Here is a 55,349-nt window from a genome sequence, read left to right as displayed (position 1 = left end):
ATCGTCGATCGACTTGTACGCCGCCGGCGATTCATCCAGCACGCCGCTGTCCTTGCGGCACTCCACATGCGCGGTCGCCTCGCGGTGCTGGGCCAGGGTGATCCGCTCGCGTGCCATGCCGCGGCTCATCACCCGGCCTGCGCCGTGGCTGCAGCTGTGGAAACTGTCTGCATTGCCCTTGCCACGCACGATGTAGCTGCGCGTGCCCATGCTGCCGGGGATGATGCCCAGCTCGCCCTGGCGTGCACTGACCGCACCCTTGCGGGTGACCAGCAGCTCCTGCCCGGCGTGCGTTTCCTTCTGCACGTAGTTGTGGTGGCAGTTGACGGCCATCGCCGCCAGCCGGAACGGCGGCAGCCGATGCCGCATCTCGGCCAGCACGCGCGCCATCATCGCCTCGCGATTGTGCCGCGCATAGTCCTGCGCCCAGGACACCGCTTCCACGTAGTCGTCGAACAGCGGCTCGCCTTCCATGAAGAAGGCCAGGTCCTTGTCAGGCAGATGGAAGCCGAGCACGCGGCGCTCCAGCTCGCGACGCGCCTGCTCGATGAAGTACGTGCCGATCAGGTTGCCGGTGCCACGCGAGCCGCTGTGCAGCATCACCCACACGGCATCCGTTTCGTCCAGGCACAGCTCGATGAAGTGGTTGCCACCTCCCAGCGTGCCCAGCTGGCGATCGAGCTTGTCGGTGCGGATCCGGCGATGCCTGTCCTTGATCTTCTCCAGGCCAGCGGCCAGGCCGGACTGCACCAGCCGCGTGTGGATGCTGTCGGGCATGCGGTGATGCTCGCCACCGCGACCGTTGCCGACCGGGATGCTGCGCTCGATGCTGTTGCGCAGCTGCCGCAGGTCATCGGGCAGGTCGTTGGCCTGCAGCGTCGTGCGCACCGCGGCCATGCCGCAGCCGATGTCCACGCCCACCGCCGCCGGAATGATCGCCCCGCGGGTCGGGATCACCGAGCCGACGGTCGCGCCCTTTCCCAGGTGCACGTCCGGCATCACGGCCACCCAGGGCCCGACGAACGGAATGGCGGCGATGTTGCGCAGCTGCTCATGGGCCTGCGCTTCCAGCGGCACGCCGTTCACCCAGCCCTTGATCGGCGTGGTGCCCTCGGCATGCAGCCATTGATAGGTGTGTTGAGTATCCATGTTGCAATCCATCTCCATGATGGGCCGGCGGCGCGTCCCTGCGCCGCCCCAGCCCCCTACTTCATCGTCACCAGCTGCTTCAGCACGCCATCCAGGCCGCCGAACACGGTGAGCTTGTCGATCTTCTCGGTGACCTTCTCCAGCGCTTCCAGCTCCTTCAGCCGCATCAGCACCGGGTTGTCCTCGATCAGCCTGGCGGTATTGAGCTGCGAGCGGGTGGCGTTGGCCTCCTCGCGGCGGCGGATCACGCTGGCCTGCGCCTGCTTCTCGGCCAGCACCACGCCGTTGAGGATCTCCTTCATCTCGCCCGGCAGGATCACGTCCTTGATGCCGACACCCAGCAGCTGCACACCGTGGCCCTCGATCGCGGCCCGCACGTGCGCGGCGATCTCACCGTCCAGCGCCGCCTTCTCGCCCAGCAGCTCATCCAGGCTGCGCGTGGCGATTGCCTGGCGCAGGCCGAACTGCAGCTGCCGGTAGATGAACTCGTCGGCGTTGCTGAGCGTGCGGTGTGCACGCACCGGGTCGACCACCTGCACGGTCGCGGCCAGGTTCACCCGCAGGGTCACCTTGTCGCGGCTGAGCAGCTCCTGGCCGGACACGTCGAGCGAACGCGCACGCAGTTCGACGCGCTCCACCGACACGTTGCCGTTGAAATTCCAGAACGCGTGCAGTCCGGCATCCAGGGTCTGTCGCAGCGTACCGTCGACGAACAGCAGGCCGACCGATTCGCTCGGCACGGTGCTGATCACCGCCACGCGCGGCAGTACGCCCAGCTGGCCCAGGCGCTGCAGCACGTTGGCCGGCACGCGCGGTTCGTCACCCAGGGCCATCACGCGCACCTCGGTGTCGACCGAACCCCGCCAGTACAGATGGCGGCTGCCAGGCGGCAGTACATCGTCGATACGGCCATTGCGCAGCAGCAGACCCACCTGTTCGGCGCCGATATCGGCCAGCACGAAGTGTTCGTGCAGCTGTGCTCCCAGCGCGTCGATCAGGCTGTCCTGGTCGCTGCCGCTGTAGGCGCTGCCCTTCGATGCGTTGTGCACGGTCACCTGCGGCGAGCCGCCGAACCGCGACAGGCGGTGCACGCCGGGCAGCAGCACCTGCTGGAAACGACGGTTGCGATACACCAGGCCGCGCTCGCCGTCGCCGATCACGACCTTGATGGTCCAGAACATGGGAGTCTCTCCTTGTATGGCTCTGGTGGTTCGACCCGATGTAAATCCATCGCCACGACCCGGGCCGATCAGGTCGTGGCGAGGCGGCCTGCACACCCCGTGCAGGCCGCGGAAGAGGGCGGCCATCGGCGGACGGTCCGCGCGCGGAGCCTTCGGTGCGCCGGCAGTACTGCCAAGGGCGTCGCCGGCAGGCAGCACCGGGGTGGACCAAGGCGGGCAGTGGCGGCGGACCGGGGCCCGGCGTGCGGTCCGTTGCCTTCCACTTCTTCGCCCGAAGGCGATGTCCGTGGATGGCGACGATGGCCGCTGGGACGTGCGTCCCGGGTGTTGCTTCAAGTCATGACGTGACAGGTCATGTGGTTTGGAGTGGGAATTGAACCCACGACAGACGGACTCAGGATCCGTTGCTCTGACCAGGCTGAGCTATCCAGTTGGGAACCGCGCGGAATCGAACCGCGTGCCGGCGAACCGGCGCCTGCGACCAGCAGGCGATCCAGGCGAGGGCATGTCCGCGACCTCCGGCATACGCTACGGCAGCGCCGCGCGCACCAGCCCGCCATTGAAGCGGGACCGTTGGAAAATCGAGGGTGCAGGCCATCGACATTATCGGCGGGCGATAATGTTGTGAGGCGATGCAGATAATGTCCGGGCACGGCCGCCTGCGCGAAGATAAACTCCGGCGTGCAGGTAATGGCCGATCAGTGTGCGGCGGAATGCCGCGCGGGGTGCAGTTCTGGCATCGCGGGTCCTTGTGCCGACGCAAACGAAAACGCCCCCGGGACAAGCGTTCCGAGGGCGTCGTCAAGCCTCGGAGATCGGGGTGGCCGATCTCCGCAGGGCGGGTATCAGGCCGTTATGGGCAGTGCTTCCTTGCCGGACGCGCGCGCCAGCACATCCATGCGCAGGCATGGCAGCAGTGTGGCGATGGCGGAGAAATGCGCGTTCAAGGGAAACATCCAGGCGGGTGTTGAAACGAGGTGCGCACGATAAACCACGATTTAGTCGTGCGCAACCATTTTGTTGAATTATTTTCTTCTGCCCGATGCCGGAGCCGGCCGGCGACCGGCTCCGGCCAATCTCAGCCTTCCGCGCTTGCCGCGTCCAGCTGCGCGACATCCTGCACGCTCAGCGATACGTTCGCCGCGGCCAGCAGGTCGTGCAGCTGCTCGACGCTGGTGGCGCTGACGATCGGCGCGGTGATCGACGGCCGTGCGATCTGCCATGCCAGTGCGATCTGTGCCGGGCTGGCAGTGTGCTTGCTGGCCACGTCATCCAGCGCTTCCAGAATGCGCAGGCCGCGCGGGTTGAGATAGCGCTTCACCACGTTCTCGCCCCTCGCCGGGCTTTTGCCCGCATCGGCTGCCGTGCGGTACTTGCCGCTGAGGAAGCCGCTGGCCAGCGCGTAATAGCCGATCACGCCGATCTGTTCGCGCTGCACCAGCGGTTCCAGCGCGGTCTCGTAGCCGGCGCGGTCGTAGAGGTTGTACTCCGGCTGCAGGGTTTCGTAACGCGGCAGCTTGTAATCGGTGGATACCTTCAGCGCATCGGCCAGGCGGGTGGCGCTGTAGTTGGAGGCACCGATGGCGCGCACCTTGCCGGCTTCGATCAGGCGACCGAACGCGGCCAGCGTGGCTTCCAGCGGTGTCGACTCATCATCCTCGTGGGCCTGGTACAGATCGATCACATCGGTCTGCAGGCGACGCAGCGAGTCTTCCACCGCCGCATTGATGTTGTCCGGGGTCAGCCCTGGGCGTTCGGCCCATTTGCCGACCTTGGTCGCCAGCACCACCTTCTCGCGCTTGCCGCTGCGGGCGAACCACCTGCCGATCAGCGTTTCCGATTCGCCGCCCACATTGCCGGGCACCCAGGCCGAGTACACGTCGGCGGTGTCGACCAGGTTGAAGCCGGCGTCGACGAAGGCATCGAGCAGGGCAAAGCTGGCCTTCTCGTCGGCGCTCCAGCCGAACACGTTGCCTCCGAAGGCGAGCGGACGTACATGCAGGCCGGAACGGCCCAGTTCACGGGTTGCCGTCATGGGCACGGTCTCCTTGGGGGAAGTGCTCCAGAATAGAACGCGTTGTGTTACCGCGCTGCGGCGCTGACCACAAAACAGTGTTCCGCGACGGGCGCGCGGCTAACGATTTGTGAACACCTGGCGCGCGGTGACTGCTAGTCTCGCCGCATCATTCCGCTGGAGTCGCCCCGATGATGCCTGCTTCGTCCCTGCGTGGTTGCCGCCTGTTGCTTGCTTCCGCCCTGCTTGCTGCCGTGCCCGCGTACGCTGCGCCGACCGTGGTGGCGCCGGCGCAGATCCAGGTATCGCCCGCCATCGACGCTGCGGTGAAGGCGTCGACCCGTGATCCGGCCAACGTCAAGCGTGATGGCTACCGTCATCCGGCACAGTCGCTGGCCTTCTTCTCGGTGGCACCGGAGAAGACCGTCATCGAAATCACTCCGGGCAACGGTTGGTATTCGGAAATCCTCGCGCCGCTGCTGCATGACAAGGGCCGGTACGTGGCAGCCGTGGTCGACCCGATGGCGGTGGCAGAAGGTCGTGGCCGCGACTACCAGCAGCGCAGCCGCGATGGCCTGGAAAAGAAGTTCGCCGGTGCGCCGGCACAGTTCGGCAAAGCAGTCGTGGTCGCCTACGATCCGGCCAAGCCGGTGTTCGGACCGGCGAACTCGGCCGATGTGGTGCTGACCTTCCGCAACGTGCACAACTGGCGCAAGGCCGGCCAGGCGCAGGGCATGTTCCAGGGCTTCTTCAACGTGCTCAAGCCGGGCGGCGTGCTGGGCGTGGTGGAGCACCGCGCCAAGGCCGATGTGGCCGACGACGATGACACCGGTTATGTCGGCCAGCAGCAGGTGATCGCCCTGGCCGAGGCCGCCGGCTTCAGGTTGGATGCGCGCAGCGAGATCAATGCCAACCCGCGCGACACCAAGGATCATCCCAACGGCGTGTGGACCCTGCCGCCGACCAACCAGCATGACAAGGCCGACGCCGCGAAGTACCAGGCCATCGGCGAAAGCGATCGCATGACCCTGCGCTTCATCAAGCCCTGAGGCGAAGCCTCGCAGCCGCAAGCGGCAATGGACACACGTGTATCCGCCGGGCCTGGCCCGGCGCGACAGTCAAAGGAGTGAGAGGTTGAAGAAGATCCTGTACATCGTGATCGCAGTCCTGGTGCTGGTACGCCTGTTCGACTTCGCCTTCCATGGCGGCAATACCTATGACCTGCTGGGCGCGGTGGGGTTCGCGGTGCTGTTGATCGGCATCCTGCAGGATGAACGCGCGCGCCGTGCGAGCCCGCCATTGGCGTCCCAGCGGCGGCGGGCGGCGATCGCATCGGCCTGTGGCATTGCGCTGGTGCTTGTTTCGTTCCTGCTGAAATGGAAGGTCTTCGGCTGAGGCGCCCGTGATCGCGATGGCAGCGCCGGGATGGGACAATGCCGCATCCACCGTCTGCCGTGCCTGCGATGCTGATTGCCTTCAACAAGCCGTTCAATGTGCTGTGCCAGTTCACCGATCGCAGCGTCCCGCCGCGCCCCACCCTGGCGGGGTTCGGCCTGCCGCCGCGTGTGTATGCGGCCGGCCGGCTGGATCATGACAGTGAAGGCCTGCTGCTGCTGACCGACAACGGTCCCTTGGCGCACAGGTTGACCGACCCGAAGCACAAGGCCGACAAGACCTACTGGGTGCAGGTGGAAGGCACGCCTGGCGAGGACCAGCTGCAGCGCCTGCGCAGCGGCGTGATCCTCAATGACGGGCCGACCCTGTCGGCGAAGGTCGAACGGCTCGATCCCGCGCCGGAGCTGTGGACGCGCGATCCGCCCGTGCGTTTCCGCAAGACCGTGCCGGATACCTGGCTGGCGATCACGATCCGTGAAGGGCGCAACCGCCAGGTACGGCGGATGACCGCCGCCGTGAACCTGCCCACCCTGCGCCTGGTGCGGGTGGCAATGGGTCCTTACCGGCTGGATGATCTGCGCCCCGGACAGTGGCGGCAGATCGGCTGAAACGAAACGGGCCGGAGATCACCCACAGGCGATCTCCGGCCCGGATGCAGCCACCTGCCTCAGGCGTCGCTGCCGATATCGCTGTGCTCGTCGACCACGGTGTCGTTGCGGCGGTCGCGGGCACTGATGCGCTGCGCCTGGCCATCGACGACGTGACCATTGGCCGCCTTCTTCTTCTGCTGCTTGCGATACAGGGCGTAGCCCAGCAGACCCACACCCACTGCCGCGGCGGCGATGGTCACTGCCGGATTGCGGCGGGCGAACTTGGTGGCAACCTTGCCACCGGTCTTCACTGCGCCCAGTGCGGCTCCCGTCTTGATCCAGTCGCTGGCCTGCGGACCCAGATGGCGCAGGCTGCCGCCGGCACTCTTCAGGCCGTCGCCCGCGGTGTGGGCCAGGTCCAGGGCGCGCTCCAGGGCGCGGTCGGTAATCACGGTCAGTCTGCTCATGCGGGGGTCCTTTGCCTCGGGTCGAAGTCCAGTGTGGCGCGTTGCCCGTAAACGGTATGTCAGTCGGGCAGTCACACGGCGTGACTCTACGCGCTCCATTCAGGATCAGGCAGGAGTGCTATGTTCCGCGTGGTTTGGCCCGGTGGGTGGCGGTGGCTGTCCACGGGTCGTCCGGCCAGGGATGGCGGGGATAGCGGCCCTTCATCTCTTTCTTCACCTCGGCATAGGTGTTTTCCCAGAAGTTGCGCAGGTCCTGGGTGACCTGCAGCGGACGACCGCCGGGCGACAGCAGGTGCAGGGTCAGCGGCACGCGCCCATCGGCGATGCGGGGCGTGTCTGCCAGCCCGAACAACTCCTGCAGCTTCACGGCCAGCACCGGTGGCAGCGGTTCGCCGGACTCGCTGTCCAGTGCATAGGTGATGGGCCGCTCCAGCCCGGAGGGCACAGTGATGCGGGTTGGCGCATGCCGCTCCACGAGCTGCCGCTGTGACCATGCCAGGGGCGACTTCAGCGCTTCTGCGAAGCTGGCTTCGTCCAGCGCATCGAGGCGGCTCTTGCCGGCAAACGCAGGCTGCAGCCACTGCGCGCGGGTGGCGAGCAGCGTGGCATCGCTGCAGTCGGGCAGCTCCAGCTCGGGCATCCAGCGACGCAGCGACTCCACCCGTGCCCGCCACTGGCGCAGGGCCTCGGTCCACGGCAATGCCTGCAGGCCGAGCTCGGCAACAGCCTCGGTCAAGGCGCTGGCCGCGTGTTCCGGATCGACCCGGCCCGCCGAACGACTGTCCAGCACGACGCGATCGAAGCGGGTTTCGCGCAATGCGACCAGCGCACGCCGTTCGCCGTCCCAGCGTACGGTGTCGGCGGTGACGAAGCGCTGCGGGTAGATCCTGCGCAGATGGTCCTCATCGACCGGCGCGGCGCGCAGCAGCAGCGCATCGCGGGCCTCGAAACGCAGTTCGCTGGCGACCAGCCACGGTTCGCCACGCAGATCGCTCAGTTCATGCAGGCGCGCGCTGCGCCCGTTGGCGAGCAGGTAGCGCAGCGGATCGCCCGGATGCTGGAAGCCGATGCGATCGGGAAAGGCGTGCGCCAGCAGATCGCCCAGCGCGTGCGCTTCGATGCTGGCAGGGGGCGCGGCATCGCAGCGCAGCCGACGCCGCCACTGGCGCGCGGCGGCATCAATGGCAGCCAGTCCACCACGACTGGCATCGGCCGGCGCGCGGCCAGCGCGGAACGCGGCCAGCGCGCGCCAGCGTGCCGCCAGTGCATCGCCGCCCTGGCGCAGGGGGTCGCGTGCTTCCAGCAGCGCCGCCAGATCGGCCGCCAGCGCCTGTGCCTGCGGGTCAGGGGCGGCGAGCAGCATCACGGCCATGCGCGGATGGGTACCCAGCGCCAGCACGCGTCGGCCCAAGGCGGTGATCGCGCCCGACTCCGACAACGCGCCCAGGCGGTGCAGCAGCTCGCGCGCCGCACCCATCGGTCCGCTTGGAGGCGGATCGAGAAAGCGCAGGTCGCTGCTGCCCCACGCCGCCAGCTCCAGCGCCAGTCCTGCCAGTTCGACCTGGTCGATCTCGGCACGCCGCTGAGGCTCCAGCCGCTGCGACTGCGGCCACAGGCGCCAGGCCACGCCCTCGGCCACGCGGCCGGCACGACCGGCACGCTGGTCGGCCGAGGCCTGCGCAATGGCCACCACGTCCAGGCGGGTGAAGCCGCTGTTCGGGTCATAGCGGGGCTCGCGTGCCAGGCCGCTGTCGATCACCACGCGCACGCCGGGCAGGGTCACCGAGGATTCGGCCACGTTGGTGGCCAGCACCACGCGGCGGCGGCCCTCATCTGCAGGTTGCAGCACGCGCGCCTGCTGTTCCACCGGCAGTTCGCCATGCAGTGCCAGGACCTCGGTGCTGCCGCCGATCGATTCCTGCAGACCGGCCTGCACGCGGGCGATCTCCCGCTGGCCAGGCAGGAACACCAGCACGTCGCCCGGGTGCTCGACCAGCGCCTGCTGCACTGCGCGGCGGACCTGCAGTTCCAAAGATTCTTCGCGACGCGCCGGGAAGTGGCTGACCGTGACGGGGTAGCTGCGGCCCTCGCTGCTCAAGCGGGGTGCGTCGAGGAAGCGTGCCAGCCGCTCGCCATCCAGGGTCGCCGACATCACCACCAGCCGCAGGTCGTGGCGCAGCTGTGCCTGTACGTCCAGCGCCAGTGCCAATCCCAGGTCGCCGCTGAGGTGGCGCTCATGGAACTCGTCGAACAGGATCGCGCCCACCTGTTCCAGCAACGGGTCGTCCTGCAGCATGCGGGTCAGGATGCCTTCGGTCACCACTTCGATGCGGGTGCGCGCGGACACCCGGTTCTCGAAGCGGATGCGGTAGCCGACGGTATCGCCGACCTCCTCACCGAGCTGCCGTGCCATGAACATCGCTGCGCTGCGCGCGGCCACCCGGCGCGGCTCCAGCAGGATGATCCTGCGGCCCTGCAGCCACGGTGCATCGAGCAGCGCCAGCGGTACCTGGGTGGTCTTGCCGGCGCCCGGTGGTGCTTCCAGCACGAGCCGTGGCTGTGCGGCCAGATGCTGCTGGATCTGCGGCAGCAGCGGAGAAATGGGGAAGTGCGGGGCGTCCATGCGCAAAGGATAAGGGGCCACGCTGGGCACGGGTACAATGCGCAGGCACATTTCCTCCACGATGACCATGCACCTGATCGACATCGGCGCCAATCTGACCCACGACTCCTTCGACCGCGACCGCGACGCCGTGCTGCAGCGTGCCCGCCAGGCCGGGGTGGTGCAGATGGTCGTCACGGGGGCCAGCCGCGAGCACTCTCCGCTGGCGCTGCAGCTGGCCCAGCAGCATCCGGGATTCCTGTATGCGACGGCCGGCGTACACCCGCATCATGCGGTGGAGTACACCGAAGAATGCGACGCGGAGATGCGCGCCCTGCATGCCCACCCGGAAGTGGTGGCGGTCGGCGAGTGCGGACTGGACTACTTCCGTGACTTCTCGCCGCGACCTGCCCAGCACCGTGCGTTCGAGCGCCAGCTGCAGCTGGCGGCGGAGAACGGCAAGCCGCTGTTCCTGCACCAGCGCGACGCGCACGCCGACTTCATGGCGCAGATGAAGAACTTCGAGGGTCGCCTCGGGCCGGCGGTGGTGCACTGCTTCACCGGTGAACGGGAGGAGTTGTTTGATTACCTCGACCAGGACTGGTACATCGGCATCACCGGCTGGCTCTGCGACGAGCGTCGCGGGGCGCACCTGCGCGAGCTGGTGAAGAGCATTCCGGCCGATCGCCTGATGATCGAGACCGATGCGCCGTACCTGCTGCCGCGCACGCTCAAGCCGATGCCGAAGGATCGCCGCAACGAACCGATGTTCCTTTCGCACATCGTCGAGGAGCTGGCGCGTGATCGTGGCGAGGATGTCGTGCTGACCGCAGCCCATGCCACGGCGGCAGCCCGTGCCTTCTTCCGGCTGCCCGACGCCGGCACTGCACGTCAGCCGTGAGTGCCCGGATCCGGTAGCGCTGGGCCATGCCCGGCGAGCGAAGCGGCAAGCTCCGTCAGCCCTTCCCGATACGTCGGAAACTGCGGCGTCCATCCCAGCGCTTCGCGCGTGCGACGGCTGTCGATGCGCTTGCTGCCTTCGTAGAAGCGTCGCAGGGCCGGGCTCAGCGACGGGTCGTCCCACGCCACTGCCGGTGGCATCGCAAAGCCTCCCAGCTGCGCGGCGAAGGCCAGCACGTCCTGCGGCGGTGCCGGCTCATCGTCGCTGGGCAGGTACAGCGCCTGCAGGGTAGGTCGCCGCATCGCCGCGATGATCACCGCTACCAGGTCCTGTACATGCAGGCGGTTGAACAGCAGGCCCGGCTTCAGCACATGGCGGGCACGCCCCTGCGCGAGCTGCACCAGTGCATTGCGGCCGGGACCATACAGCCCGGGCAGCCGGAACACTGCCGAGGCGATGCCGCGCCGGCTGGCCAGTGCGCGCCATTGCGACTCCGCGCGCAGGCGCTGCAGGCCCGCAGGCCCGGTGGCGTCGGCCACGCTGTCCGCATCGATCCAGCCGCCCTGGCGGTCGCCGTACACCGACGTCGACGACAGATAGCCCACCCACTGCAATGCGGGACTGTCTTCCAGTGCCGTGCGCAGCATGCGCACTGCCGGGTCGCCGTCGGCATCGGGCGGTATGCTGCCCAGCACCGCATCGGCGCGCGCGATGTCATCCAGAAGCGCGGGTGCAGGTGCTGTGCCAGCGCAGAGTCGATGGCAGCGCAGGCCATCGACGGCTGCCGTGGACGGATCGCGTACGGTGCCGGCGACCTGCACGCCCAGCGCTTTCAGGCGAGCCGCCAGTACGCGCCCGCTCCAGCCCATGCCCAGGATCAGCACCCGTCCGGGCAACGGACCGGCGGGCAGCGTCAGGCTCACGCCCGGCGCTGCGCCTGGTAGGCCTGCAGGCTGCTGTAGGCGACCTGCAGCAGCACGCCCTGCTGGCCGGCGCTGCGTGCACGCACCAGCATGTCACCGACGATGTGGCCGGCCTCCACCTGCTGCCCGGCCTCCAGGTCACGCAACATCGAGGCCTTCAATGCCGAGCCGGCCTGGGTCAAGGTCCCGCGCGCAGTGTCCTGCGCTGCCGCCGGCACCGCCTCACCGGCCGCCTCCGCCACGGCCAGGCACTCGTCGTACAGGCCCTGCACGATGGCCGTGCCATCATCGGTCGCGACAATCGTGCCGATGTCCGCGCGCAACAGGCAGGTCGCCGCGGCAAGCGCGGTGAGGAAGGTGTACTTGATCCACTGCTCCTGGCCGATGCGTTCGCTGGCCAGGTGATCGAGGTTGGCCTGCGTGCAGGCGGCTGCGAAGGCACGCACGCGCGCCGAGAGCGCGCCACCGTCGCGTTCCCCGAAGGTGAGCTTGGCGGGCTTCCCCAGATGCACCACCGCACCGTCCGGTGCCTTGGTCGCACTGATGAAGCACAGCCCGCCCAGCACCGCCTCGCGGCCGAAGCGTGCATCCAGATCGTTGTAGTGATGCAGCCCGTTGAGGATCGGCAGCACGGTGGTGCCGGGCCCCACCGCCGGCGCGATGGCCTCGATCGAGCTGTCCAGGTCGTAGGCCTTGCAGCTGAGGATGACCAGGTCGAAGGGTTTCTCCCGGGCCAGCGCGGGCAGCGCATCGGCTGTCACGTGCTGCACCGGGAAGGCGGCATCGCCGACCGGACTGCGGATCACCAGTCCATCGCGCGCAAGCTGCCCGGCGCGGGCAGGGCGGACCAGGAAGGTCACGTCCACACCGGCCTGGGCCAGGCGACCGCCGAAGTAACCGCCGGTACCGCCGGCGCCGAGAATCAGGATGCGCATTGCACGTTCACCGTTGTCTGCGGAACCAATGTTGCGAGTGTGCCGGGGATCGCGACCCCGGCGATCGGCGCTCAGCTGCGCATGCCCACGCCGCGGCGCAGCAGCCACAGTGCCACCACTGTCAGCACCACCACGAAGCCGATCATCAGCGCGTACGCGACCCACAGCGGCACGTCACTGCTGCCCAGCAGGCCGTAGCGGAACGCGTTGACCATGTAGAAGATCGGGTTCGCATGGGTCGCCGCTTCAGCCCAGGCCGGCAGCAGCTTCACCGAATAGAACACGCCGCCCAGATAGGTCAGCGGGGTCAGGATGAAGGTCGGAACGATCGCCACGTCGTCGAACTTCTTCGCGTACACGGCATTGATGAAGCCGGCCAGCGAGAAGATGGTAGCGCCCAGCAGCACCGTGGTCAGTGTCACCAGCGGGTGCGGGATGCGCACGGGGGTGAAGAACATCGCGATGATCAGCACGATCACGCCGACCATCAGGCCGCGCAGCACCGCACCGGCCACGTAACCCCACAGGATCACCCAGTTCGGCATCGGGCTCACCAGCAGCTCTTCCACGTGGCGGCCGAACTTGGCGCCGAAGAAGGACGAGCTGATGTTGCCGTAGCTGTTCTGGATCACGCTCATCATGACCAGCCCGGGTACGATGAACTGCATGTAGCTGTACCCGCCCATCTCGCCCACGCGCGAGCCGATCAGGCCGCCGAAGATGAGGAAGTACAGGGTCATGGTGATCGCCGGCGGCACCAGCGTCTGGCCCCAGATGCGCATGATCCGGGTCACTTCGCGGCGCACGATGGTCAGCAGCGCGACGCGGTTGCGCTGGCCGTCGGTCAGCTCGGTGGTGCTCATGCGGATTTCTCCTGGTTGCCGGTGAGGCGCACGAACAGCTCCTCCAGGCGGTTGCTCTTGGTACGCATCGAGCGCACGCGGATGCCGGCTTCATTCAGCGCGGCGAACACGCGGTTCAGATCCATCGCCCGTGGCATGTCGATGTCCAGCGTGTGCGCGTCGGGCGCGCTGAGGGTTGCGCCCTCGATCGCCGGCAGCTGCACCGGCAGATCGCCATCGATGTCCAGCAGGAAGCCTTCCACGTCCAGCTTGGCCAGCAGCGCGCGCATCGGCCCCTGCTCGACGATCTGGCCGTGGTTGATGATCGCCAGGTGCCGGCACAGGTACTCGGCCTCCTCCAGGTAGTGGGTGGTGAGGATGATCGTCGTGCCAGCGGCATTGATCTCCTTCAGCACCCGCCACATGTCGCGCCGGATCTCGATGTCCACGCCCGCGGTCGGCTCATCCAGGATCAGCAGGCGGGGACGCGTCATCATCGCGCGGGCGATCATCAGCCGGCGCTTCATGCCGCCGGACAGGGTGCGGCTCATCACCTGCGCCTTCTCCCACAGATGGGCACGCTTGAGTTCCTCTTCCGCGCGCTGCTCCGCTTCCTCGCGCGGTACGCCATAGAAGCCGGCGTAGTTCACAAGAATGTCGAAGGGTTTTTCGAACAGGTTGAAGTTGATTTCCTGCGGCACCAGGCCGATCAGGCGCATGGTCGCGCTGCGGTTGCGCACCAGGTCGCTGCCGAACACCTCCACCTGGCCCTCGCTGAGGTTGACCAGGGAGCTGATGATGCCGATCAGGGTGGACTTGCCAGCCCCGTTGGGGCCCAGCAGGGCGAAGAAGTCGCCCGGGGCGACCTCCAGCGAGACCCCCTTCAGGGCCTGGGTTCCGTTGTCGTAGGTTTTGCGCAGGTCGCGCACGCGCAGGGCGGGCGCCGTATCGTTCAGGGATGCCAAGCTCGAAGCCTTCGCGCCTATGGGCTGGCGCTGGAGAGGGGCGGGGAAGGGCTATTATAGAAGACCCCGAGGGCTTGCCCCGGCTACACACTGTCCCGAAAAGTCGTGCCTGTTCAATTCCCCCTCAAGCTGGTCGGCCGCCGCATGCTGGCCCCGACCGTCGGCCACTACCAGTTCGTGCGCGACGATGGCCAGCCGCTGGATTTCCAGCCCGGCCAGTTCATCCAGGTCCATTTCAGCTACGCCGATGGCACCGAGACCAAGCGCAGCTATTCCCTGGCCACCGTGCATGATCACGCACTGGGGCCCGGCGAAGCCGTGGATATCGCGGTCAGTTTCGTGCCCGGCGGCGCCGCTACGGCGCTGTTCGAGGCGCTGGAAGCCGGCGGCCAGATCAGCGCGTCCGGCCCGTACGGGCGGTTCTGCCTGAACCCCGGCGATCACAACGCGCGCTATCTGCTGATCGCCACCGGCACCGGCGTGACCCCCTATCGCTCGATGCTGCCGCTGCTGGAAAGGGCCATGACCGAACGCGGCGTGCAGGTCGTCCTGCTGCAGGGGGCACGCAGCCCGGGCGAACTGCTGTACAGCGAAGATTTCTACAGTTTCGCCGAAACGCACGCGAACTTCCGCTATGTTCCGTGCCTGTCGCGGGAGTTGCCGGAACAGGCCCACGCCGACGTCCATCATGGCTACGTGCAGCAGGCCCTGGCCGGCTTCACGCCGGACCCGGCCACCGATATCGCCTACCTGTGCGGCAACCCGGACATGGTCGATGCCTGCGCCGAGCTGCTCAAGGCGGCCGGGCTGGGCAGCCCGCAGATCCGCCGCGAGAAGTACGTCAGCAGCAAGTGAGTGCGCTGCGGAGAGGCGGTGCCAGCCGCCTCCCGCAGACCTCGCCGGTCTCAGTACGGCACCCAGGCATCACGCCAGGCTGCGCCCACGCCCGGCCGGTACGCGTCGGCGTTGACGTTGCACCACGCGCCTTCAGGGAACGGGCGGCAGGCATACAGCCGGCCATCGCTGCCCTTCACCACGGTCTGCCCGGGCACATAGCTGCCGATGCCTGCCGGGTATACGTAGTCGAAGTCGCCGCCCGGCGAAGGCGTGCCCGGATCGGGTACCCGGGTGTCCAGCTGGAAGCGGTTGCCCTCCTTCAGATAGACCCGGTTGCCGGTCGCCGACGCCGTCGGCGTGATCGTGCCGTTGGACAGTACGCCCACCCGCGCGTGCTGGCTGGCGCCATTGACCTTGCGAGCCAGCACCAGCGGCCACTGCGCGGCCGCCGTCTGGCCGCTGGCCAGTGTGGCCTCCACCCGCTCCACATCGTTGCCGCTGGCGTTGAACACGCGCAGCGCCAGGACGGTGCCGACCGGCAGATCGCCACGCGCGGTGAGCGGGCCGGCATCCTGCCACTGCGATGCCGGGGGAGTGCTGCCGCCCTCGAAACGCACATCCATGCAGGTGTAGAACGCTTCGGTCGAATCCGCGCGCTGCCACGTGTTGTAGATCACGTGCTGGCCCGTGCGCTGTGGCAGCGGGCACTGCAGCCTGTACGTGCCATCGGCGGACAGCGGGGTGTTGCCCAGTGTGCAGAACTCCTGCAGGTCCGCCCAGCGCAGAGGACTGCCCGGTGTCCAGCCTTCGCGGGTAACGAAGAATCGCCAGTCACGCGTGGCATGCGGTGCGGTGGCCTTGAACACGAAGGTGAACCTGCCGTTCGCATCGGGTTGGATCGGCGTGGTCTGCCAATCACTGCGGTTCAGATCCAGGCCGCGGAAGGTCGGGTTGTTGCCGCTGCACAGCGTGCCGTCGGGTACGACGGCCTGATGGTTGCCATTGGCGTTGGCCTGGTTGATGCCGTTCCAGTCGTAGAACGCCTGCGAGCCGGCGAGTGCTTTCGCGGCGGCGCAGGCCGGGTTGGTCGGATTCTCCGGATTGCCCTGGAAACAGGCGTAGACGCGACTGGCCGGCGTGGTCATGGTGCCGTGCGCGAATGCGCTGCCGGCCAGGCAGATCAGGCCGGCGGCTGCGAATGAGCTGGCCAGCACAACACGTGTGGATCGGAATGACATGGCGCATCCTTGTGGTCGTCGATGGGAACGGTGACCGCAGGCGTTGCGCTGCGCAGCGGACGGTCGGCGGCACCTCGGCGAGTATCGAGGTGCGCTGCATCGCGCGGTACCTTGGAAGTGCCGTTCCGTGACTGCCTGCGTGAAGCCTTTCCCACAGGCTTCACGCAGGCCTGAACGGATGCGCAGAAGGTCACGCGTCGTGCGTGGTGCCGATCACGCGACGCCGTGTGTCCGCGCGTCCTGATCCACCCGGTCCGCCTGGCACGAAAAGCACCCGTAGCCTGCGTTGTGCAACTGCACGAAGGCCACCGCGGGATCGGCGAACAACACATCGAGCTGCACCCCGACCTCGTTGCCGGGGCAGACCTGCCCGCTGATCATCAGTGCATCCGCGTCGTAGGCGCGCAGTGAGATCAGCCGTCGCTCGACGTAGGGCGGAACGACCCCGGTGGGCAGGACGCAGCGCGTAGCGCCGCGCTGCACGAAGATCGGACCGGACGCGCGATAGGGCGAGTGCCTGGCCAGGTGGGTATGGGGCAGCAGAAGCAGTTCGGCGCCACTTGGGGGGTCGGACAGGCTGACCCGGCACGGATGGCCGCCGCGATCCCCGGCCCAGCGTCGCAGGATGCCCTGCGCAGCCAGCGTGCGGTCGCTCTGTTCGAACAGGTGCTGGAAGGGGCGGTGATCGAGGCCGCTGAGGTACCACGCGTTCATGGGAATCTCCTGGGTTCGCCATGAGTCTGCGTGGCCGACGGCTGCGCTGCTCGCCATGATGCGACGCCGCATTCGATCCGGCCGACAGGGGACTGGCTTTCCAGTGACGATTGCCCATCGCCGCCAGCCTCCTGCCCGTGTAAGTTGGGTCACATCTTCCGCGGCAGCCCGTCGTGGTCGACAGGAACGTCTTCCAGGGGAAACGAGCACGATGCAAAGACACCACCTCGCACTGGCCGGCGCGCTGGCCAGCCTGCTGCTTGCCGGTTGCGGCGCGGCGCCTTCCGGCAGCGCCGATGCGGCGGCGGAAACGCCCGGCCGCCGCTACGGACAGATCGACTTCCAACCCTGCACATTGACCACGATGGGCGCCAGCGCCAACGTCGAGGCACAGTGCGCCACCCTGCAGGTGGCCGAGGACAGGGCGCAGCCGCAAGGGCGGAAGATCAACCTCCGTATCGCCTGGCTGGAATCGGGCAACAGTGGCTCCGGCCAACCGGATCCGGTGTTCTTCCTCGCCGGCGGACCCGGGCAGGCAGCCAGCGAGGTGGCGGTCATCGTCGATACCGCCCTGCGCCAGGTCCGCAAGCAACGCGACATCTTCCTGATCGACCAGCGCGGCACCGGTGGCTCCAACCCGCTCACCTGCCTGGGCGCAGATGGCAAGGAACTGACGTTCGACGAGGAGGCGCCCCCCAGCGAGGCGCTGCTGCGCGACTACGCCCAGCGCTGCGCGAGCTCGTTGCAGGGACGCGCCGATGCGCGTTTCTACACCACCGGCGACGCCGTTGCCGATCTGGATGCCGTGCGCCAGGCGCTGGGCGTGGATGCGCTGAACCTGGTGGGTGGTTCCTACGGAACCCGCGTGGCCCAGCGTTATGCCGCCGCCTATCCGCAGCACACCCGCAGCATCGTCATCGACGGCGTCGTTCCGAACGAGCTGGTGGTCGGTGGCGACTTTGCCAATACCTTCGAAGACGCGATCAATCTGCAGTCGGCGCAGTGCCGCAAGGACCCGGCGTGCAGCAAGCGCTTTCCGACCGACACCAGCAAACAGCTGCGCGGCGTGCTCGATACGCTGCGCGCCGCGCCGGTGACCGTTGACTACCGCGACCCCGGCACGAACGCGCCGCGGCGCGACGTGCTGACGCCGGACAGCGTAATGGGGCTGGCGTTCGCCTTCTCCTATGTTCCGCAGTACGCCTCGCTGTTGCCGCTGGTGCTGGACGAGGCTGCGCAGGGCCGCTACGCACCGCTCGCCTCGCTGGCACGCGGTGCCAACCGCAGCATGGGCTTCCAGATCAACCGCGGCATGCAGTGGTCGGTGATCTGCAGCGAGGACGCTCCGCGCTACCACGCGCCAGCCGCCAATGCCGAGCGCCTGTTCGGCAACGAGGTGGCCAGCGCCTTCTTCGCGCCGTGTGCTGTCTGGCCGCACACCGCGGCCCCCGCCGCAGATGCCGCACCGCTGCGCAGCGAGGTGCCGGCGCTGCTGCTGTCCGGTGAACTGGACCCGGTCACGCCACCGCGCTACGCCGCACAGGTGCTCAAGGGGCTGCCGCAGGGGCGCGCACTGGTCGCGCGCGGCCAGGGCCACGGCACGCTCTCCGCCGGCTGCATGCCCCGCCTGCTGGGCCAGTTCATCGACAGCACCGATGCCAAGGCGCTGGATGCCAGCTGCCTGGATACGCTGAGCTACGTGCCGGCGTTCACCTCGTTCAACGGATGGGAACCATGATCGTCGCCGACAACCTGCACAAGGCCTTCGATACCCGCACCGGCCGCATCCAGGCAGTGGCCGATATCGGCTTCCGCGCCGAGGACGGTCGCATCACCGGTCTGCTTGGCCCGAACGGTGCCGGCAAGACCACCACCATGCGCATGCTGTACACCCTGATGACGCCTGACCAGGGCAGCATCAGCGTCGATGGCATCGATGCCGCGCGCAATCCCGTGGAGGTCCGTCGCCACCTGGGCGTGCTGCCCGATGCGCGGGGCGTCTACAAGCGGTTGACCGCGCGCGAGAACATCGCCTATTTCGGCCGCCTGCACGGCCTGTCCGAAGCACGCATCCGCGAGCGCATCGACGTGCTGTCGCAGGCGCTGGACATGGGCGACATCCTCGACCGCCAGACCGATGGCTTCTCGCAGGGCCAGCGCACCAAGACCGCGATCGCGCGCGCACTCGTGCACGATCCGCGCAATGTGATTCTCGACGAGCCGACCAACGGCCTGGATGTGATGACCACCCGTGCACTGCGCCGGTTCCTGCTGGGACTTCGTGAGGAAGGGCGGTGCGTGATTCTGTCCAGCCACATCATGCAGGAGGTGGCTGCACTGTGCGACCACATCGTGATCATCGCCAAGGGCACGGTCATGGCCGCCGGCAGTGCCGATGAGCTGCGCGCGCAGTCCGGCGAAGCCAATCTGGAAGATGCGTTCGTGAAACTGATCGGCAGCGAAGAGGGCCTGCACGCATGAGCATGATGTCGACCCTGATGACGGTGATGCGCAAGGAGCTGCGTGATCTCTCCCGCGACCGCCGCACGCTGATGCTGACCCTGCTGTTCGGTCCGCTGCTGTACCCGGTGCTGCTGCTGGGCATGGGCAAGCTGGCCGAGAGCCGCGTGCGCACGCAGATCGAGCAACCGCTGCAGATCCCGACCATCGGCGCGGACAACGCACCGAACCTGGTCCGCTTCCTGGCCGCGCAGGGGCTCAATGCCAGCGCAGCACCCAAGGACCTGGCTGCGGCCATCCACAACCAGGACATCGACGTCGCGCTGCGCATCAGCGATGACTTCGGCGAGGACTGGGCCGCGGGCAGGCCGGCGCTGGTGGAGGTGATCAAGGACAGCACCCGGCGTGCCGCCGAAGTGCCCAGCGCACGCCTGGAAGCGGCGCTGGCCACCTACAACGGCCAGGTGGGCGCACTGCGGCTGATGGCACGCGGCGTGGATGCCCAGGTCGCGCGTCCGCTGGACGTGGGCAGCCAGGATCTGGCCAGTGCCGAAGCGAAACGGGGCATGATCCTGTCGATGCTGCTGCCGGTGCTGTTGACCCTGACCTCGTTCATCGGCGGCGCCTATCTGGTGATGGACGCCACCGCTGGCGAACGTGAGCGGCAGTCACTCGAGCCACTGCTGGCAACGCCCGGCTCTCGCAGCGCGATCGTCAGTGGCAAGATCGCCGCCGCCTGCGTGGTCGGCTTCGCGTCCCTGCTGTTGACCCTGGTGGCTTTCAAGGTCAGCGCGCAGATCGCCCCGGGCAACATCGGCCGCCAGTTCAACATGAATGTCGGCTCGATGCTGCAGATGCTGCTGGTGATGCTGCCGATGCTGCTGATCGGTACCTCGCTGCTGACCTTCCTGTCGGCGGCGGCCAAGAGCATGAAGGAAGCACAGAGCCACATGACCTGGCTGATGCTGCTGCCGATGCTGCCCGGCTACGCGCTGGTCGCCTACCCGCTGAAGAGCGAGCTGTGGCAGTACGCGGTGCCGTTCCTGTCGCAGAACCAGATGCTGCTGAAGGTCATCCGCCACGAAGTGATCAGTCCCAGCGTCTGGGCGATCTATCTGGGCGCCAGTCTCGGTCTGGCCGCACTGCTGTGGTTTGCCGCCGTGCGCCGCTACCACAACGAACGCCTGGCGATTTCCGGCTGACCGCCACTGGAAGCGCCGGGCCCTGCCCGGCGGATACGGAACGAGGCCCGGTCATGCCGGGCCTCGCTGTTTTCAGGTTCGCGTTGCCTGCCAAGCGGCGAAGCGCCGGGCGATCACCGGGGCCAGCCGGTCGACGTTTTCCCAGGTATCGGCGACGTGGTACAGATGCGGGACATCGGCCCCAGCAGGCAGCCTGGGGCGCGAAGGCAGGCAAAGGAAGTGCTGAATACGTCAGCCCTCTGCATACCGCGCAGGCGTCACCCCCATCTCGCGCTTGAACACGGCGATGAAGGCGCTGGGGGTGTCGTAGCCGAGCGACAGCGCCACGCTGATCACCGGTTCCCCGGCCAGCAGGCGTGGCAGCGCCAGCAGGACGCGCAGGCGCTGGCGCCATTGGCTGAGTGTCATGCCGGTTTCGGCGCGCCAGTGGCGCGCAAGGGTGCGGCTGGACAGTCCCATGGCAAGGGACCAGGCCTCGACGCTGCGGGTGTCCTGTGGTGCACGCGCCAACGCCGCAGCAACGCGCCGCAGGCGCCGATCGCGTGGCTGCGGCAAGGCCAGCGGCAGCGGTGTGCTGGCGTCGATCTCATCGGCAATGACGCCGGCCAGACGCTCCTGCACCGCGTCGAGCGGTGCGGGCGCCCAGCGCAGCGCGCGATCCACGGCTGCCTGCAGCAGGGCGCCCGGTTGCACGATGCGGGGGCGTGCCGGCAGTCGTTTGCAGGTCGCTGCGTCGAGGTACAGGCTCCAGCCATCGAACGGGCCGATGCTGGCCAGCGCATGCGGCAGTCCGGGCGGAACCCACGCCATATGGCCGGCTGGCAGCAGCCAGTGCAGGTCGCCTGCCTCGATCCGCAGCAGGCCCTGTCGCGCCCCCAGCAGCTGCCCGCGGGCGTGCTGGTGCCGGGCGGTCCGGCGTGGACGGTCCAGGGCCAGTTGCGCGGTCAGCAGCACCGGCCCTCGGGCAGTGTCGACCAGGCCCGGGTCAATCAGGGCGGGAGATGTCTGATATGCCATATCAACTGGCAGTTATACGGCAGATCCGGCAGACAGGAGCGTCCACACTGCACTCCACCCGCCGAAAGGAGTTCCTCATGCAGCCTCAAGACATCCTTCCTGACCATCAGAACGATGTGGTGGCCAACGGCCTCACCGTGCGCAAGGGCAGCGTGGGCGCCTTCCTTGCCAGCGTCCGCGACTGGCAGGATCCCGCCGGCAGCCCCGCGTCCCGGGCAGCGGCGGAAGCCGACCTGCGCGCCCTGCTGCCGGGTCTGCATGCGTTGGGCCTGTTCCGGATCCTGAGGGCACGCGATCCGGTCCTGCAGCACCTGATCGACGGCGCGCGCTGATACGAACAAGGCCCGGACGGACCGGGCCTTGTCGTGATGGTTGGCGGGGATGTCCCGGCTCAGCCGCCCGGCGCGAACACCAGGGTGCGGCGGGTGGTGACCGGTGCGCTGACCGGCTCGAAACGCCAGCGCTTCACGGCGTTCATGGCTTCGCGGTCGAAGATGCGCGCGGGCGTCGCACGCAGCACGCGGGCGTTCACCACCGAGCCGTCGGTACCCACGGTGATCTCCACCAGCACCTCGCCGGAGGTGCCGGCGCGCAGGGCGTCGGCCGGATAGCGGGGGGCCGGCGTACTGACCGGACGCAGGCTGGGCGCGGCGGCAGGTGCCTGGCGTGCGGCACTGGCCTGCTGCGCAGCGGCCTGTTGCTGCTTCTGCTCCGCTTCACGCCGTGCGGCGGCCTGGCGCTCGGCCTCCTCGCGCTCGCTGTCACGACGGGCGGCATCCTGCTGTGCGGCGATCTGCCGGGCCGCATCGGCTTCCTTGGCACGCTGCTCGGCCAGGCGCTGCTGCTCGGCCTGCTGCCGGGTACGGTCCTCGGCGTCCTTCTTGGCCCGCTCCGCTTCCGACTCGGTGCGCTTGGCCGCGTTCTCCACACCCTTGGCCAGGCCTTCCTTCAGGCGTGGCAGGGCCGGTGCGGAGGCATCCACCTTCTCGATCAGGGCGACCAGGCGCTGCGCCTCGGTGAAGTCCTCGCGGCCCAGATGCTGCTCGGCCGCGATCAGGGTGTAGGGCAGCAGGTCGGTCAGCGCACTTTTCACCGCGGCATCGTCCGGCGTCTTGTCGCGCAGGGCCAGGTAGTACTCGATGGCGTTGTCGCCGGCCGGGGCGTACATGCGGTTCTCGCGCAGCGCCTGGCTGGCCGACTCGCGCAGCTGCTCGGTGCCCATCGACTGCACCTTGGCGGCCACCACCGGTGTCGCCGGCGCCGCGGCGGCAGGCGATCCTGCCGGGGCAGGGGCAGGCGATTCTTCCTTGCCCGAGCAGGCGGCCAGGGCCAGTACCAAGGCAACCGGCAGCCACCGGCGCGCGGCGGTGATCGTTGTGACGTGCGACATCCTGCTCCCCTCTAAGAAGACGACGTTACGTAAATCATTGATATGCATGGCCGGGACCGTGGGTCCGAGCACGGCAGGGTGGCGTTTCCCGACGCCACCGCCGGCAACGGCGAGGAAGCAATCTAGCATTCCCGCCAGCGCTGCGTACAAGGGCGGCAGCGACGACCGGCGGTGGCGTCCGCGCCACCACCGGCCAGCGCCTCAATGCGCCTGTGCCTTGTCGTGGCTGTTGGACATCAGCTTGTCGGTCCAGGCGATGCCGATCGCCGAGAGGATGAACACGCAGTGGATGATGGTCTGCCAGAGCACGCCCTGCTCGGTGAAGGTCGAGCACCTGGCGGCACCGATGTTGGCGGCGGCGACGTTCATCAGTTCCGGCGCGCACAGCGGCAGGCCGCCCAGCGAACCGCTGGCGATGAAGGTCTTGAGCAGGTGGATCGAGGAAATGCCGATGATCGCCATCGCCAGCTTCACCTTCAGGACGCTGGCATTGACGTGGCTCAACCATTCCGGCTGGTCGGGATGGCCTTCCAGCCGCAGGCGCGAGACGAAGGTTTCATAACCGCCGACGATCACCATCACCAGCAGGTTGGAAATCATCACCACGTCGATCAGGCCCAGCACGATCAGCATGATCTGCTGCTCGCCCATCGACGCCGAGTGGGAGATCAGGTGCCACAGTTCCTTGCCGAACAGGAACACGTAGACACCCTGGGCGACGATCAGGCCCAGGTACAACGGCAGCTGCAGCCAGCGCGAGGCGAAGATCAGCGAGGACAGCGGGGAGAGGGGGCGTTGGGGGGACATGCAGGACAGTGCGTTGCGGGGGAGGAGCGAGGTTACCGGCCCGCCATGACGGTGCCAAGCCAACTCTCGCACTAGACTTCAGGTTCCTTACCGCACCCGAGCCGCTGCCATGATCGATCTGTATTACTGGCCTACCCCGAACGGCCATAAAGTCACCCTGATGCTGGAGGAAAGCGGGCTGGCGTACCGCATCCACCCGGTCAACATCGGATCGGGCGACCAGTTCAAGCCGGACTTCCTGGCGATCTCGCCCAACAACAAGATGCCGGCCATCGTCGACCATGCGCCGGCTGACGGCGGCGCGCCGCAGAGCGTGTTCGAATCCGGTGCGATCCTGCTGTATCTGGCCGAGAAGACCGGTCGCTTCCTGCCCACCGATGCGCGTGGGCGCATCGCCACGCTGGAATGGCTGTTCTGGCAGATGGCCGGGCTGGGCCCGATGAGCGGCCAGATGGGGCATTTCAACGTCTACGCACCGCAGAAGATTCCTTACGCCATCGAGCGCTACGACAACGAGGTGCGGCGCCTGCACGGGGTGATGGACAAGCGTCTGGCCGGGCATGCCTTCCTGGCCGGCGAGGAGTACACCATCGCCGACATGGCCAGCTATCCGTGGGTCGGCGCCTACGATGCGCTGCCGGCAGATTTCGATGCCTTCCCGAACCTCAGGCGCTGGCATCAGGCCATCGCCGCCCGCCCGGCCACCCAGCGGGCGTATGCGCTGCGCCAGCAGGTCAATCCGAACGCCGGCAAGCCGCTCAGCGACGACGAGCGCAAGCATCTGTTCGGCCAGCGCTGAGGCCCCTGCGCTGGCCGCTGCGCGCGCCGGGCATGGCCCGGCGCTACCCGCCCGTCAACGGCCGATGTGCCGTGCCCGGTCCCTGCCATGGGCAGAAGGTCATGCTGCCTTCCCGCACGGGCTTGGTTAGGATGGGGGCTGATCGCCACCGCACATGCTGCGGTGGCGGACCTGCCGTTTGCCGGGATCCTCCATGCGCCACCTGTTCGCTTCGCTTGCCCTCATGCTCGCCACCAGTACTGCCGCCCACGCTGAAAAACTGACGCTGGAAGCCATCACCGGTCCATTGCCGCTGTCCGGGCCGACCCTGATGAAGCCCAAGGTCGCTCCGGACGGTTCGCAGGTCAGCTTCCTGCGCGGCAAGGACAGCGACCGCAACCAGCTGGATCTGTGGACCTACGACATCGCCAGCGGCCAGACCCGCCTGCTGGTCGACTCCAAGGTGGTGCTGCCGGGCACCGAGACCCTCAGCGACGAGGAGAAGGCCCGCCGCGAACGCCAGCGCATCGCGGCGATGACCGGCATCGTCGATTACCAGTGGTCGCCGGACGCACAGCGCCTGTTGTTCCCGCTCGGCGGCGAGCTGTACCTGTACGACCTGAAGCAGCAGGGTCCGGCAGCAGTACGTCAGCTGACCCACGGCGAAGGCTTTGCCACCGACGCCAAGCTGTCGCCGAAAGGCGGCTTCGTCAGCTTCATCCGCGGCCGCAACCTGTGGGTGATCGATCTGGCCAATGGCAGCCAGCTGCAGCTGACCGGCGATGGCAGCGCCACCATCGGCAACGGTGTGGCCGAGTTCGTGGCCGACGAGGAAATGGACCGCCACACCGGCTACTGGTGGGCGCCGGATGATTCGGCCATCGCCTTCGCCCGCATCGACGAAGCACCGGTACCGGTACAGAAGCGCTACGAGGTCTATGCAGACCGCACCGATGTCATCGAACAGCGTTACCCGGCCGCCGGCGATGCCAATGTGCGCGTGCAGCTGGGCGTGATCGCGCCGGCCGCCGCGGCACAGCCGCGCTGGATCGACCTGGGCAAGGAACAGGACATCTACCTGGCGCGCGTGGATTGGCGTGATGCCCAGCACCTGACGTTCCAGCGCCAGTCGCGTGACCAGAGGCAGCTGGATCTGGTGGAAGTGGCATTGGACTCAGACCGTCAGCGCGTGCTTGCCCATGAAACCAGCCCCACCTGGGTGCCACTGCACAACAGCCTGCGCTTCCTGCAGGACGGCAGCATGCTGTGGTCGTCCGAGCGTACCGGCTTCCAGCATCTGTACCGCATCGACAGCACGGGCAAGGCCACCGCGCTGACCCACGGTGACTGGCCCGTGGATGAACTCCTGGCTGTGGATGAAGCGGCCGGCAAGGCCTATTTCCGCGCCGGCATCGAGACGTCGCGCGAGAGCCAGATCTACGCGGTCCCGCTGCAGGGCGGACAGGCGCCACAGCGGCTGTCCAAGGCGCCGGGCATGCACAGCGCCAGCTTCGCGCGCAACGCCAGTGTCTATGTCGACAGCTGGTCCAACAGCACCACACCGCCGCAGATCGAGCTGTACCGCGCCAGCGGTGAGAAGATCGCGACGCTGGTGGACAATGATCTGGCCGATCCCAAGCATCCCTACGCGCGCTATCGCGATGCGCAGCGACCGGTCGAATTCGGCACCCTGACCGCTGCCGATGGCCGGACGCCGCTCAACTACAGCCTGATCAAGCCTGCCGGCTTCGATCCCTCCAAGCGCTATCCGGTGGCGGTGTACGTCTATGGCGGCCCGGCCAGCCAGACCGTCACCGACAGCTGGCCCGGACGTGGCGATCATCTGTTCAACCAGTACCTGGCGCAGCAGGGCTACGTGGTGTTCTCGCTCGACAACCGTGGCACCCCGCGGCGTGGCCGTGAGTTCGGCGGCGCGCTCTATGGCAGGCAGGGCACGGTGGAGGTGACCGACCAGCTGCGCGGCGTGGCATGGCTGAAGCAGCAGCCCTGGGTCGACCCCGCGCGCATCGGCGTGCAGGGCTGGTCCAACGGCGGTTACATGACCCTGATGCTGCTGGCCAAGGCGTCGGACAGCTATGCCTGCGGCGTGGCCGGTGCACCGGTCACCGACTGGGGGCTGTACGACAGCCATTACACCGAACGCTACATGGATCTGCCGGCACGCAACGAGGCCGGTTATCGCCAAGCGCGCGTGCTGACCCACATCGACGGACTGCGCTCCCCCCTGCTGCTGATCCACGGCATGGCCGATGACAACGTGCTGTTCACCAATTCGACCAGCCTGATGAGTGCGCTGCAGAAGCGCGGCCAGCCCTTCGAACTGATGACCTACCCGGGCGCCAAGCATGGCCTGTCCGGTGCCGATGCGCTGCACCGCTACCGTGTGGCCGAAGCGTTCCTGGGACGTTGCCTGAAACCCTGAGTCACAACCGGGAAGGAGCCCGCCGATGAACCACCTGCCCCCCCCTGTTCCTGGCCATCCCGTCCATCCCCCCGGCTGGTGGCGCCGTCACTGGCGATGGGCGATGCCTCTGACCGTGGTGGTGTTCCTGGGCGTGCTGGGCGGTTCCGCGGCATGGAGTGTGATGCGCTGGGGCGAAGCCGCACGCGAGAGTCCGCCGATGCGTGAGGCGATGCGGCGCGCCGGATGCAGCATCGAGCTGGTGGAGGCCTTCGGCGAACCGCTGCGCGCCGGCTCGCTGCCATTGGGCAGCATGCAGACCGCGATCACCGGTGAGCGCGATGTGGGCCTGACCGTGTCGCTGGAAGGGGCCCATGCGCAAGGTCGCCTGTTCGTGCAGGGCATCCGCCGCGACGATGTCTGGGACTACCCGGTGATGTATGTGCTGGGTGCGGACAAACAGACCTTCGATCTGACCGCGCTGGACGATGAGGAGGCTGCGCAGGAGTGCGAACTGCAGGCCTGCCGCGAGCGCGGTGGCTGCCCGATGACGGCCGCGTTCTGACCGGCGCCATGACTTCCCACCGATTGTCGCCATCGCCATGAGCGCGTAGGGTGCGGGCAACCCTGTCCTGGAGTGCTTCATGAAGCCGATCGCGCTGGCCGTCGCCCTGGCCCTGACCGCTGCACCGCTGCTGTCCGCCCCCCCGGCCCTGGCCGCACCGGCCGCCAAGGCCACCACGCCTGCCAGCCCCGCCTGGGTCGCGCGCAGCAATGCGCTGGCGCAGATCCTGCTCGACGCGCAGGGACCGTTCCAGCCCGAGCAGACCGGCTTCTTCGGCGTGCCGGGCTATGACGACAAGGTGGCCGACCTCGGCCCGGACAATGGCGCGCGCTACCGTGCCGCGACAGCCAAGGCGCGCGACGAGCTGCAGACCCGGCTGGCTACGGAGAAGGATCCCAACGTCCGCCAGGACCTGCAGATCATGATCCACGCCGCCAACCAGAACATCGAGGGCAGCGAGCTCAACGACAAGTACCTGCTGCCGTGGACCGATGCGCCGCAGACGGTGTTCAGCGGCCTCAATCTTCTGCTGTCCGACCAGGTGCCGGCCGAGCGCCGGGCCAAGGCGCTTGATCGCCTCAAGGCGTACGCCGGACTGACGCCGGGCGGCACCGCCTTCACCACGCTGGCGCGCCAGCGCTACGAAGAGCGCCTGAAGGACAGCGCGCTGCTGCAGCCGACGAAGATCGAAGTGCAGCAGTCGCTGGACAACGTCGAGACCTACATCAGCGGCATCGAGTCGCTGCTGAAGAAGTACCAGATCAGCGGTGCCGATGAAGCGATGAAGGCCCTGGCGGGGCAGATGAAGGAGTACGCGGCCTGGACGCGCAAGGAGGTGCTGCCGAAGGCGCGTACCGACACGCGCCTGCCGGCGCCGCTCTACGCATACCAGCTCAAGCAGGTCGGCATCGACATCGACCCGAAGCTGCTGATGCAGCGTGCCCAGCTGGAGTTCATGGAAACCCGCTCGGCGATGCAGCAGCTGGCGCCGCTGGTGGTGAAGGAGAAGGGCCTGAAGGTCGCCGACCCGACCGATCCGGTCGCCGTGATCCGCGCGCTGAAGGCCGACAAGATCGCCGACGACCAGCTCGAAGGCCACTATCGCAAGGTGATCGACGCCATCGATCCGCTGATCCGCGAGCATGGCATTGTCGACGTGCCCAAGCGTGCCATGCAGATGCGCCTGGGTTCGGCTGCCGAGAGCGCCGCCAGCCCGGCACCGCATTTCCTGCCGGCACCGCTGGTGAACAACACCGGGCAGCAGGGCACCTTCGTGCTGCCATTGGGCAACCCGGCGGCCGGTGCCGGCGCCCAGTACGACGACTTCAACTTCGGTGCGGCCGCGTGGACCCTGAGCGCGCATGAGGGCCGTCCCGGCCATGAGCTGCAGTTCACCGCGATGGTCGAGCGCGGCGTCTCGCTCGCGCGCACCATGTTCGCGTTCAATTCGGTGAACGTGGAAGGCTGGGCGCTGTACGCCGAAGCGGAGATGGTGCCGTACGAGCCTCTGGACGGGCAGATGATCGCCCTGCAGTTCCGCCTGCTGCGCGCCGCGCGCGCGATGCTTGATCCGATGCTCAACCTCGGCCTGACCGACCGTGCAAACGGCGAACGGGTGCTGATCGAACAGGTCGGCCTGTCCAAGGCCATGGCCACCCAGGAGCTGGACCGCTACACCGTGCGCATGCCCGGCCAGGCGGGCAGCTACTTCTATGGCTACACCCGCATCCTGGAGCTGCGCATGCAGACCGAACTGGCACTGGGCGCGAAGTTCGACCGCCTGGCGTTCAACAACTTCCTGCTGGACCAGGGCCTGCTGCCGCCGGATCAGCTGGCCGACGCAGTGAACCAGGTGTTCGTGCCGAAGTACCGGAAGAAGTAACGGTAGCGCCGGGCCATGCCCGGCGAGCGCAGCGGGGAAGCGAAATGCCGCCGGGCCCGGCCCGGCGCTATCCGCGGTGACGCTGCTGCGTCACCGCTGTGGCGTGATCACCTGGGTCGGCAACCGTGCCGGCGGCGCCGGGTTCGGCACCCAGATCGCCACGCCTGCGGCGCGCTTCTGCGTGGTCGGAATGCCAATGCCTAGACCGCCGCCCACATGCGAGCCATAGCTGCCGGCGCCCACGGACATGCCCACCGGCGAGCCGCTGCTGCCCACGCCCATCAGCACTACGCCGTTGGCGCCCAGTGCTGCCGCTTCGCGCTTCAACCGCGCCACGGCGGCGTCGGTCTGGCCCTGGGTGCCGAAGCCCACCGCAGAGGCGGATTCCAGCTGGGCGATCTCCTGCGAGCCGGCCGGCGGCGTTGAATAGATCTGCACCTGTGCCGGGTCGATCGGCGCCCGCGCGCGGCCCAGCATGACCTTGGAGGTGCTGGCACAACCGGCGGCGGCCAGCAGCATGGCCGCCAGTGCGGCCCAACGGATGTTCATGGCAATACCCCTGCAGGACTGGATGGGATCATCGGTGGGCCACTCTGAATCGGCGCCAACGCCCTGTGCGCCGGGCATCCAGACGCTAGCACGGCCGAGGTGAGCGGCCCGCCAACGGGAGTAGGCGAGGGCGGCCGGAACGTCTATGGTTGGGGCCGGGAACCAACTGCGGGAGAGCGGCGATGGGTGTGATCAGTCTGTTGTGGGGTGTACTGGCGCTGCTGTGGATGATCCTGGCGCTGATACCGCTGCTGGGCTGGGGCAACTGGTTCCTGATTCCGTTCGCTGCGGTCGGCGCGGTGATCGCCGCGCTGGGCATCCTGTTCACCCACCCGAGCAAGCGCGGCCGGGCCTGGGCCGGCCTGGTCCTGAACGGCATCGTGGTGGTGGTGGGCATCCTGCGCCTGGGCCTGGGCGGTGGCGTGATCTGAACCTGCGGCCGGGTGCGACCGGGCGTCGCAGGGCTGCGGCCCGCAGCCGGGCAGGGGCGTACAATGAACGGCTGCGCGAGCCTGCGCGTGCCTGTGAATCCGCGCCCGGCGCGGCTGCCCCATGATCATCCGACCTCGTCCCCACGGCTGGCAACTGCTGTACATCCTGCGCGGATCGATCGTTCCGGCGATCGCACCGAAGGTGCTGGCCATCCTGATCCTGTCCATCGCCGTCGCCGCGGTGGTGGAGCTGGCGCCGCCGACCGGCATCGAGCGCGTCTCGGTCACGCCGTTCACCCTGCTGGGCCTGGTCCTGTCGATCTTCCTCAGCTTCCGCAACAGCGCCTGCTACGAGCGCTGGTGGGAAGGCCGCAAGCTGTGGGGGCAGTTGGTGTTCGAATCGCGCTCACTGGCCCGGCAGGTGAACCTGCTGCTGGTGGATGACGCAGGCCGCCGCCGTCGCATCGCCTATCTGGCCACCGCCTTCGCCCATGCGCTGGCCGCCCGCCTGCGCGGCCGCATCGTGGCGCTGGCGGCCCTGCCGTGGCTGGACAAGCGCCAGCGTGCGCAGCTGGCCGAGCGCGAGAACGTACCCGATGCATTGCTGGCGATGATCGCCGCCGAACTGGCGCAGGCGCTGCGCAGCGGCGATCTCGATCCGATCCTGTACGCCCAGCTGGAAGACCGCCTGCATGCGATGTCCTCGATCCAGGCAGGCTGCGAGCGGATCCTGACCACGCCGCTGCCGTTCGCCTACACCCTGCTGCTGCACCGCTGCGCGTGGATGTTCTGTGTGCTGCTGCCGTTCGGCCTGGCCAGTTCGCTGGGCTGGGGCACGCCGGTGCTGTCGGCGGTGCTGGCCTACGCCTTCTTCGGCCTGGACCAGCTCGGCGAAGAAATGGAAGACCCGTTCGGCCTGGAGCCGAACGATCTGCCGCTGGACGCACTGGTGCGCACGATCGAGATCGACCAGCTCGACGCGCTCGGTGAACGCCCCCTGCCCGAACCCCTGCTGCCGCAGGGCTATCTGTTGCACTAGCCACTCCTCGGAGCCTGCCATGCCTCATCCCCACTACCGCCCGCGGCGCATGCGCCATGACGAGTTCTCACGCCGCCTCATGCGCGAGAACACGCTGACCACCGACGATCTGATCTATCCGGTGTTCGTGCACGAACCGGCCGGCCGCACCGCTGTGCCGTCGATGCCCGGTGTGGAGCGGTTGTCCATCGAGGAACTGCTGAAAGTGGCCGAAGAGGCGCTGGAGCTGGGCATCCCGGTGATCGATCTGTTCCCGGTGATCGACGCCTCGCAGAAGTCGCTGGATGCCTCGGCGGCATGGGCGGAAGACGGGCTGGCGCAGCGTGCGATCCGCGCCCTGAAGTCGCGCTTCCCGGAGCTGGGCGTGATGACCGATGTGGCGCTGGACCCCTATACCACCCACGGCCAGGACGGCATCATCGATGACAAGGGCTACGTGCTCAACGACATCACGGTCGAAGCGCTGGTCAAGCAGTCGTTGTCGCATGCCGAAGCCGGCGCGGACATCGTCTCGCCGTCGGACATGATGGATGGCCGCATCGGCGCGATCCGCCGTGCGCTCGATGCCGACCATCACCTCAATGTGCGCATCATGGCCTACTCGGCCAAGTACGCCTCGGCCTTCTACGGCCCGTTCCGCGACGCGGTGGGCAGCGCGGCCAGCCTCGGCAAGGCGGACAAGAAGACCTATCAGATGGACCCGGCCAACGGTGACGAGGCGATGCGCGAGATCGCGCTGGACCTGGAAGAGGGCGCCGACATGGTGATGGTCAAGCCGGGCATGCCGTATCTGGATCTGGTGCGTCGGGTGAAGGAACAGTTCGGCGTGCCCACCTTCGCCTACCAGGTCAGTGGCGAGTACGCGATGATGAAAGCGGCGTTCGCCAATGGCTGGCTGGACGAGCGCGCCTGCGTGATGGAGTCGCTGCTTGGTTTCAAGCGCGCCGGCGCCGATGGCGTGCTGACCTATTTTGCGCCACAGGTGGCGCGCTGGCTGCGCGAGCGCTGACAATAGCGCCATCGATGGAGGGAGGAACGGCTGATGGGACCCGAACTGGGATGGATGCAATGGCTGATCTGGGGCGTCGGCACGCTGGTGTTCGGTGCCGTCATCGTCGGCGTGTTCATCGCAGCCTGGCGGGCGAGCAAACGCCCTCCCGAGCAGCTCTCCGCCGCCCGTCGGATCGCCCGTGAACAGTCCCTGCCGGACAGCGTGCAGGCCGAACTGGCCGCGCTCAACCAGCGCAAGGACAGGGGCCAGCTGAGCGAGGCGGACTACGAACAGCAGCGCGCCAAGGTGCTGTCGCGCTGATTGCGGTGCCCGGGCCGGGATCTACCGCATGCACCCGGCCACGGCAGGCACTTTCGGTATCGCCAACCGGTAGAGATCCACGCCCCCGGCACGCGGCGCCTTCGCCGCACTGCTGGCGACCAGCATTTCCCCCGGCTTGGCGTTGTCGATCACCGGCGCACCGGTCCAGCCGCCTGCCTGGTTGAAGGACAGCCCCAGCGGCTGCAGCGCCACGCCGCTCCAGGCGCACCCGCTGCTCCATACCTGCGCGCTCGTGCCGCTGCCACGACTGAACACCACGGCGCCATCGTTGCCCAGCCAGTCAGCGTCAGTCTCGTCATCGGCGCTGTTCAATGCCGCCAACGCGGTGGCCGGACCCCGCGCGCCCTCGGCATCCAGGGTGGCCACGAACAGATCCCAACCGGCGCCACGGCCCTGCTGGCGCGCGAACAGCAGCCGCCGGCCATCCATGCTCAGCGCTGGACCGCGCTCTTCGTACCGCCCACGCTCGCCGCGCAGGGCCTGTGCGTTGCCAAGCTGGCCATCGCGGGTCACGGCGGCACGGTACAGCGCCAGCTGGCCTTCGGTGCCCGCCGCGAACAGCAGCCAGCGGCCATCGCGGCTGAAGTAGGGATCCCGGGCCTCACCGCTGACGTCGACCGCCAGGGCCTGTGCCTGCTGCCAGCGGCCATCGATCAGGCGGGCCTGCCACAGGCCCCAGCCGCCCTCGCCGCGGCGGGCGAAAACGATGCGCTGGCCGTCGGCACTGATCGTGCCGCGAGCCTCGTCGGCACGGGTCGAGACCACGCCCATGCCTTCGATGCCGTACTCGTTCAACGCCATCGCCACGGGGGCAGAGAGTAGACTGGCGGCAAGCACCAGCAGGGTCGGGGTGATGCGCATCATCCGGGTCCGTGCACGAAAGAGCATCAGTCTAGCCAGCTTGAGGAATCCATGACCGACCGTTACGCCGTCTTCGGACACCCCGTCGCCCACTCGAAGTCGCCGCAGATCCACGCGACGTTCGGTCGCCAGGAAGGCATCGCCATCGATTACCGCACGATCGACCTTGCCCCCGACGCCTTCCTCGTCGGCCTGGAAGCGTTCGCCGCCGAAGGTGGTGTCGGTGCCAACGTCACCCTGCCGCACAAGGAAGCCGCGTTTGCGGTCTGCACCACGCTGACGGCCCGTGCGCGCCGCGCCGGTTCGGTCAACACGCTGCTGCGCAAGGGCGAGCGCTGGCATGGTGACACCACCGACGGCATCGGCCTGGTGCGCGACCTGACCGACCGCCATGGCCTGGACCTGCGTGGCCGCCGGGTGCTGATGATCGGCGCCGGTGGCTCGGCCCGCAGCGTCGCCCCGGCGCTGCTCGATGCCGGCATCACCGAGCTGGTGGTGGTCAACCGTACGCCGGAACGCGCCGATGAACTGATCGATGCGATGGGCGAGCCGGGCCGCGCCATCAGCCGCTACTGGGAAGACCTGCGTGAGCTGGGTGATTTCGAGCTGATCGTCAACGCCACCTCGGCCGGCCGTGACCGCGACGTGGAATTCAAGCTGCCGCTGTCGCTGGTCAACTCGATGACCACCGCGGTCGACCTGAACTACGGCGAGGCGGCCATCGCGTTCCTGGCCTGGGCGCGCGCGGCGCAGTGCCGCAATACCGTCGATGGCCTGGGCATGCTGGTCGAGCAGGCCGCCGAGAGCTTCCTGCAGTGGCACGGTGTGCGCCCGCAGACCGACGAGGTCTACCAGCAGCTGCGGCAGGGCGCCCTGGCGCTGGCCGGTGAGGACTGAGCGATGGACAACATGACCCTGCTGGTGACGGTGCTGAGCATGGTGGGCGTGCGCCTGCCGGTGCTGATCGCGCTGTGCGTGGGCCTGGTGTGGGTGGTGGGCGCGCCGCGCGATGCCACCCGCAGCGGCGCGCTGGCCGGGCTGCTGCTGTTGCTGCTGGCCAGCCTCGGCAGCATGGCAGCGGGCATCCTGCCGATGTGGATGGTCAGCAGTGGTGACTTCAGCGCGGTTTCGAGCATGAGCGCCATCCTGGGCGTACTGCATTTCGCTCTGGCGATGGTGGAAGCGATCGGCATGGTGCTGCTGGTCTGGGCGCTGGTGCGCCTGCTGCGCCAGCGGCCGCCTGTGGTAGGCCGGTAAGGTCGTGCCGGGCATGGCCCGGCGCGACCGTCGATGGTCGGGTAGCGCCGGGCCATGCCCGGCGGAAGCGCCGCATCTGCCCCGGCGCTGTACCGCCATCCAGCCCATGACCGCCAAGGGCCGACGCCGCTGACCCTGTTCAGCGCACGCGCCTCGGTCCCGGCCACCGGCCATGCGACAATGACCGGCCTGATCCAGCCACGGTAGTTCCCGGCGTGACCGAAACCGTCGCCGCTCCGCGCACGCTCGATGAGCCCTTGAAGGACGCGATCCGCAAGGCTTATACGACGCTGCAGGCCAACACTCCCGGCTTCTCCACGCGCCGCTCGCAGAGCCAGATGATCGGCGTGGTGTCGCGCGCGTTGTCGAAAAGCGGTGGCGTGGGCGTGGTCGAGGCACCCACCGGCGTCGGCAAGAGCCTGGGCTACCTGACCGCCGGCGTGCCGATCGCGCTGGCCAGCAAGAAGAAGCTGGTGATCAGTACCGGTACCGTGGCGCTGCAGTCGCAGCTGGTCGAGCGCGACATCCCGAACTTCCTCAAGGCGACCGGACTGGAAGCGACCGTGGCGCTGGCCAAGGGCCGCACCCGCTACCTGTGCACGCGCAATGCCGCCGAGGCCCAGGGCGAGGGCTCGCAGGGCGGCATGTTCGAGGATGACGCGCCCCTGTTCGACCGGCCGCTGGCGCCGATCGAAATGGATATCGCCAAGCGCCTGACCGACGCCTTCACCCGTGGCAGTTGGGATGGCGACATTGACAACGCACCGGAGACCATCAGCCCCGGCCTGCGCAGCCGCATCACCACGCCAGCCTCGGGCTGCGCCGGGCGCCGCTGTGCGTATTCGGCGCAGTGCGCGGTGCTGCGCTCGCGCAACACCGTGCGTGATGCGCAGATCGTGGTGACCAATCACGCGCTGCTGCTGTCGGCGCTGTCGATCGGCGACAGTGACAATGGCCAGCCGTTGATCGCCGCGCCCTCGGAGATGCTGCTGGTGCTGGACGAGGGCCATCACATCGGCAACGTCGCCATCGACCAGGGCGCGGCCAGCCTGGCGCTGGACGAGATGGCCAAACGCACCGGCCGCCTGCAGATCCTGATTGCCGGCGCGTATCGCGCGGTCGACAAGGACCGCCTCGGCAACCTGCTGCCGAACGAAGCCATCGACGTCGCCAGCAACGTGTCCAAGCAGCTGCGTGCATTCCGCGACCATGTCGAAGCGGTGTGGATGCCAGCGCCGGCCGACGAGGAACCGATGTGGCGCGCGGCCAACGGTCGCCTGCCGGAAGCGTGGCGCGAGCCGATCGAAGCGCTGGCCGACGATACCCGCAGCCTCTACAACTGGGCGCATGCCGCCACCGCGCAGGTGGCCAAGGGCAAGCCGGACGACCCGGCGCGTGAGCGCCTGCAGCGCAACCTCGGCATGGCGCTGGAGATGATCGAGCAGCAGTACAACCTCTGGCAGGCCTGGCGCCGCGAGGACAAGGACGGTGCGCCGCCGATGGCGCGCTGGGTCACCGCCACCCGCGACGGCGATCTGGTCCTGCATGGCTCACCGGTATCGGCCGCGCATGTGCTGCGCAAGCTGCTGTGGGACGAGGTGGATTCGGTGGTGATGACCTCGGCGACGCTGACCGGCGGTGGCGATTTCCAGTCGCTGGCGATCGACAATGGCATTCCCGAGGAAGCCGAGATGGTTTCGCTGTCCTCGCCGTTCGACCTGCCGAACCAGGCCGAGCTGATCGTGCCTAAGTTCCCGGTCACGCCCGACGACCGCGAAGGCCATCCCCGCGAGGTGGCGCGCTACCTCGACACGGAGCTGGACTGGGCCAAGGGCTCGATGGTGCTGTTCACCTCGCGCTGGAAGATGGAGAAGGTCGCCGGACTGATGCCTGCCGCGCGCCGCAAGCAGGTGCTGGTACAGGGCGAGATGTCCAAGACCCGGCTGATCGACGAACACCTGCGGCGCGTGGCGGCGGGCGAGGGCTCGGTGCTGTTCGGGCTGAACTCGTTCGGCGAGGGCCTCGACCTGCCCGGTGAAGCCTGCACCACGGTGGTGATCACCCAGGTACCGTTCGCGGTGCCGACCGATCCGCAGACCGCTACCCTGAGCGAGTGGTTCGAGGCGCGTGGACTCAACGCGTTCAACCTGATCGCCATTCCACACGCGCTGCGCACGCTGACCCAGTTCGCCGGCCGCCTGATCCGCACCTCCACCGATACCGGCCGCGTGGTCATCCTCGATTCGCGGCTGCTGACCCGCCGTTACGGCAAGCGCATCATCGACGCGCTGCCGCCGTTCAAGCGCGTGATCGGCTGACGATCGGAAGGTAGCGCCGGGCCATGCCCGGCGAGCGCGAAGCGCGGCTTGTGTCAGGTGCCATGACCGATAAGATCGGAACGCCGCCGGGTACGGTCCGGCGGCGCCTAATCGCCCAGCAGCGCGGTGTTGCGCACGGCGCCCTTGTCGGCGCTGGTGGCGAGCAGGGCGTAGGCCTTCAACGCGCTGGTGACCTTGCGTGGGCGCGCCTCACGCGGCTTCCATCCCAACGCATCCTGCTCGGCACGGCGCGCATCCAACGTCGCCGCATCCACCAGCAGATCAATCCGCCGCGCCGGAATATCAATGCGGATGCGGTCGCCGTCGCGTACCAGCCCGATCGCACCGCCCGCTGCCGCCTCCGGCGAGGCATGCCCGATCGACAACCCGGACGTACCGCCCGAGAAGCGCCCGTCGGTCAGCAGTGCACACTGCTTCCCCAGTCCCTTCGATTTCAGGTAGCTGGTGGGGTAGAGCATTTCCTGCATGCCGGGGCCGCCTTTCGGGCCTTCGTAGCGGATGACCACCACGTCGCCCGCCTTCACTTCGTCGGCGAGGATGCCGGCCACGGCCGCGTCCTGGCTCTCGAACACGCGCGCGCTGCCTTCGAACACGTGGATGGATTCATCCACGCCTGCGGTCTTCACCACGCAACCGTCTTCGGCCAGATTGCCGCGCAGCACGGCCAGTCCGCCTTCTGTCGAGTAGGCATGCGCGACGCTGCGGATGCAGCCTTCGGCGCGGTCCACGTCCAGCGTGGGCCAGCGCGTGGCCTGGCTGAACGCCACCTGGGTGGGGATGCCGGCCGGGCCGGCACGGAAGAAGTCGTGCACGCTTGATTCGCTGCTAACCGCCACATCCCAGCGCTCGAGAGCATCGGCCAGGGTGCGGCTGTGCACGGTCGGCACGGTGGTATCCAACAGGCCGCCGCGCGCCAGCTCGCCCAGGATGCCGTACACGCCACCCGCGCGGTGCACGTCTTCCATGTGGTACCTGGGCGTGTTCGGCGCCACCTTGCACAGCTGCGGCACGCGCCGTGACAGCGCATCGATGTGGGTCAGGTCGAAGTCCACTTCGGCTTCCTGCGCGGCGGCCAGCAGGTGCAGGATGGTATTGGTCGATCCGCCCATGGCGATGTCCAGGGTCATCGCATTGGCGAACGCGGCCTGCGTGGCGATGCCCCGCGGCAGCGCGCTTTCTTCCTCGCCGCCGTACCAGCGGTGGCACAGTTCGACGATCAGGCGGCCCGCGCGCAGGAACAGCTGTTCGCGGTCGGCATGGGTGGCCAGGGTCGAGCCGTTGCCGGGCAGCGACAGGCCCAGCGCTTCGGTCAGGCAGTTCATCGAGTTGGCGGTGAACATGCCCGAGCACGAGCCACAGGTCGGGCAGGCGCTGCGCTCGAACTCGGCCACCTTTTCATCGCTGGCGCTCTCGTCGGCGGCGATGACCATCGCATCGACCAGATCCAGCTTGTGCTCGGACAGCCGGGTCTTGCCTGCTTCCATCGGCCCGCCGGACACGAACACCACCGGGATGTTCAGGCGCAGTGCGGCCATCAGCATGCCAGGGGTGATCTTGTCGCAGTTGGAAATGCACACCAGCGCATCGGCGCAGTGCGCGTTGACCATGTACTCGACCGAGTCGGCGATGATCTCGCGGCTGGGCAGTGAATACAGCATGCCGTCGTGGCCCATCGCGATACCGTCGTCCACGGCGATCGTGTTGAACTCCTTGGCGACGCCGCCGACCTTCTCGATCTCGCGCGCGACCAGCTGGCCGAGGTCCTTCAGGTGCACGTGGCCCGGTACGAACTGGGTGAACGAGTTGGCGATGGCGATGATCGGCTTGTGGAAATCGCCGTCCTTCATGCCGGTGGCACGCCACAGGGCGCGGGCGCCGGCCATGTTGCGGCCGGCGGTGGAGGTGCGGGAGCGGTATTCGGGCATGGCTGGCGGAACGGGCGGGCCGTACGACATGGGGTGTCGGACGATCATCGCCAATTTTTTCGGTTGCTGCTGCAACCACCGCTCGTCTGCGCGGCGCCGCCGGGCGATGCGGCGATGGCGGATCGGGCCTGACGAAAATGAAACGCCGTTCATCTTTCGGACTTTGCCGATTCCGGTTGTTGGCCCGGATCGGGCATCATTGGGGTATTGATCCGCTGCTTGAGGCATGAGGCCATGAAACGTTCCCGCACCACCGCGCTGCTGCTGATGAGCGCTGCACCGCTGCTGTTCACCGCCTGCCAGAAGGAGCCGGAGGTGAAGGTGCAGGAAGGCCTGTTCACTTCGGTCGAGGCCTGCACCGAGGCCACCGGTGATCCGTCGTCGTGCCGCAACGCGTTCGCCGAGGCGCAGAAGCAGGCCGCCGACGCTGCGCCGAAGTACGCCACCAAGGAAGCCTGCGAGCAGGACTACAAGCCCGAGCAGTGCGTGCAGCAGCACACGTCGGCAGGTACCTCGTTCATCGGCCCGATGATGATGGGCTTCTTCATGTCCCAGATGCTGAGCAACCGCGGTGGTCTGGCCCCGCAGGCGCCGGCGTCGGCACCGGCCTACCAGGACAAGAATGCGGGTTGGGCGCGTTCGGCCCCGGGCGGTACGGGGGGCCTGAACACCGCCAGCGGCATCGGCGCCGGCAAGGCGGGCCTGGCACCGGTCACCACCGAGCCGAACCGTGCCGTCACCGCCAGCCGGGGTGGCTTCGGCAACACCAGCGCGCGTCGCAGCACCAGCGGCAGCTACGGCGGCTGATCGACCCATGCAGCGTATCCGTATCGCCGAGCGCGCCCACTGGCGGGCGCGCGCGGAGGAAGCCGGTTTCCGCTTCCACACCATCGACGGCCAGCCGTACTGGGATGAAAGCGCGTATTACGCCTTCACCCTGCGCCAGATCGAACAGGACATCGAAGATCCCAGCGCCGAACTGCACCAGATGGCGCTCGACCTTGTCGGCGACGTGGTGGCCAGCGAGCGGCTGATGGACCAGCTGGCGATTCCCGCGCATTACCGCGACTGGATCGCCGACAGCTGGCGCCAGCGCCAGCCGCATCTGTACGGCCGGCTCGATCTGGCCTATGACGGTACCGGTCCGGCCAAGCTGTACGAGCTGAACTACGACACGCCGACCTCGCTGTTCGAGGCCAGTTTCTTCCAGTGGCAGTGGCTGGAGGACCAGCGCAACGCCGGCCGCCTGCCGCAGCATGCCGACCAGTTCAACGCCATCCATGAGGCACTGGTCGAACGTTTCGGCGAACTCGCCGGCCGCCTGCCGCCACCGCTGTACTTCAGCGCCGTGGGCAGTTCGGAAGAGGACCGCGGCACGGTGGAATACCTGCGCGACTGTGCTTCGCAGGCAGGCCTGCACGGGCAGGGCATCGCCATCGAAGACATCGGCCTGTCCGCGGACGGCCGCTTCACCGCGCTGGACGATTCGGTGATCGGCACGCTGTTCAAGCTGTACCCGCTGGAAGACCTGATGGCCGAGGAGTTTGGCCGCGCGCTGCCCGGCTCGGGCGTGCAGCTGCTGGAACCGGCATGGAAGGCGGTGCTGAGCAACAAGGGCATCCTGCCATTGCTGTGGCAGCGCAATGTCGGCCACCCGAGCCTGCTGGAGGCCCACTTCGACGACGGCAGCGCGCTGGCCACCGGCTGGGTGCGCAAGCCGCTGTTCTCGCGCGAGGGCGCCAACATCGAAATGCACCTCGCTGATGGCAGCACCCAGCGCAGCGACGGCCCCTACGATGGACCGGCGATCATCCAGCGCGCGCATCCGCTGACCCGCTTCGAAGGCGGTTATCCGCTGATCGGCAGCTGGGTGGTCGGTGACCACGCCTGCGGCATCGGCATCCGCGAGGACGACAGCGCGATCACCCGCGACAGCGCGCGCTTCGTACCGCACGCGATCGTCGACGAGGCGCCGACGCGGATCTATGTCTGAGTACCGTTCGCACCCGCGCACATAGTGGAGGGTAGCGCCGGACCATGCCCGGCGGGTGCGGTGATCCGCCGGGCATGGCCCGCGTTGTTACCGATCAGAGCAGGCCTTCGCGCTTCACGGCCAGGTAGCGTTCCACCAGCGCGGCCGGCAGGGCATCGGCGGTCACGTCCAGAACCATCACCTTCTCGCTGCGCAGTGCCTCGTGCGCCTTCGCGCGCTGCTGCAGGTACAGCGCCGCGGCGCCGGCCTGCGCGGCGTCCTCCAGCGTATGCACCTCGCCTTCCAGCGCGCCGTCCAGCTCGTGCTCGCGTAGGCTGGCCACGCACACCAGGTGGCGGCGCTGCAGCAGGCGCACCGCGGCCAGGAGGTCCTCGATGTCTTCGTCGCGCACGTTGCTGACCAGCATCACCAGCGCACGGCGTCGCTGGCGCAGGGATACTTCGGTGGCGGCGGCCAGGTAATCGGTGGCTACCGGCTGCGGCTGCAGGTCGTAGCTGGCGCGCAGCAGATGCTCGACCGTGCCCATGCCGCGCTGTGGCTGCACCCACCGACGCTCGCCGCCGACGGCGAACAGGCCAGCCGCATCGCCCTGCCGCAACGCCAGGTAGGCGACCACCAGCGAGGCGTTCAAGGCATGGTCGAAGTGCGAGAGTCCGCCTTCGCTGGCCAGCATGCGGCGGCCACTGTCGAGCATCAGCAGCAACTGCTGGTTCTTCTCGTCCTGGTACTCGCGGGAGATCAGCTTGCGTGCGCGGGCGGTGGCCTTCCAGTCGAGCTGGCGCAGGCTGTCGCCGACGCGGTACTCGCGCATCTGGTGGAAGTCAGTGCCCTCACCACGCCGGCGCTTCACGTGGGCGCCCACCAGGCGTGAGGCCTGATCGGCGCTGAACAGCGCGAAGCGGGTCAGCGGCACGAAGTTCGGATAGACGCGGACGTCCAGCAGAGGGGGCAGGGTGCGCTGCTGCCACCACAGGCGCCATGGCGAGCGGATGCGCAGCTGCACGCCCTCGAAACGGAAGCGTCCGCGCTGCTGCGGCTGCAGGGTGTAGTGCAGCGCGCAGGCATGCCCGGGACGCAGCTGCACGCGCTGGGGCAGCGACTCCAGTGGCCAGCCACCCGGCACCAGATCGAATACCTGCACCCGCATCGGCTCTGTGGTCTGCAGGCGCAGGCCCACCTCGCGGCGCACGCCCAGGGCCAGCGCTTCGGGCAGCTCGCGCTGCACCTGTGGCGACGGTCGCCGGGCCTGCCGCCACAGGTCCAGCAACGCCAGCGTACCGATCACCGTGGCGACCAGTGCCCAGCTCCAGCGCGGCAATGCGCCGGCCAGCACCACGCCTCCCAGCGCAGCCCAGGCCAGCAGTAGGACCAGCAGCAGCGGCGCAGGCCTCATCGGCGCGGTGCTTCCACCTTGGCCAGCAGCGCACCCAGCACATCGTCGGCGTCCTGGCCTTCGATCTGCAGTTCCGGTGCCAGCGCGATGCGGTGGCGCAGCGCCGGACGCGCGATGTCGCGCACGTCATCGGGGGTGACGAAGTCACGACCGGCCAGCACGGCCTGCGCGCGCGCAGCACGCACCAGTGCGATGCTGCCGCGCGGTCCAGCGCCCACGGCGATGCCGGGCCATTGCCGGGTGGCGGCGACGATGCGCACGGCGTAGTCGATCACTTCGTCATCGACGGTGATCGCGGCCGTGGCCTGCTGCAGCTGCAGCAGTTCTCCGGCGCCCAGTACGCGCGGCACCCGGCTCAGGTCGAAATCGCTGGCGGCGCGGCCACGGGTGATGGCCGTGACCATGCGTTTCTCGTCCTCCAGCTGCGGATAGTCGATCAGCACCTTCAACAGGAAGCGATCCAGCTGCGCTTCCGGCAGCGGGTAGGTGCCTTCCTGTTCCAGCGGGTTCTGCGTGGCCAGGGCCATGAACGGCGGCGCCAGGGTGAAGGCCTTGCCTTCGATGGTCACCTGGCCCTCCTGCATCACTTCCAGCAGTGCGGACTGGGTCTTGGCCGGTGCACGGTTGATCTCGTCGGCCAGCAGCAGGTTGGTGAACACCGGCCCGCGACGGATCTTGAAGCTCTCGCTCTTCGGATCGTAGACGGCGTGGCCGCTGACATCGCTGGGCATCAGATCCGGCGTGAACTGCACGCGGCCATAGTCCAGTTCCAGTGCCTGCGCCAGTGCGCGCACCAGCAGTGTCTTGCCCAGTCCGGGCACGCCTTCGATCAGGACATGGCCGCCAGCCAGAAGGGCAACCAGGATCTGGTCAAGCACGTCGGCCTGGCCGATGAAGGCGTGGCCGACGGCCTGGCGGATGGCGTCGACGCGTTCGATCAGGCGGGCATTGGCGGCCGCCGGACGTTCGGGGACTTCGGTCATAGCAGGGATCTCATCTGGAGCAGCAAGCGGATGCGCTCGCGCAGGGCGGAGGAATCGTGCGGCGGAGGCGGAGTCAGGGCACTGGCAACGCGGCTGCGCGGCCACTGCAGCAGTTCGGCGATGGCCTGTTCGCGTGGCGCGCCTTCCAGCGCAGCAGCGAGTGGCGCGCGCAGGCGCAGGCGATGCAGGAACAGGGCATGCACGGCCTGGTACAGGCGCACGCCCTGGCCGAAGCGCAGCAGCAGTTCGCCGCTGGCGCGCACATGTTCCAGCAGCGAACGGCGCTCGATCACCGGCGATGGCAACAGGCTGCCGAACCGCTGCGAGCGCGCCCACAGCCAGGCCAGCAGCGCCATCAGCAGCGGTAACCACAGCGGCCAGCCCTGGTAGAACAAGCGCACCCACAGTGACGGCGGACGACTGGCATAGACCAGCCACATGGCGCCCTTGCCGTAATTGGGATCGAGCAGGTAGCGGGTCAGATCGCGGTGGGAACGGTCGTGCAGGCCGTCGCTGGCCTGGCCCTTGGCTGCGGCCATCCGCGCGGCTTGCGACTCCACTTCGCTGCGCATGAAATCCATGTCCGCCAGCACGCTCACCCGGCCCTGGCCGTGACGCAGGCGCGCGAACACCAGGTCGTGCCCGCTGCCCCACCGGCGTTCGGTCCGTGCCTCGGCGGCGAAGCCAAGCGTGAAGCGGCGGCCCTGGCAGAATTCCACGTGGCCGGGATCGTCCTGGACATGGAAGGGCTGGCAGTCGCTGCGCTGGTACAGGCTGTCCACGCCGAGTGCATCCAGCAGCGGCCCCTGCGTGCTGCCGGCATCGTCCTCGGCCGGCGGCGGCGTGCGCAGCAGCAGATGGCCACCGCCGTCGACCCACGCCAACAGCGCCCTGGCGGCCGGCGCCGGCAGCTCGCTGCTGTCCTGCAGCAGCACCACCGTGTCCCGCGGCCCCAGCACCATCTGCTGCAGGTCCAGCCGCGGCCGCGCATGCACCTCGATGCCATCGGCGCGCAGCGCCTGCCCGAGTACGTACAGCGGGTTGTAACGGGCCTCGCCCTGCGGCGGCAGCGTGATCGTTTCGGTGACCCGCTCATGGGTACGCATGAACAGGATCGCCAGCGGCACGCCGAGCAGCAGCAGCGTCCCCAGCAACAGTGACCAGAACAGGCGCGGGTTCATGCCTGCCACCCGTACTGCTGGCGCAGGGTCGTGGCCAGCGCATCGAAATCGCCGCGGCTGGGCAGGTGACCACCGTAGGCGGCGTATTGCCACATCCGCACGATGCGCGCGAACAGTTCACGGTCGACGCTGTCGGGCATGCGTCGCGAGGCACGCAGGCACTGCGATTCGGTGGCGCCCGGAGGCAGTGCGATGCCGGCACGCTCGCTGACCGTGCGCACGCTGGCCCGGTACAACAGGGCCAGCGCCTGGCGCGGCCGGCCCTGGTCCCACAGCAGACCAGCCTGGGTCGCCACGTCCGGCGGCAGCACCACCGGCAGCTCGACCTGTTCCTCGACCACATGCGGCGCCGCTGCGGCCCGGCGGCGGCCCGAGCCGCGCAGCCACGGCAGCCACAACCGTGCAGTCAGCACCAGCACCAGAAGGAGGGCACCGAGCAGGCCCCACAGGCCCCATTCGGCCAATCGCGCCAGCCAGGCGATGCTGCTGCTGCGCGACGTGCGTTGGCTCTGGCTGCTGCCGTCACGTTCCAGTTCCTTGCGTGCGTCCTTTTTCTCTTCCGCCTCTTCGATCGCTTTCCACTGCGTGACCTGGCGGGTCGGGCGCTGCAATGGATCCTCGTAGGCGCGGTTCACGGCCTGGCGGAAGCCCGCGGTATCCACCGGGGTGTCGCCGAAGATCATCGCGGGTGTATCGCCGGGGTTGATCTGCGGTGCCCGGCGCGCGTCGCTTTTGCGGTTGCTCGATGCGTCACGGTCCTGCGCGTGCGCCGGCGCGGATGCGAGCGGCAGTGCCAGGCACAGCAGCAGCGCCAACGACGAGGCAACCGGCAGCAGGCGTTCGCGCAGCCGGCGCAGGGCGATCTCCACGTCCCAGGCTTCCATCTGCGTACGTCGATTCAAGTACAGGCCGAACCCGGCACCGACATAGAACGGCCCGATCAGTACGGAGGCCAGCCAGCAGGCCAGATTGAATCCCAGCTTCGCCCAGGCAGGCGTGTCCTTGCCGATCATGTCCCAGGCCGCACGCCAGGAATCGGAGAGCAGCTCGAACGGGATGAACATGAACACCGCACCGATCGCGCCTGCGACCAGTACGGCCTCGAACACCATGCAGGCGACGGTCAGCACCAGCGCTGGACCCGCCGCGCCGGCTGCGACTGCGCGCCGGCGCGGGCCACGCTGTTCGGCGGTGTTGCCCTCCAGCAGGTTGACCGGCAGGCACAGGCTGCGCAGCACGCTGAAGCGACGCCAGCCCAGGTAGCCCCAGAAACCACGGTTGCCCCACTGCCGCTGTGCCCGCAGGGCGGCCAGGGCGGTGACCGGCTCGCCGAACACACCGCGTGACAGCACATACAGCGGCGCGCGTTCGAACACGGGCTTGCACCACCACATCAGCAGCCAGGCCAGGCCGAATGCGTCCAGCCACCAGCCCAGTGCGTTGGCGATCACGAACAGCGGTGCGCTGGCCAGCAGCCAGCTGCCCCACACCGCACGCGCATGCCGGCGGGTCAGCGCGCTGCCCAGCTCCATCGCTTCCCAGCCGCTGCGTGCGCGCAGCACGACGTCCAGGCGATCAATGCGCATCGCCGCCTCCGCGTCCGCCACGCCACAACCACAGCAGCACGCCGGCCCACAGCACCCCGGCCACACTGAACTTGCCCCACGCCGGCACTTCGGCAATGGACGACCAGAACGCCTCCACGAACGCCGCGACCAGCAACATGAAGGCCACGCCCAGGCACAGCCGGGCACCGATGCGGCCACCTTCGACCAGTGCGTCCAGGCGGCTGCGGCGTCCGGGCGCCAGCAGCTTCATGCCCAGCTGAAGACCGGCGCCGCCTGCGATGACGATGGCGGTGAGCTCGAATGCACCGTGGCCGACCACGAAGCGCCAGAAGGGATCACCATGGCCGATGTGCTGCAGGTGGCCGGCCACCGCGCCGATGATGACGCCGTTGAACAACAGCACCAGCAGCGTGCCCAGCCCGGCCAGCAGGCCGCTGGCGAAAGTGCGCAGGGCGATGCTGATGTTGTTCATGATGTAGTGGCCGAACATCATCCAGTCGGTACCGCTGTCGCGGCCCAGGCGTTCGGCAGCCGGGTCGTACATGCGTTCCATTTCGGCGATCTGGCGGTTGTCCATCACCTGGTGGATCAGGTCCGGGTACAGCTGCACCAGCACGAAGCAGCCCACCGCCGGCAGCGCGAACATCGCCAGAGCGGCCCACATGCTGCGTGCCTGGCTGCGCACCAGCAGCGGGAAATCGGCCACCAGGAATTCAAGCGCGCGCCGCCAGCGCGTGGGAGGTGTCCGGTACAGCACGCTGTGGCCCTGCTGCATCAGCTGTTGCAGGCGCTGCACCAGCTGCGGGCTGTAGCCCCGCTCGCGGGCCAGTGCCAGCTGCTGGCACAGCCGCCGGTAACGCTGTGGAAACGCAGTGTCGTCCAGCGTGGTGGCCGCGGGCTGGCGGCGGCGACGGCGGGAGGCGCCGGCACGCAGCAGCAGCCACTGCTCCAGGTCCAGCCATTCCTGCTGATGGCGGGCGACGAACTGTTCCTGCTTCATCGCCGTCCCAGCAACCAGTTGGCCATCGCATACAGGCGCAGCACGCCGACCTGGCCATGGGTGCCGGTCAATGGTTCGGCGATGGCGGCCAGTTCCTGCTGGCGGAGCGGTGCCAGCCGCGGGGCACGCTCGGCGAAGGCCAGCAGTGCAGCCTGCTCCTCCGGCCGAAGCGGCTGCGGCGGCGCCAGCACGCTGTCGATGGTGGCCGGCGGCGGCAGGTACAGCGCTGGCGCGTGCACCACCACGGTGCCGGCGACCAGATCACCCAGGCGGCGGCCATGCGCGTCGAACAGGCTGCTGAGCAGGCCCAGCGCGTAGGCGAACGGCAGCATGTCGACGGTCCGCAGCAGGTTGCGGGTGATCGCCGCCATCCAGCCCACCGGCGCGCCATCACGGGCCAGCACGCGCAGGCCCAGCGCGCGCTTGCCCGGGGTACGGCCCCACAGCGCCTCGCAGACGATCGGATACGCCCAGTACACCAGGAACATCAGGGCCAGGTAGAGGCCGGTGCCGAATTCCTTCAACAGTGCCAGCGGGATCGACAGCGCGGCAAGAATCGCGAAACGAATGGCCAGATCGACCAGCCAGGCCAGCGCACGTGGCACCGGACCGGCGGCCGGCAGCTGCAGCGGCACGCCTTCCGGCGTCACCACCTCGCGGTAGGTGTCGAGCATCGGTGCGGCCATCAGAGCGACGGCCTTCGTTGTGGGCGCTGGAGTCCTCTCCGGCGGGCAACCACAGGCATGGGGGTCTCGACAGTTCCTGGTCGGGCCCAGACTTTAGCAGAGCGCGCCGGCAGTCGAGGGCCTCAGCCCAGGTATTCGTCCTTCAGCCGGACGTAGTGGTCGGCCGAGTAATGCAGCGACTCGATCTCCCTGTCGCTCAGCATGCGCGCCGGCCGGGCGGGATTGCCCAGCCAGAGTTCGCCTTCGCCGACCACCTTGCCCGGGCCCACCACTGCACCGGCACCGACGAAGCCGTGGCGCTCCACACGCGCGCCATCGAGGATGCAGGCGCCCATCCCGATCAGGCTGTAATCGCCGATGCTGCAGGCATGGATGATGCAGCCGTGGCCGACCGTCACGCCTTCGCCGATCAGGGTCGGATGGCCGGCCTTGTTGTACGGGCTGTGGTGGCTGACGTGGATGATGGTGCCGTCCTGCACGTTGGTGCGGGCGCCGATGCGGACGAAATTGACGTCGCCACGGATGACGGTACCCGGCCAGATCGAAACATCGTCGGCCAGCTCCACGTCACCAATGAGGGTACACGCCGGGTCGACGTATACGCGTGCGCCGAGCACCGGCATCTTGTCGCGGAAAGGGCGCAGCGGGGTCATCGGTGTCTCCGGAAATCAGGGCGATCGCGACGATGATACGCGGGCCGCTGCGCTCGCCGGGCATGGCCCGGCGCCACCGTCGATGCTGCGTTACGCCACGCGTCCGCGCCGTGCACGCTCCAGGTGCACGAGCAGCAGCGAGATCGCGGCCGGCGTCATGCCGGGGATGCGCTGCGCCTGGCCGATGGTCTGCGGACGCACACGTTCCAGCTTCTGCAGCACTTCGGCCGACAGGCCACGCACGCTGGCGTAGTCGAAGCCTTCAGCGATCGGCGTGGCTTCGTGCCGCTGCTGGCGCGCGATCTCGTCGCGCTGGCGGTCCAGGTAGCCGGCGTATTTCACGCCGATCTCGACCTGCTCGGCCACCTTGCCATCGGCCACTGCCGGGCCGAGCGAGGGCACCTGCATCAGCTGCGCGTAATCCAGCTCGGGGCGCTTGATCAGGTCGAGCACGTTGGTTTCGCGGCTGACGGTCACCCCCAGCGTGTCCTGCACTTCGCGCCCCAGGGCATTGGCCGGGGTCGCCCACAGCGCCCCCAGCCGCGCACGTTCGGCGGCCACGGCAGCCTGCTTGGCCTCGAACGCCATCCAGCGCCGATCATCGACCAGTCCCATGTCGCGGCCAACCGGAGTCAGGCGCTGGTCGGCGTTGTCCTCGCGCAGCTGCAGCCGGTACTCGGCGCGGCTGGTGAACATGCGGTACGGCTCATTGGTGCCGTGGGTGATCAGATCATCCACCAGCACGCCCAGATACGCTTCGTCGCGGCGCGGGCACCAGCCATCCAGGCCGCGCACCTGGCGGGCCGCATTGAGGCCGGCCAGCAGGCCCTGCGCGGCCGCCTCTTCATAACCGGTGGTGCCGTTGATCTGGCCAGCGAAGAACAGGCCGTTGACCAGCTTGGTCTCCAGCGAAGCCTTCAACCCGCGCGGATCGAAGAAGTCGTACTCGATGGCGTAGCCGGGGCGGGTGATGTGCGCGTTCTGGAAGCCCCGGATGCTGCGCACCATCTCCAGCTGCACGTCGAACGGCAGCGAGGTGGAGATGCCGTTGGGATAGATCTCGACGATGCCCAGCCCCTCAGGCTCGACGAAGATCTGGTGGCTGGCCTTCTCGGCGAAGCGCACCACCTTGTCCTCGATGGAGGGGCAGTAACGCGGGCCGATGCCTTCGATCTGGCCGCTGTACAGCGGCGAGCGGTGCAGGGCGTCACGGATGATCTGGTGGGTCTGCTCGGTGGTATGGGTGATCCAGCAGCTGACCTGCTGCGGATGTTCGTCCACCGAGCCGAGGAAGGACATCACCGGCCGCGGCGTGTCACCGGGCTGCTCGTCCATCACGCTGTAATCCAGCGAGCGGCCGTCGATGCGCGGAGGCGTGCCGGTCTTCAGGCGGTCGACCTGGAACGGGCGCTCGCGCAGGCGCGCGGCCAGCGTGGTGGCCGGCGGATCGCCCATGCGGCCGGCGGCGTACTGGGTCGGACCGACGTGGATCTTGCCGGCCAGGAAGGTGCCGGCGGTCAGCACCACCGCCTCCGCATCGAAGCGCAGGCCGGTCTGGGTGATGACGCCGCGCACGGCGTCGCCCTCGATGACCAGATCATCGACGGCCGCCTGGAACACGGTCAGGTTGGCCTGGCCCTCGACGAGGGCGCGGATCGCCATGCGGTACAGGTTGCGGTCGGCCTGGCAGCGGGTGGCGCGCACCGCCGGACCCTTGGAGGCATTGAGCGTGCGCCACTGGATGCCGGCGCGGTCGGCGGCATGCGCCATCGCCCCGCCAAGGGCGTCGATCTCCTTGACCAGATGGCCCTTGCCGATACCGCCGATGGCCGGATTGCAGCTCATCGCGCCCACCGTTTCGATGTTGTGGGTCAGCAGGAGGGTGCGCACGCCGGTGCGGGCCGCGGCCAGCGCGGCCTCGGTGCCGGCGTGGCCACCGCCGATGACGATAACGTCGTAACGATGGAAGGAGTGGGTCATGGGGGCGGAGTCGATGGGGGCGGACGCGGCCGGAGGCGGTGCCGGGGTGGCGATTTTAGCGCCATTCGGCAGGGCGACGCCCGGAGAGGCCAGGGCCGGACGAAATTGACCCTAAAGTTGGCAGGATTTTTGCAGATAACCCAATAGCACCCATCGTGGCTGGCGCCGAAGGCGCCCGTGACCGGAATTGGAACAGGGGCCGGTACAGGCGCACGATGGGGGAGCAGAGGGCCGGCAGTCGGGGGACTGTCCGGCCCTGTTTTTCTTCGCGGAAGGCATCGGCAAAAACAGACGGCCCCGCATTGCGGGGCCGTCTGCCTTCAGAGGTGCCGACATCCGACAGGGCCGGAACAGGGGGGATCCAGATGTTCCTGTCGGATATCGACGTAGAGCTTTCCGCGACGGCCCATACCGCTTCTTGTCACTTTGTGACGCGGGCCGTCACAACCGCTTTAGATTGCCGCTTGGACCGTGTGAAATGCAAGACGGTTCAGCGCTCAAGTGTGCGCTGCGTCGCACGATCCATGTTGCGCCAGGGGGAACCGTTCATCCTGGGCGCACTCGGTGCCGGCGCCGGGCGGGCCGGCGGTGCCGGGCGCTGCACGCTTGGCTGCGGCGGACGTCGCATCGAGTCCATGTTCCGCCACGGTGAGCCACCATTGTTCTCGCGCGGCGGACGCGGCGGACGGTTCTCGCCATTGCCCGGCGGGCGCGGTGGCGGGCGGTGGTTGTGCGGCGGACGATAGATCGGACGCGAGTAGTACGGGTAGCCATAGCCGCCGTAATAGCCGCCATAGCCTCCGTAGTACGGGCCGTAGTTGTAGGGATAGCCGGCGGGGTAGCGGTACTCCACCGACGGCGCACCGTGGTAGTAGCTGCCGCTGCGGCCACCGCCGACATAGTCGTAGGTGGTGCAGCCGGTCAGGGCCAGCAACAGGCCACCGGCAAGCATCAGGCGCGTTTTCATGTGGGTCCCCCCAGAACGGGTGTGCAGTCAGCTTCGGGCGTGGGCATTGAATCGGCCCTTAATTCCACCACCCAGGATGAATGGCGGCGAAGGCCTGCATGCTGGCATGACCCGTGCCGGGTCGCCAGCACGAGGGCATACGTTAATCTTGCGTCATGAGCGATTCACTGTTGCCCCGTGCCGAAGATGTTCTGGCTGCCGCCGCGAGGATCGCGCCGCACGCAAGTGTGACGCCGGTGCTGCGCTCGCGCACCCTCGACACGCTTGCCGGCGCACGCCTGGCCTTCAAGGCCGAGCACCTGCAGCGGGGCGGCGCGTTCAAGTTCCGGGGCGCCTGCAACGCCGTCTGGTCGCTCTCGGACGAGCACGCTGCCCAGGGTGTGGTCACCCATTCATCGGGAAACCATGGCGCGGCCCTGGCGCTGGCGGCACGGACGCGGGGCATTCCCTGCCATGTGGTGGTGCCCGAGGGCGCCGTCGCCGCCAAGCTGGCCAACATCGCGCGCCATGGAGCCACGCTCTGGCGTTGCGCGCCGACCATTGCCGAGCGTGAGGCCACCTGCGCCAGGGTGCAGGCCGACACCGGTGCAACCCTGGTGCACCCGTATGCCGATCCGGCGGTGATGGCAGGGCAGGGCACCGCTGCGCTGGAACTGCTGCACAGCGACGGGCCGTTCGACGTGCTGGTGGTGCCAGTGGGCGGTGGTGGCCTGGCCAGCGGTACTGCACTGGCGCTGCAGCTGGCCGGCCCGCAGACCCGGCTGGTGCTGGCCGAACCGGCTGGTGCCGACGATACCGCCCGCTCACTGGCCGCCGGCGAGCGGCAGGGCGCGTTCACCCCCGATACCGTCTGCGATGGCCTGCGCACCCTGATCGGTGCGCCCAACTTCGCGCTGCTGCGTGCTGCCGGTGCGGAGGTCATCGTGGTCGACGATGCCGCCACCCTGGCGGCGATGCGCCTGCTGTGGGAGGTGCTCAAGCAGGTGGTTGAACCGTCTTCGGCGACGGTGCTGGCGGCGGTGCTGTCCCAGCCGGAACGGTTTGCCGGGCAGCGGGTGGGGCTGGTGCTGTCCGGTGGCAACGTCGATCTTCCCGCCCTGCGCTGGGGCATGCCTTGAGCCGCGGCCGGCACCGCGAGCGTACCGGCCTGTTCGGTTGGGCGTGGCGGCTGTTCGTGCTGCTGGTGATCTGGCTGCTGGGCGTGACCGCATGGATCGTCTGGGTGGGAGAGCGCGATCAGGCCGCGCAGGCCGATGCGATCATCGTGCTCGGTGCGGCCGCCTATGACGCCAAGCCGTCGCCGGTCTTCGAGGAGCGCATCCGTCATGGCCTGGACCTGTACGAGGCCCGGTATGCGCCGCTGCTGATCTTCACCGGAGGATATGGCGGCAGCGGCGCCCGCTTCTCCGAATCGCAGGTGGCGCGGCGCTATGCGCTCAAGCACGGCGTTCCGGACGATGCGATCCTGATTGAAACCGCGTCGCGCAACACCGTGCAGAATCTGATCGAGGCCAAGCGGCTGATGGACCAGCGCAACCTGCACCGGGTGATCATCGTCAGCGATCCGCTGCACATGGCACGCGCGCTGCGCCTGAGCCGGGCGCTGGGCATCGATGCGCTGGCGTCATCGACGCCGAGCACCCGCTTCCGCAGCTTCCACACCAGCTGGCGTTTCCTGCTGCAGGAAATCTATTTCTTCCATCGCGATCTGGTGCGGCCACCGCTGAGTTCGCCGGCCAATACCTGAGCGGCTGCCGCCTGCTTCGGGTGGGTGCCGACCTTGGTCGGCACAACCTGCCAGATCGCGATGCCGCAGGCATTGTGCCGACCAAGGTCGGCACCTACCAGAACGGATTCCGTGCATGAGTCGGTAGTCGCCGACCTTGGTCGGCGCATCACCCGTGATCGATCGATCAGGTCTGCTTGCGGCGGATCGGAATGGCCGACACCGGTACCGAGGCCACGTCGTGGCCGCCTTCGCGGATCGGCGCGCCCGGGTCCGGTGCCCAGGCATGGGCATAGATCACTTCCCAACTGCTGGGCAGCGTGCCATCGGCACGGCGCATCGGCTCGTAGGCGGCCGCCGCAGCGGCGAAGCGCCCGCGGCCGGTCAGCGTATGCCGACGGTCCACCCGCGCATTGGTCGCGCCCATCGCCCGCAGTTCGCGCATCAAGGCGGGCAGATCCTCGTAGGTCAGGGTGAACAGGTCGCGGTCCAGCACGGGGTCGCGGAAGCCGGCCATCATCAGCGCGTCGCCGAACTGTGCGATCTGTGCGAAACGGCTGACGTGCGGGCGATCATCGGCAGCAGCGAACGCTTCGTTGAGCTCGATCAGGGTTTCCGGTCCGAAGGTCGAGCACAGCAGCAGACCGCCGGGCTTGAGCACGCGGCGGAAGCCGGCGAACACCGCAGGCAGGTCGTCCACCCATTGCAGGCAGAGATTGCTGAAGATCACATCGACACTGTTGTCGGCCAGCGGCAATGCCGCCGCATCGGCGCACAGGCGCTGGAAGGGCTTCCACCACCCGGCCTGGCGCCTGGCCTGATCGAGCATCGGCAGGGCGATATCCAGCGCGATCACCTGTGCCTTCGGCCAGCGCTTTTTCATCAGTGCGCTGGCATGGCCGGTACCGGCGCCGATGTCCAGCACCACCTCGGGCCTGCGTGCCTCCAGGTAGTCCAGCGATTCCACCAGACGTGACTGCACTTCGCGCTGCAGGGCAGCGGCGGCATCGTAGCTGCTGGCGGCGCGGGAGAACGCACGGCGCACATGGCGGGGATCGAAGTGGGACGGCATTGCAGGATCTCTCAGAACGTACCGGGGTAGGCGCCGCCATCGATCAGCAGGTTCTGCCCGGTGATGTAGCCGGCCTGTGCACTGCACAGGAAAGCGCAGGACGCGCCGAACTCGTCGGCGGTGCCGAAACGGCCGGCGGGGATCTGCTGGCGGCGGCGCTCGGCGATCTCTCCGGCATCGCCATCCTTGCCCGCGCTGTGGGCGAAGTTGGCGCGCAGGCGATCAGTGTCGAACTGGCCCGGCAGCAGATTGTTGAGGGTGACATTGTGGGCGACCGTGCGCCGCGACAGGCCGGCGACGAAGCCGGTCAAGCCACTGCGCGCGCCGTTGGACAACGCCAGGATATCGATCGGCGCCTTCACCGCAGACGAGGTGATGTTGACGATACGGCCAAAGCCGCGTTCGATCATCGCGTCCACGGTAGCGCGGATCAACGCGATCGGCGCCAGCATGTTGGCGTCCAGTGCAGCGATCCAGTCGTCACGCTCGAAGCTGCGGAAATCGCCCGGCGGCGGGCCGCCCGCGTTGTTGACCAGGATGTCCACCTGCGGGCAGGCGGCCAGCGCAGCGGCACGTCCGGCGTCTGTGCTGACGTCGGCAGCGACCGCGCGCACCTCGCCGGCGCCGGGCAGTGCGCGCAGATGCTCGGCGGCGGCCTGCAGCGCTGCTTCGCCGCGCGCAACGATCACCACGTTCACGCCTTCGCGCACCAGTGCGCGCGCGCATCCCAGGCCCAGCCCCTTGCTTGCACCGCAGACCAGGGCCCAGCGGCCCTTGATACCCAGATCCATGCGTCAGCCCTGCGCAGTTCGAAGGAGCGTCATTGTCCGCCATCCGCCGGTGTCAGGCCGGCAACGAAGCGTTGCAGGACGGCGGCCACTTCGTCGGCGTGGCCGAGGAAGGGGGCGTGGCCGCCGTGAGCGATGGTCAGCGCCTGTCCGCCGGGCGCGAGCGCTGCTGCAGCCTGTATGGCGGCCGGTGGCACCAGCCTGTCGCGTTGACCGGCGATCCACAGGCTGGGCTTGCCCAGTGCCGGCAGGGCGCCGCGCAGGTCGGTGCTTTCCAGCAGCTGCAGACCCTCCAGCAGGGCGCGTGCGGTCGGTGCACCGCGTTCCACCAGGCGCTGGCGCAGGGTGC

53 protein-coding genes and 1 tRNA gene (2 of these 54 cut by a window edge) are annotated in these 55,349 nt (G+C 68.2%); 24 read left to right on the top strand and 30 right to left on the bottom strand.

Annotation, left to right across the window (positions count from 1 at the left end; genetic code table 11):
• The 4 genes from ACVOKU_RS06720 to ACVOKU_RS06705 all read right to left on the bottom strand — a co-directional run.
• A protein-coding gene (locus tag ACVOKU_RS06720) for an RtcB family protein (protein WP_481559457.1) crosses the window boundary here: on the bottom strand, window positions 1–1,149 show its 5' portion. Its footprint begins 72 nt before the window's first position; 1,149 of the gene's 1,221 nt are visible here — the first part of the coding sequence; its start codon is at window positions 1,147–1,149; its stop codon lies beyond the left edge, outside the window.
• Between the two features lie 56 nt (window positions 1,150–1,205).
• Window positions 1,206–2,330: a slipin family protein gene (locus ACVOKU_RS06715; RefSeq protein WP_481559456.1), complete on the bottom strand. Its 1,125-nt coding sequence runs from the start codon at window positions 2,328–2,330 to the stop codon at window positions 1,206–1,208.
• Between the two features lie 357 nt (window positions 2,331–2,687).
• A tRNA-Gln gene (locus ACVOKU_RS06710) sits at window positions 2,688–2,761 on the bottom strand.
• 647 nt (window positions 2,762–3,408) lie between these two features.
• Window positions 3,409–4,365 carry an aldo/keto reductase gene (locus tag ACVOKU_RS06705; protein WP_053518125.1) on the bottom strand — a complete coding sequence of 319 codons (957 nt, stop codon included), beginning with the start codon at window positions 4,363–4,365 and terminating at the stop codon, window positions 3,409–3,411.
• Between the two features lie 170 nt (window positions 4,366–4,535).
• On the opposite strand from ACVOKU_RS06705, the gene ACVOKU_RS06700 reads away from it, so the two are divergent.
• The 3 genes from ACVOKU_RS06700 (at window position 4,536) to ACVOKU_RS06690 (ending at window position 6,347) form a co-directional block, all read left to right on the top strand.
• On the top strand, window positions 4,536–5,393 hold the full coding sequence (locus tag ACVOKU_RS06700) for a class I SAM-dependent methyltransferase (RefSeq protein WP_481559455.1): 858 nt from the start codon (window positions 4,536–4,538) through the stop codon (window positions 5,391–5,393).
• Between the two features lie 85 nt (window positions 5,394–5,478).
• Window positions 5,479–5,739, top strand: a complete 261-nt coding sequence (locus ACVOKU_RS06695) for a hypothetical protein (RefSeq protein WP_065181442.1) — start codon at window positions 5,479–5,481, stop codon at window positions 5,737–5,739.
• Between the two features lie 68 nt (window positions 5,740–5,807).
• On the top strand, window positions 5,808–6,347 hold the full coding sequence (locus ACVOKU_RS06690) for a pseudouridine synthase (protein WP_481559506.1): 540 nt from the start codon (window positions 5,808–5,810) through the stop codon (window positions 6,345–6,347).
• 59 nt (window positions 6,348–6,406) lie between these two features.
• Here ACVOKU_RS06690 and ACVOKU_RS06685 read toward each other — a convergent pair whose 3' ends face one another.
• Together ACVOKU_RS06685 and hrpB are read right to left on the bottom strand one after the other, a co-directional pair.
• Window positions 6,407–6,796 (bottom strand): hypothetical protein, encoded by a 390-nt coding sequence (locus ACVOKU_RS06685; RefSeq protein WP_053519564.1) that lies wholly within the window; start codon window positions 6,794–6,796, stop codon window positions 6,407–6,409.
• Window positions 6,797–6,914: 118 nt separating this feature from the next.
• On the bottom strand, window positions 6,915–9,419 hold the full coding sequence (gene hrpB, locus ACVOKU_RS06680) for an ATP-dependent helicase HrpB (protein ID WP_481559454.1): 2,505 nt from the start codon (window positions 9,417–9,419) through the stop codon (window positions 6,915–6,917).
• A gap of 67 nt (window positions 9,420–9,486) precedes the next feature.
• On the opposite strand from hrpB, the gene ACVOKU_RS06675 reads away from it, so the two are divergent.
• Window positions 9,487–10,299 carry a TatD family hydrolase gene (locus ACVOKU_RS06675; protein ID WP_481559505.1) on the top strand — a complete coding sequence of 271 codons (813 nt, stop codon included), beginning with the start codon at window positions 9,487–9,489 and terminating at the stop codon, window positions 10,297–10,299.
• Here the strand turns inward: ACVOKU_RS06675 and ACVOKU_RS06670 are convergent.
• The 4 genes from ACVOKU_RS06670 to ACVOKU_RS06655 all read right to left on the bottom strand — a co-directional run bounded on the left by ACVOKU_RS06670 (window position 10,290) and on the right by ACVOKU_RS06655 (window position 13,985).
• Window positions 10,290–11,222, bottom strand: coding sequence for an SDR family oxidoreductase (locus tag ACVOKU_RS06670; protein WP_481559453.1), 933 nt, complete (start codon window positions 11,220–11,222; stop codon window positions 10,290–10,292). The genes ACVOKU_RS06675 and ACVOKU_RS06670 overlap by 10 nt on opposite strands.
• Window positions 11,219–12,157, bottom strand: coding sequence for a 2-dehydropantoate 2-reductase (gene panE, locus ACVOKU_RS06665; RefSeq protein ID WP_481559452.1), 939 nt, complete (start codon window positions 12,155–12,157; stop codon window positions 11,219–11,221). The genes ACVOKU_RS06670 and panE overlap by 4 nt, the downstream gene beginning before the upstream one ends.
• A gap of 71 nt (window positions 12,158–12,228) precedes the next feature.
• Entirely contained in the window at window positions 12,229–13,020 is a 792-nt protein-coding gene (locus tag ACVOKU_RS06660; protein ID WP_481559451.1) for an ABC transporter permease, read from the bottom strand.
• The gene (locus ACVOKU_RS06655; protein ID WP_481559504.1) at window positions 13,017–13,985 is read right to left on the bottom strand and encodes an ABC transporter ATP-binding protein; all 969 of its coding nucleotides are present in this window, start codon (window positions 13,983–13,985) and stop codon (window positions 13,017–13,019) included. Before ACVOKU_RS06655 ends, ACVOKU_RS06660 begins: the two co-directional genes overlap by 4 nt.
• An 84-nt stretch (window positions 13,986–14,069) precedes the next feature.
• On the opposite strand from ACVOKU_RS06655, the gene ACVOKU_RS06650 reads away from it, so the two are divergent.
• Complete coding sequence (locus tag ACVOKU_RS06650; protein ID WP_481559450.1) at window positions 14,070–14,819, top strand: ferredoxin--NADP reductase; 750 nt, start codon at window positions 14,070–14,072, stop codon at window positions 14,817–14,819.
• A 50-nt stretch (window positions 14,820–14,869) separates the two neighbouring features.
• On the opposite strand, the gene ACVOKU_RS06645 is transcribed toward ACVOKU_RS06650, so the two are convergent.
• Together ACVOKU_RS06645 and ACVOKU_RS06640 are read right to left on the bottom strand one after the other, a co-directional pair.
• The gene (locus ACVOKU_RS06645; RefSeq protein WP_481559449.1) at window positions 14,870–16,039 is read right to left on the bottom strand and encodes a lytic polysaccharide monooxygenase; all 1,170 of its coding nucleotides are present in this window, start codon (window positions 16,037–16,039) and stop codon (window positions 14,870–14,872) included.
• Window positions 16,040–16,252: 213 nt separating this feature from the next.
• A complete protein-coding gene (locus ACVOKU_RS06640) occupies window positions 16,253–16,753 on the bottom strand; it encodes a DUF1203 domain-containing protein (protein ID WP_481559448.1) in 501 nt (166 codons plus the stop codon).
• Window positions 16,754–16,964: 211 nt separating this feature from the next.
• On the opposite strand from ACVOKU_RS06640, the gene ACVOKU_RS06635 reads away from it, so the two are divergent.
• The 3 genes from ACVOKU_RS06635 to ACVOKU_RS06625 are packed head-to-tail and all read left to right on the top strand — an operon-like array spanning window position 16,965 to window position 20,415.
• Window positions 16,965–18,491, top strand: a complete 1,527-nt coding sequence (locus ACVOKU_RS06635; RefSeq protein ID WP_481559447.1) for an alpha/beta fold hydrolase — start codon at window positions 16,965–16,967, stop codon at window positions 18,489–18,491.
• Window positions 18,488–19,234 (top strand): ABC transporter ATP-binding protein, encoded by a 747-nt coding sequence (locus ACVOKU_RS06630; RefSeq protein WP_481559446.1) that lies wholly within the window; start codon window positions 18,488–18,490, stop codon window positions 19,232–19,234. Before ACVOKU_RS06635 ends, ACVOKU_RS06630 begins: the two co-directional genes overlap by 4 nt.
• On the top strand, window positions 19,231–20,415 hold the full coding sequence (locus ACVOKU_RS06625; protein WP_481559445.1) for an ABC transporter permease: 1,185 nt from the start codon (window positions 19,231–19,233) through the stop codon (window positions 20,413–20,415). The genes ACVOKU_RS06630 and ACVOKU_RS06625 overlap by 4 nt, the downstream gene beginning before the upstream one ends.
• A 231-nt stretch (window positions 20,416–20,646) precedes the next feature.
• Here the strand turns inward: ACVOKU_RS06625 and ACVOKU_RS06620 are convergent, their stop codons facing one another.
• Window positions 20,647–21,432, bottom strand: a complete 786-nt coding sequence (locus ACVOKU_RS06620) for an AraC family transcriptional regulator (RefSeq protein ID WP_481559444.1) — start codon at window positions 21,430–21,432, stop codon at window positions 20,647–20,649.
• Between the two features lie 77 nt (window positions 21,433–21,509).
• On the opposite strand from ACVOKU_RS06620, the gene ACVOKU_RS06615 reads away from it, so the two are divergent.
• Window positions 21,510–21,764 (top strand): hypothetical protein, encoded by a 255-nt coding sequence (locus ACVOKU_RS06615; protein WP_193396732.1) that lies wholly within the window; start codon window positions 21,510–21,512, stop codon window positions 21,762–21,764.
• A 59-nt stretch (window positions 21,765–21,823) separates the two neighbouring features.
• Here ACVOKU_RS06615 and ACVOKU_RS06610 read toward each other — a convergent pair whose 3' ends face one another.
• Window positions 21,824–22,822 carry an energy transducer TonB gene (locus tag ACVOKU_RS06610; protein WP_481559443.1) on the bottom strand — a complete coding sequence of 333 codons (999 nt, stop codon included), beginning with the start codon at window positions 22,820–22,822 and terminating at the stop codon, window positions 21,824–21,826.
• Between the two features lie 201 nt (window positions 22,823–23,023).
• Window positions 23,024–23,629: a TIGR00645 family protein gene (locus ACVOKU_RS06605; protein WP_053519577.1), complete on the bottom strand. Its 606-nt coding sequence runs from the start codon at window positions 23,627–23,629 to the stop codon at window positions 23,024–23,026.
• A 109-nt stretch (window positions 23,630–23,738) separates the two neighbouring features.
• On the opposite strand from ACVOKU_RS06605, the gene ACVOKU_RS06600 reads away from it, so the two are divergent.
• The 4 genes from ACVOKU_RS06600 (at window position 23,739) to ACVOKU_RS06585 (ending at window position 29,276) form a co-directional block, all read left to right on the top strand.
• Window positions 23,739–24,428 (top strand): glutathione binding-like protein, encoded by a 690-nt coding sequence (locus tag ACVOKU_RS06600; RefSeq protein WP_481559442.1) that lies wholly within the window; start codon window positions 23,739–23,741, stop codon window positions 24,426–24,428.
• A 193-nt stretch (window positions 24,429–24,621) separates the two neighbouring features.
• On the top strand, window positions 24,622–26,850 hold the full coding sequence (locus ACVOKU_RS06595) for a S9 family peptidase (protein ID WP_481559441.1): 2,229 nt from the start codon (window positions 24,622–24,624) through the stop codon (window positions 26,848–26,850).
• Between the two features lie 25 nt (window positions 26,851–26,875).
• Entirely contained in the window at window positions 26,876–27,394 is a 519-nt protein-coding gene (locus ACVOKU_RS06590; RefSeq protein WP_481559440.1) for a cytochrome c oxidase assembly factor Coa1 family protein, read from the top strand.
• Window positions 27,395–27,473: 79 nt separating this feature from the next.
• Window positions 27,474–29,276, top strand: a complete 1,803-nt coding sequence (locus tag ACVOKU_RS06585) for a DUF885 domain-containing protein (RefSeq protein WP_065174304.1) — start codon at window positions 27,474–27,476, stop codon at window positions 29,274–29,276.
• A 90-nt stretch (window positions 29,277–29,366) separates the two neighbouring features.
• Here ACVOKU_RS06585 and ACVOKU_RS06580 read toward each other — a convergent pair whose 3' ends face one another.
• Entirely contained in the window at window positions 29,367–29,825 is a 459-nt protein-coding gene (locus ACVOKU_RS06580) for a hypothetical protein (RefSeq protein WP_053517962.1), read from the bottom strand.
• A 182-nt stretch (window positions 29,826–30,007) separates the two neighbouring features.
• Between ACVOKU_RS06580 and ACVOKU_RS06575 the strand changes: the two genes are divergently transcribed.
• The 4 genes from ACVOKU_RS06575 (at window position 30,008) to ACVOKU_RS06560 (ending at window position 32,607) form a co-directional block, all read left to right on the top strand.
• A complete protein-coding gene (locus tag ACVOKU_RS06575; RefSeq protein ID WP_006475755.1) occupies window positions 30,008–30,256 on the top strand; it encodes a hypothetical protein in 249 nt (82 codons plus the stop codon).
• Window positions 30,257–30,377: 121 nt separating this feature from the next.
• Window positions 30,378–31,295: a bestrophin family protein gene (locus tag ACVOKU_RS06570; RefSeq protein ID WP_481559439.1), complete on the top strand. Its 918-nt coding sequence runs from the start codon at window positions 30,378–30,380 to the stop codon at window positions 31,293–31,295.
• Window positions 31,296–31,314: 19 nt separating this feature from the next.
• Window positions 31,315–32,304, top strand: a complete 990-nt coding sequence (hemB, locus tag ACVOKU_RS06565) for a porphobilinogen synthase (RefSeq protein WP_053517964.1) — start codon at window positions 31,315–31,317, stop codon at window positions 32,302–32,304.
• A 33-nt stretch (window positions 32,305–32,337) separates the two neighbouring features.
• The gene (locus ACVOKU_RS06560) at window positions 32,338–32,607 is read left to right on the top strand and encodes a hypothetical protein (RefSeq protein ID WP_053517966.1); all 270 of its coding nucleotides are present in this window, start codon (window positions 32,338–32,340) and stop codon (window positions 32,605–32,607) included.
• Window positions 32,608–32,628: 21 nt separating this feature from the next.
• On the opposite strand, the gene ACVOKU_RS06555 is transcribed toward ACVOKU_RS06560, so the two are convergent.
• On the bottom strand, window positions 32,629–33,492 hold the full coding sequence (locus ACVOKU_RS06555; protein WP_481559503.1) for a TolB family protein: 864 nt from the start codon (window positions 33,490–33,492) through the stop codon (window positions 32,629–32,631).
• Between the two features lie 48 nt (window positions 33,493–33,540).
• On the opposite strand from ACVOKU_RS06555, the gene aroE reads away from it, so the two are divergent.
• From aroE to dinG, 3 genes are all read left to right on the top strand, one after another.
• The gene (gene aroE / locus ACVOKU_RS06550; protein ID WP_481559438.1) at window positions 33,541–34,386 is read left to right on the top strand and encodes a shikimate dehydrogenase; all 846 of its coding nucleotides are present in this window, start codon (window positions 33,541–33,543) and stop codon (window positions 34,384–34,386) included.
• Window positions 34,387–34,389: 3 nt separating this feature from the next.
• The gene (locus ACVOKU_RS06545) at window positions 34,390–34,746 is read left to right on the top strand and encodes a hypothetical protein (RefSeq protein ID WP_065181457.1); all 357 of its coding nucleotides are present in this window, start codon (window positions 34,390–34,392) and stop codon (window positions 34,744–34,746) included.
• A 215-nt stretch (window positions 34,747–34,961) separates the two neighbouring features.
• A complete protein-coding gene (gene dinG / locus ACVOKU_RS06540; protein WP_481559437.1) occupies window positions 34,962–37,064 on the top strand; it encodes an ATP-dependent DNA helicase DinG in 2,103 nt (700 codons plus the stop codon).
• A gap of 107 nt (window positions 37,065–37,171) precedes the next feature.
• Here the strand turns inward: dinG and ilvD are convergent, their stop codons facing one another.
• The gene (gene ilvD / locus ACVOKU_RS06535; RefSeq protein WP_481559436.1) at window positions 37,172–39,010 is read right to left on the bottom strand and encodes a dihydroxy-acid dehydratase; all 1,839 of its coding nucleotides are present in this window, start codon (window positions 39,008–39,010) and stop codon (window positions 37,172–37,174) included.
• A 234-nt stretch (window positions 39,011–39,244) separates the two neighbouring features.
• Here ilvD and ACVOKU_RS06530 point away from each other — a divergent pair, with 234 nt between their 5' ends.
• Both ACVOKU_RS06530 and ACVOKU_RS06525 read left to right on the top strand, forming a co-directional pair.
• Window positions 39,245–39,817 (top strand): DUF1190 domain-containing protein, encoded by a 573-nt coding sequence (locus tag ACVOKU_RS06530; RefSeq protein WP_111187209.1) that lies wholly within the window; start codon window positions 39,245–39,247, stop codon window positions 39,815–39,817.
• Between the two features lie 7 nt (window positions 39,818–39,824).
• The gene (locus ACVOKU_RS06525) at window positions 39,825–41,003 is read left to right on the top strand and encodes a glutathionylspermidine synthase family protein (RefSeq protein ID WP_481559435.1); all 1,179 of its coding nucleotides are present in this window, start codon (window positions 39,825–39,827) and stop codon (window positions 41,001–41,003) included.
• Window positions 41,004–41,097: 94 nt separating this feature from the next.
• Here the strand turns inward: ACVOKU_RS06525 and ACVOKU_RS06520 are convergent, their stop codons facing one another.
• From ACVOKU_RS06520 to ACVOKU_RS06480, 9 genes are all read right to left on the bottom strand, one after another.
• Complete coding sequence (locus ACVOKU_RS06520; protein WP_065174310.1) at window positions 41,098–42,396, bottom strand: DUF58 domain-containing protein; 1,299 nt, start codon at window positions 42,394–42,396, stop codon at window positions 41,098–41,100.
• Window positions 42,393–43,379 (bottom strand): AAA family ATPase, encoded by a 987-nt coding sequence (locus ACVOKU_RS06515; RefSeq protein WP_053517976.1) that lies wholly within the window; start codon window positions 43,377–43,379, stop codon window positions 42,393–42,395. Before ACVOKU_RS06515 ends, ACVOKU_RS06520 begins: the two co-directional genes overlap by 4 nt.
• Window positions 43,376–44,560, bottom strand: a complete 1,185-nt coding sequence (locus ACVOKU_RS06510; protein WP_481559434.1) for a DUF4350 domain-containing protein — start codon at window positions 44,558–44,560, stop codon at window positions 43,376–43,378. Before ACVOKU_RS06510 ends, ACVOKU_RS06515 begins: the two co-directional genes overlap by 4 nt.
• Window positions 44,557–46,146: a DUF4129 domain-containing protein gene (locus tag ACVOKU_RS06505; RefSeq protein WP_481559433.1), complete on the bottom strand. Its 1,590-nt coding sequence runs from the start codon at window positions 46,144–46,146 to the stop codon at window positions 44,557–44,559. Before ACVOKU_RS06505 ends, ACVOKU_RS06510 begins: the two co-directional genes overlap by 4 nt.
• Window positions 46,136–47,128: a stage II sporulation protein M gene (locus ACVOKU_RS06500; protein WP_053517980.1), complete on the bottom strand. Its 993-nt coding sequence runs from the start codon at window positions 47,126–47,128 to the stop codon at window positions 46,136–46,138. Before ACVOKU_RS06500 ends, ACVOKU_RS06505 begins: the two co-directional genes overlap by 11 nt.
• Window positions 47,125–47,814, bottom strand: a complete 690-nt coding sequence (locus tag ACVOKU_RS06495) for an RDD family protein (protein WP_053517981.1) — start codon at window positions 47,812–47,814, stop codon at window positions 47,125–47,127. The genes ACVOKU_RS06500 and ACVOKU_RS06495 overlap by 4 nt, the downstream gene beginning before the upstream one ends.
• A 122-nt stretch (window positions 47,815–47,936) precedes the next feature.
• The gene (locus tag ACVOKU_RS06490) at window positions 47,937–48,467 is read right to left on the bottom strand and encodes a gamma carbonic anhydrase family protein (protein WP_053517982.1); all 531 of its coding nucleotides are present in this window, start codon (window positions 48,465–48,467) and stop codon (window positions 47,937–47,939) included.
• 90 nt (window positions 48,468–48,557) lie between these two features.
• Window positions 48,558–50,447, bottom strand: coding sequence for a tRNA uridine-5-carboxymethylaminomethyl(34) synthesis enzyme MnmG (gene mnmG, locus ACVOKU_RS06485; protein ID WP_065174313.1), 1,890 nt, complete (start codon window positions 50,445–50,447; stop codon window positions 48,558–48,560).
• 490 nt (window positions 50,448–50,937) lie between these two features.
• Complete coding sequence (locus ACVOKU_RS06480) at window positions 50,938–51,414, bottom strand: hypothetical protein (protein ID WP_053517985.1); 477 nt, start codon at window positions 51,412–51,414, stop codon at window positions 50,938–50,940.
• 155 nt (window positions 51,415–51,569) lie between these two features.
• Here ACVOKU_RS06480 and ACVOKU_RS06475 point away from each other — a divergent pair, with 155 nt between their 5' ends.
• Window positions 51,570–52,532, top strand: a complete 963-nt coding sequence (locus ACVOKU_RS06475; RefSeq protein ID WP_481559432.1) for a pyridoxal-phosphate dependent enzyme — start codon at window positions 51,570–51,572, stop codon at window positions 52,530–52,532.
• Window positions 52,529–53,161: a YdcF family protein gene (locus tag ACVOKU_RS06470; protein ID WP_111187213.1), complete on the top strand. Its 633-nt coding sequence runs from the start codon at window positions 52,529–52,531 to the stop codon at window positions 53,159–53,161. The genes ACVOKU_RS06475 and ACVOKU_RS06470 overlap by 4 nt, the downstream gene beginning before the upstream one ends.
• Before the next feature lie 166 nt (window positions 53,162–53,327).
• On the opposite strand, the gene bioC is transcribed toward ACVOKU_RS06470, so the two are convergent.
• The 3 genes in view from bioC to bioH are tightly spaced (at most 29 nt apart) and all read right to left on the bottom strand, a layout consistent with a single transcriptional unit that may run on beyond the window.
• Window positions 53,328–54,212, bottom strand: a complete 885-nt coding sequence (gene bioC, locus ACVOKU_RS06465) for a malonyl-ACP O-methyltransferase BioC (RefSeq protein WP_053517990.1) — start codon at window positions 54,210–54,212, stop codon at window positions 53,328–53,330.
• Between the two features lie 11 nt (window positions 54,213–54,223).
• Complete coding sequence (locus tag ACVOKU_RS06460) at window positions 54,224–55,003, bottom strand: SDR family oxidoreductase (protein WP_481559431.1); 780 nt, start codon at window positions 55,001–55,003, stop codon at window positions 54,224–54,226.
• Window positions 55,004–55,032: 29 nt separating this feature from the next.
• On the bottom strand, window positions 55,033–55,349 hold the end of the coding sequence (gene bioH / locus ACVOKU_RS06455; RefSeq protein ID WP_481559430.1) for a pimeloyl-ACP methyl ester esterase BioH. 463 nt of this gene lie beyond the right edge of the window; only the last 317 of its 780 coding nucleotides appear in the window; the start codon falls outside the window, past its right edge; its stop codon occupies window positions 55,033–55,035.

Source organism: Stenotrophomonas sp. STEN147, assembly GCF_056757995.1.
Note: the sequence above shows the minus strand (reverse complement) of the source record. Positions and strands in the feature narration are given on the sequence as shown.

Excerpts from the sequence above, each read along its gene's own strand:
- ACVOKU_RS06715 (WP_481559456.1), bottom strand. The coding sequence starts at position 2,330 with ATGTTCTGGACCATCAAGGTCGTGATCGGCGACGGCGAGCGCGGCCTG.
- ACVOKU_RS06705 (WP_053518125.1), bottom strand. The coding sequence starts at position 4,365 with ATGACGGCAACCCGTGAACTGGGCCGTTCCGGCCTGCATGTACGTCCG.
- ACVOKU_RS06700 (WP_481559455.1), top strand. The coding sequence starts at position 4,536 with ATGATGCCTGCTTCGTCCCTGCGTGGTTGCCGCCTGTTGCTTGCTTCC.
- ACVOKU_RS06690 (WP_481559506.1), top strand. The coding sequence starts at position 5,808 with ATGCTGATTGCCTTCAACAAGCCGTTCAATGTGCTGTGCCAGTTCACC.
- ACVOKU_RS06685 (WP_053519564.1), bottom strand. The coding sequence starts at position 6,796 with ATGAGCAGACTGACCGTGATTACCGACCGCGCCCTGGAGCGCGCCCTG.
- hrpB (WP_481559454.1), bottom strand. The coding sequence starts at position 9,419 with ATGGACGCCCCGCACTTCCCCATTTCTCCGCTGCTGCCGCAGATCCAG.
- ACVOKU_RS06675 (WP_481559505.1), top strand. The coding sequence starts at position 9,487 with ATGCACCTGATCGACATCGGCGCCAATCTGACCCACGACTCCTTCGAC.
- panE (WP_481559452.1), bottom strand. The coding sequence starts at position 12,157 with ATGCGCATCCTGATTCTCGGCGCCGGCGGTACCGGCGGTTACTTCGGC.
- ACVOKU_RS06660 (WP_481559451.1), bottom strand. The coding sequence starts at position 13,020 with ATGAGCACCACCGAGCTGACCGACGGCCAGCGCAACCGCGTCGCGCTG.
- ACVOKU_RS06645 (WP_481559449.1), bottom strand. The coding sequence starts at position 16,039 with ATGTCATTCCGATCCACACGTGTTGTGCTGGCCAGCTCATTCGCAGCC.
- ACVOKU_RS06640 (WP_481559448.1), bottom strand. The coding sequence starts at position 16,753 with ATGAACGCGTGGTACCTCAGCGGCCTCGATCACCGCCCCTTCCAGCAC.
- ACVOKU_RS06635 (WP_481559447.1), top strand. The coding sequence starts at position 16,965 with ATGCAAAGACACCACCTCGCACTGGCCGGCGCGCTGGCCAGCCTGCTG.
- ACVOKU_RS06630 (WP_481559446.1), top strand. The coding sequence starts at position 18,488 with ATGATCGTCGCCGACAACCTGCACAAGGCCTTCGATACCCGCACCGGC.
- ACVOKU_RS06625 (WP_481559445.1), top strand. The coding sequence starts at position 19,231 with ATGAGCATGATGTCGACCCTGATGACGGTGATGCGCAAGGAGCTGCGT.
- ACVOKU_RS06620 (WP_481559444.1), bottom strand. The coding sequence starts at position 21,432 with ATGGCATATCAGACATCTCCCGCCCTGATTGACCCGGGCCTGGTCGAC.
- ACVOKU_RS06615 (WP_193396732.1), top strand. The coding sequence starts at position 21,510 with ATGCAGCCTCAAGACATCCTTCCTGACCATCAGAACGATGTGGTGGCC.
- ACVOKU_RS06610 (WP_481559443.1), bottom strand. The coding sequence starts at position 22,822 with ATGTCGCACGTCACAACGATCACCGCCGCGCGCCGGTGGCTGCCGGTT.
- ACVOKU_RS06605 (WP_053519577.1), bottom strand. The coding sequence starts at position 23,629 with ATGTCCCCCCAACGCCCCCTCTCCCCGCTGTCCTCGCTGATCTTCGCC.
- ACVOKU_RS06600 (WP_481559442.1), top strand. The coding sequence starts at position 23,739 with ATGATCGATCTGTATTACTGGCCTACCCCGAACGGCCATAAAGTCACC.
- ACVOKU_RS06595 (WP_481559441.1), top strand. The coding sequence starts at position 24,622 with ATGCGCCACCTGTTCGCTTCGCTTGCCCTCATGCTCGCCACCAGTACT.
- ACVOKU_RS06590 (WP_481559440.1), top strand. The coding sequence starts at position 26,876 with ATGAACCACCTGCCCCCCCCTGTTCCTGGCCATCCCGTCCATCCCCCC.
- ACVOKU_RS06585 (WP_065174304.1), top strand. The coding sequence starts at position 27,474 with ATGAAGCCGATCGCGCTGGCCGTCGCCCTGGCCCTGACCGCTGCACCG.
- ACVOKU_RS06580 (WP_053517962.1), bottom strand. The coding sequence starts at position 29,825 with ATGAACATCCGTTGGGCCGCACTGGCGGCCATGCTGCTGGCCGCCGCC.
- ACVOKU_RS06575 (WP_006475755.1), top strand. The coding sequence starts at position 30,008 with ATGGGTGTGATCAGTCTGTTGTGGGGTGTACTGGCGCTGCTGTGGATG.
- ACVOKU_RS06570 (WP_481559439.1), top strand. The coding sequence starts at position 30,378 with ATGATCATCCGACCTCGTCCCCACGGCTGGCAACTGCTGTACATCCTG.
- hemB (WP_053517964.1), top strand. The coding sequence starts at position 31,315 with ATGCCTCATCCCCACTACCGCCCGCGGCGCATGCGCCATGACGAGTTC.
- ACVOKU_RS06560 (WP_053517966.1), top strand. The coding sequence starts at position 32,338 with ATGGGACCCGAACTGGGATGGATGCAATGGCTGATCTGGGGCGTCGGC.
- ACVOKU_RS06555 (WP_481559503.1), bottom strand. The coding sequence starts at position 33,492 with ATGATGCGCATCACCCCGACCCTGCTGGTGCTTGCCGCCAGTCTACTC.
- aroE (WP_481559438.1), top strand. The coding sequence starts at position 33,541 with ATGACCGACCGTTACGCCGTCTTCGGACACCCCGTCGCCCACTCGAAG.
- ACVOKU_RS06545 (WP_065181457.1), top strand. The coding sequence starts at position 34,390 with ATGGACAACATGACCCTGCTGGTGACGGTGCTGAGCATGGTGGGCGTG.
- ilvD (WP_481559436.1), bottom strand. The coding sequence starts at position 39,010 with ATGCCCGAATACCGCTCCCGCACCTCCACCGCCGGCCGCAACATGGCC.
- ACVOKU_RS06530 (WP_111187209.1), top strand. The coding sequence starts at position 39,245 with ATGAAACGTTCCCGCACCACCGCGCTGCTGCTGATGAGCGCTGCACCG.
- ACVOKU_RS06525 (WP_481559435.1), top strand. The coding sequence starts at position 39,825 with ATGCAGCGTATCCGTATCGCCGAGCGCGCCCACTGGCGGGCGCGCGCG.
- ACVOKU_RS06520 (WP_065174310.1), bottom strand. The coding sequence starts at position 42,396 with ATGAGGCCTGCGCCGCTGCTGCTGGTCCTACTGCTGGCCTGGGCTGCG.
- ACVOKU_RS06515 (WP_053517976.1), bottom strand. The coding sequence starts at position 43,379 with ATGACCGAAGTCCCCGAACGTCCGGCGGCCGCCAATGCCCGCCTGATC.
- ACVOKU_RS06510 (WP_481559434.1), bottom strand. The coding sequence starts at position 44,560 with ATGAACCCGCGCCTGTTCTGGTCACTGTTGCTGGGGACGCTGCTGCTG.
- ACVOKU_RS06505 (WP_481559433.1), bottom strand. The coding sequence starts at position 46,146 with ATGCGCATTGATCGCCTGGACGTCGTGCTGCGCGCACGCAGCGGCTGG.
- ACVOKU_RS06500 (WP_053517980.1), bottom strand. The coding sequence starts at position 47,128 with ATGAAGCAGGAACAGTTCGTCGCCCGCCATCAGCAGGAATGGCTGGAC.
- ACVOKU_RS06495 (WP_053517981.1), bottom strand. The coding sequence starts at position 47,814 with ATGGCCGCACCGATGCTCGACACCTACCGCGAGGTGGTGACGCCGGAA.
- ACVOKU_RS06490 (WP_053517982.1), bottom strand. The coding sequence starts at position 48,467 with ATGACCCCGCTGCGCCCTTTCCGCGACAAGATGCCGGTGCTCGGCGCA.
- mnmG (WP_065174313.1), bottom strand. The coding sequence starts at position 50,447 with ATGACCCACTCCTTCCATCGTTACGACGTTATCGTCATCGGCGGTGGC.
- ACVOKU_RS06480 (WP_053517985.1), bottom strand. The coding sequence starts at position 51,414 with ATGAAAACGCGCCTGATGCTTGCCGGTGGCCTGTTGCTGGCCCTGACC.
- ACVOKU_RS06475 (WP_481559432.1), top strand. The coding sequence starts at position 51,570 with ATGAGCGATTCACTGTTGCCCCGTGCCGAAGATGTTCTGGCTGCCGCC.
- bioC (WP_053517990.1), bottom strand. The coding sequence starts at position 54,212 with ATGCCGTCCCACTTCGATCCCCGCCATGTGCGCCGTGCGTTCTCCCGC.
- ACVOKU_RS06460 (WP_481559431.1), bottom strand. The coding sequence starts at position 55,003 with ATGGATCTGGGTATCAAGGGCCGCTGGGCCCTGGTCTGCGGTGCAAGC.